Origin of the sequence: Pilosibacter fragilis, assembly GCF_032490495.1 — a bacterium.
GTDB lineage: Bacteria > Bacillota > Clostridia > Lachnospirales > Lachnospiraceae > Pilosibacter > Pilosibacter fragilis.
This window is the reverse complement of record NZ_JAVYJB010000004.1, coordinates 1-57,671: the sequence shown is the minus strand read 5'-3', so window position 1 is coordinate 57,671 and position 57,671 is coordinate 1. Positions and strand designations below refer to the sequence as shown.

Below are 57,671 nucleotides of genomic sequence, written 5' to 3'. Positions count from 1 at the left end.
CATTGTAAGTATCCCGTCATGCTCTGTGAACTTACCGCAGGTAATAATTGGAAACAGCATCGGGGTTCCGCTCTCTGTGTAGGCGGAATAACCAGTAAAGTTTAACCACGGCACCATGGAGATACAGTAAAAGTTCTGTGGCTGTCCCGGTTTTGCCTTTACGGCTTTTACGTCTTTGTAGGTCTCCATGTCATCTCTCATATTTTTATAGAAGGTTTTAAAGTCTTCCGTGTATCCGGTCCAGACATCGGAGAAGGTATGGTCATCCTCATGGAAGATCGTATAATTCGGATGAAGGATATCGTAGTATCCCGGATTTCCTTCCTTGTCCCGTCCCATGCGGAATTCTTTTGTCACTGCGATCTGTTTTGAGACACAGTAGACAAAGGCAGGATAAAACTTCAGTCCTTTTTCTTTTACCTGCTGGTGCAGCTTCGTGATATCTAAGGACACAGTCACACTGTAGCCGCATTTTAACAGGTTTGTATAATAATCATAATGGGAGTTTCTCTCCCAGGTGGTTCGGTCGATCGGTGTAAATTTCATATGAATCTCCTTTAAAAGTACCCGGATTTTCTTTTCTATAAAACTGGTAATTAACTTATATAAAAACAGAATCTTGCGTTTACAACGAATATTTAACTCCTAATACCAAACATTCTGCTGCCTGCAAGATCCCTTTACATTTTATACAATTCTTACCTTTCCAGTACTTCTGCCATGCATGTTTTTTTATTGCATACGACTCCATAATACAGGATTCTTTTCATCCCTTCCTGTCGAAACTCATATCCATAGTCTTTATCCTGTATCTGCTTTAACGCTTTTTGAACCATTTCTTTCTCATGGCCTGCTTCCGCATATTTCACTTCAATAACAATTCCTGTGCCAGAATTTGAGATCCGGATCGTAATATCACTGAATCCGTCCCCTGACTCCCGGTTGGATCTGACGATCCAGTCACTCTTATAACTCAGAATTCCAAGCAGGATTCCCTGATAAAAGTTTTCTTTCCGCGAGTGCTGTACAAAAGTGTCTCTGATACTGATCGTCTGTCTCATATATTCTGTAAATAGAGCTTCTACCTGTTCTGCATTTCCCGCTTCCAATGCGCTGCAGAATGAATCGGCCATCGTTCCATCGTTCTTTACATTTTTCTGGAACATTTGCAAAATATGTTCTGTGATGATGTTGCGGATCTCCTGATTTGGAATTGCCAGATCATATCGGTTTCCAACCGGTTCCCCTCTCTGCGTTAAATACCCTGTCATAAACAAAGTACTCCAGAGATTGTCCATAGATGAATACAATTCCTTATAGGTAAGTTCCTGATTAATATTTTTTTGAACCGAACCACCATTGACAAGAAGTTCCAGTTCTTCTTTCGTTACTCCCGTCTGATCTTCCAGTCCATCAATAAAGTGGTAGATCATTTCATTTCCGCTTGTATTCAGCCAATAATTCTGAGGCGGAAGATATGGATCTTCAATATGGTCACTGCAATAATTGATCACATCCCACGGACAATAAACATCCGCTTTTCCGAATCGGTATCCATCATACCAGTTCTTTACTGTTTCATAATCCGAATCCAATTCGTAATAGTGAAGCATATCTCTCACTTCATCGTCTGTAAAACCGAAATATTCATCAAATGCAACTTTTGTGATTGGAAATATCTTAAAATTATTAAGTCCTGTAAATATACTCTCCTTGGCGACACGCAGACACCCAGTCAGGACCGCAAATTTCAAACTATCATTTGTTTTCAGAACATTCTCAAATAAGTTCCGAATCAGCAATGCCATCTCGTCATAATATCCATTCTCATTTGCCTTTGCCAACGGAACATCATACTCATCAATAAGGACAATGACTTTTCTGCCATAGCTTCGTTCGAGCAATTCCGAAAGTTCCTTTAAACTGTATACAAGTGTATCCTGCGTCATACCGCGGTCCATTAATTCTTCAAACAGCTTTTTGTCAACATCACTGAGTTTCTGGCTATCCAGGGAAATAAATGCCCGCCTCGTCTCTGCATTCATGATTTTTACAAGGCTGCTGCAGGCACCTGAAAAATCACTGGCATTTACACCTTTCAGGCTGATGGAGATCACAGGAAACTGACCCATATATTTTTCACATAGTGCTGACTTCTGCGAAATATACAATCCCCGGAAAAGTTCAGGGTCCGCCCCAATTTCAAAGAAGCTGCGGAGCATACTCATATTCAATGATTTTCCGAAACGCCGCGGGCGTGTAAATAGGTTAGCCTTTCCCCACTGGCTCAAAAGCTGTTCGATCAATTTTGTTTTATCTACATAATAAAAATTATCTCTTCTTATTTCTTCGAAATTTTCGATTCCTACCGGAAGTTTCAAAAGCTCTGTCATATGTGTCTCCTCCTTTCCCTGTGCTGTTTTCTTCATTTTACCATCTGGCATTTGCACATGCAAGTTGAATCATTTCACTCCACTCGTATTCTGCCGGAATTTCCTGTTACAAAAAAGCACTCTCAGTACAGGCCGATTACGGTCTGTTCCAAGAGTGTCTCTGATGCATATTCCATATTTTGTTTTATACGATCTTACTTCCGTTCGCCGTCATCTTGAATTTCGCTCCGAGCATTTCACACGCGCGGCGGCACATGAGCATCCTCTGTAAGAAGATCTCGAAGTACTCCAGCATGGAGCAGATGTTTTCGTCGATCTTCAGGTTCAGGGTGATCACTTTCTTTTCCTCGTTTACCTTTAATTTTGCCTCTGTAACCGCATAGTTTACACGGTCGTGGATATCAAAGGATGCCACCTCCTTCTGGCGGACGCGATTTCTGCGTACATCCGTCTTGTCGGCGATGATAAGCGCCGCGGAGATCGGATCTACGGCTCCGCCCGTTGACTCATCATGGTTTCCGATCGCGGAGACGATGATCGCGCGGTCTGTGATCGGAAGATCCGTCTTTTCCAGGATCTGGGATGCCAGAAGGGCACCATACTCCGCATGGGCATGCCGGTTGATCGCATTTCCCATATCATGCATGAAACCGGCGATCTTCACCAGCTCGATATCGTGATCTGAGTAACCGAATTTCTTTAAGATCATTGCTGCCCGCTCCGCAACCATCGCGCAGTGCGCGTCCGAATGATCTGTAAATCCCATAGTCCCCAGATTGTCGTTTCCTTTTTTCAGGTAAGCTAAAACTTCCTCGTTTTTCTTGATTTCCTTATATGTCATATTCTTTTTCCTCTGCCGCAGTCGACCCAGCTCGTGACTGCTCTTTCTTTTTTCTCTCATTTTCACTTCTATAGCATATAGCAGAAAAAAGAAACGAACAATCACGCTCCGGTAAAAGAATGTAAAATCTGTGTAAAGTGTTGCTGTACACGAGTAGGAATTTTCTAAACTGAAAATCCCGTACAATACAGTGGTAGTAGTGGATTTTGCCGATTTGGAATGCGAAGCATCGGCAAAATCAGTTACTGTTTGTGCAAGGCGCGAACAGCAACTGCAAAGTTCTTCTTGACATATGTACGAAATCGTACTATGATTCTACGTACGATTTCGTACATCAACAGCTGCAAAACTGTCGATAGGAAACACATGAATTTTCCCTCGGGCAGACACAGTAAAAAAACTGAAAGGGTACACAATGAATATTTCACTTTCCGACCACTTTACCTATAAAAAACTCCTGCGGTTCACGTTTCCGTCTATCGTCATGATGATTTTAACGTCCATCTACGGTGTTGTGGACGGTGTTTTCGTCTCGAACTTTGTGGGTTCCGAGGCCTTCGCCTCCATCAATATCATTATGCCGTTTCTCATGATCCTCGGTGCCATCGGCTTTATGACCGGCAGCGGCGGCAGTGCCCTGGTGGCTCTGACCTTTGGAACCGGGAATAAAAAAAAGGCAAAGGAGATCTTTTCCCTCCTCGTCTACGTTCTGATCGCGGTGGGCTTCCTCTTTACGGTAGGCGGCGAGATCCTTTTAGCCCCGATGGCAAAACTCTTAGGCGCTGATGAGATACTCCTCCCCTACTGCGTCCGTTACGGCCGGATCATCCTGCTGGCTCTGATTCCCTTCATGCTGCAGAATGTATTCCAGAGCTTTCTCGTTGTTGCGGAACGCCCGCAGCTAGGACTCCTGATCACCATCGCGTCAGGACTCACAAATATGATCCTCGATGCTTATTTTATCGCCGTTTTGCGTCTTGGCGTCGTGGGCGCTGCCACCGCAACGGCGCTCAGCCAGTCCATCGGCGGACTGATTCCTCTGCTCTACTTTATCTTTCCGAACAAAAGCCGACTCCGTCTCGGAAAGACCCATATGGACTTTAGTGCCCTGTTGAAGTCCTGTACAAACGGCGCTTCCGAGTTTATGACGAACATCTCCATGTCCATCGTAAACATGCTTTACAACTGGCAGCTCATGCGCCTTTCCGGTTCCGACGGTGTTGCCGTATACGGTGTCATCATGTACGTGAGCTTTATCTTTGCAGCGCTCTTTATCGGCTACTCTATGGGAAGTGCCCCGATCGTGGGCTATCACTGCGGTGCAGGAAATAAGAGCGAGTTAAAGAATCTGCTCGGAAAAAGCTTCCGGCTGATTCTGACCTTCCAGATCATCCTGACGATCGTGGCAGAAGCGGGTGCCCCGTTTCTTGCGGGAATTTTCGTCCGCTATAACACGAACCTCTTAGACATGACGGTCCATGCATTCCGCTCATACTCGATTTCTTTCCTGTTCATGGGCTTCAGTATCTACGCATCTTCCTTCTTTACGGCACTCAACGACGGATTCGTCTCCGCTGTGATCTCCTTCTGCCGTACCATGATCTTTGAAACAGGGGCCGTCATCATCCTGCCGTTTTTCCTCGGTGTCTCCGGGATCTGGTATTCCATCATCGCGGCGGAATTTATGGCGGTATGCCTGTCGCTCTTCTTCCTGATCCGGAAGGCAAAGAAGTACGGATACACATAGACTGATAGCCCGTGCAGGCGGATGCAAAGCCCTGCACTGCCCCCCATACACTTATATTTTCAGGAGATCTGCCATGTACTCTGCATTTAAAGAATTCTACAACCTGCTCAGCCAGGTCGACAGTGCCTACCATGACGCTGCATTAAAGCTCGGTCTCACGGACAGCGAGCTTGATATTCTCTACTCTCTCAACGAACACGGCTCCGGCTGCAATCAAAGTATTTTTTACAAAGAGACCGGCACCACAAAATCCACGATCAACTCTGCAGTACGCAGGATGGAACAGGCCGGCTATCTGTATCTGAAACCCGGAACTGGGAGGAACACCTGTGTTTTTCTCACGGAAAAAGGAGAGGAACTCATGAAAAATACCGCCCATCGCCTGATCGCCATCGAAAATGCGATTTTTGAGAGCTGGTCTCCCGAGGAGCAGCAGCTCTTCATGAAACTGAACCGGGATTTCGCAGCTAAATTCATGGAGGAGACGAAAACCTTATAAGCTCTGCTAAAGCAGAATGTGCCTTTTGTGTAATAGGAAATTCCGAGGAATCCCTATTACGCAAAAATCAGCGCCTCTGAAACATGTTTTCAGGCGCTGATCTTTTACGTCTATATGATCTGAAATTAGAACTGTCTCATAAGATTTACCATCTCGATCGCGGAAAGTGCACAGTCATATCCCTTATTTCCACCTTTGCTTCCGGCACGGGCGATGGCCTGCTCAATGTTCTCGGTTGTCAGGACGCCGAAGAGTACCGGCATCTTCTCTGCCAATCCCACCTGAGCGATTCCCTTGGAGACCTCACTGCACACATAATCGTAGTGTGTGGTATCCCCCCGGATCACAGCGCCGACGCAGATGATCGCGTCGTACTTGCCGGACTTTGCCATGGCAGATGCCGCAACCGGGATCTCGAACGCCCCCGGAACCCAGGCCGCCGTGATATTTTCTTCCTCCACACCGTGGCGGACAAGTCCGTCAACTGCTCCGCCTAAAAGCTTATTTACGATGATCTCGTTGAAACGGGAAGCTACGATCCCCACTTTCATGCCTTCCGGTGCTACAACTTTTCCTTCTAATACTTTAATCTCTTTCATGATGTTTCTCCTTTTCTTATGCTTACTGCTATTCAGAAGTCTTCATAATTACATGCAAAATTCTATTTCCAATTGCCCATCACTTCCATCCGTGCGGGATGCATGCCCGTAGATCTGTGCGGGATGCATGCCCGTAGATCTGTGCCGCCTGCGCGGCTGTAATCATCTCAGCACTTCCGTCCGTGCGGGATGCATGCCGCCGGTGTGCAGGACTTTCCATTCTATCACACTTTGATTTTCGTAAAGATGTGTCCCATCTTGTCCTGCTTCGTCTTCAGATAGAAGCTGTCGTACTGCTGCGGATCGATCTCGATCGGCACGCGCTCATGGATCTCAAGTCCGAAGCCGGAAAGTCCGTAGATCTTCTCCGGATTGTTCGTGAGAAGTCTTAAGGACTTCACGCCGAGATCCCTTAAGATCTGTGCCCCGATCCAGTATTCCCTGAGATCCGGAGCAAAACCAAGCTTGATATTGGCCTCCACCGTGTCAAAGCCCTGCTCCTGAAGCACATACGTCTTCAGTTTGTTGATCAGACCGATGCCGCGGCCTTCCTGGCGCATGTAGAGGATGATGCCACGGCCTTCCGCCTCCACCTGGCGCATCGCGGTCTGGAGCTGTTTTCCGCAGTCACAGCGCATGGAACCGAACACATCTCCGGTCAGGCACTCGGAATGCACGCGGCAGAGCACATCCTCACCGTCCCCGATATCACCCTTCACAAGCGCCACATGGTGCTCGCCGGTAATATCGTTCACATAGCCATAGATCTTAAAGTGTCCGTACTGGGTCGGCATGTCCGCGCAGGCCTCCTGCACCACATGTTTTTCATGGACACGGCAGTAATCCTGCAGTTCCTTGATCGTGATAAATTTCAGTCCGTACTCCTTCGCCAGCTTCCACAGATTCGTGGTCCGCATCATGGTTCCGTCTTCCTCCATGATCTCACAGCACACGCCGCACTCGGAAAGTCCCGCCAGACGCATGAGGTCCACAGTTGCCTCGGTATGGCCGTTTCTCACGAGTACTCCGCCCCGTCTTGCTACAAGCGGGAATACGTGTCCCGGTCTTCTGAGATCCTGGGGCTTTGTCGCCGGGTCCACGCATTTCATCATCGTGTAGGAGCGCTCCGCCGCGGAAATTCCTGTTGTCGTGTCCACATGGTCAATGGAGACCGTGAATGCCGTGCAGTGGTTATCCGTGTTCTCGGATACCATCTGCGGAAGTCCCAGCCGCTCTGCCACTGCCGCGCTCATCGGCGTACAGATCAGTCCCTTTGCGTGACTTGCCATAAAATTGATATTTGCCTGTGTCGCGAACTCTGCCGCGCAGATCATATCTCCCTCATTCTCCCGGTCCTGGTCATCTGTCACGAGAATGATCTTTCCCGCCCGCAGATCTTCGATTGCTTCTTCGATTGTGTTGTATTGCTCGTTCATATTTTCCTGCCTTTCCAGAGCCTTTTATTAAAAGTTTTCTTTCAGCAGGATTCCTACTGCTGAAACTTTAACCGCTTTGATCTCATATTTTCTGGATGTTTCTAAATATCTTCAAAGCATCTGTTTTAAAATCCATATTTCTGAAGGAACTCCATGCTGAGACCGGAATTTCCTTTCGTGCTGTCCCCGGCATCCTTGCCGTCCTCCGCTTTTCCCCGGTATGCACCGGAATTTCTTCCGATATCCACAAATTTCTGAATATATTTCCCCACAATGTCGTTTTCCAGATTGACCGGATCCCCCGCTTTTTTCTTCAAAAGCGTTGTCTCCTCGCCGGTATGTGGGATCACCGACACTGAAAAGTTCCGCTTTGTCACCGCCGCCACCGTGAGGCTGATCCCGTCGATGCAGATTGAACCTTTTTCCACGATCAGATCCAGGATCTTATCCGCACATGCGATCGTGACCCAGACTGCATTCTCTTCCCGTCTCATCGATTCGATCTGACCGGTTCCGTCAATGTGACCGGAAACAATATGACCGCCGAACCGGCCGTCTGCCGCCATGGCCCGCTCCAGATTTACATAACTTCCATCCTGCAGTGCTCCGAGGCTGCTTCTCCTCACTGTCTCCGCCATCACGTCGGCGGAAAACTCGTTATTTTTCATATTCGTGACCGTAAGGCAGACACCATTGACCGCGATGCTGTCACCGATCTTTGTTCCTTCCAGGACTTTTTTCGCTTTTACCGTCAGCGTGCCGGAATTTCCGCGCAGGGAAAGTGCCTTCACCTGTCCGAGTTCTTCTACGATCCCTGTAAACATGCCCTTACTTCCTTTCCCATTTTCAATCTACCGAATATCTGAGCATCAGATCATCCCCGATCGTCTCCATCTGTCTCAACGTCAGCTTCACAGCTTCCGCCGGATGCGCCACACCGATCCCGGAAACCGGAGTCTTCGCACCGGCACCGCCGAAAATCTTCGGAGCGATAAACGCGCAGATCTCGTTTACGATCCCGGCTGACAGCGCCGCGTCATTTAAGGTACCTCCGCCCTCTAAAAGCACGCTGTCGATGCCCTGTTTTCCGAGATATTCCATAAGCTTCCCAAGATCCACACGCCCGTCTGCGTCCGGAACCGACACAGTCTCCACGCCGGCCGCGTGAAGCTGTTCCGCTTTCTTTTCCGCTTCTTTACAGCCTTCCCCGGAATGCTCCCCCGCATACGCTACGATGGTCCGGTACTCCTTTGCCGTCTTCACGATCTGTGAATCCATCGGGATTCGGAGTCCGCTGTCGCAGATGATCCGCACCGGACTCTTCAGCCCGGGGATCCGGACGTTTAACATCGGATCGTCTGCCAGGACCGTGCCGATCCCAGCCATGATCCCCATATACTGGTGGCGCAGCTCCTGCACCTTTTTCCTTGCGCTTTCTCCTGTGATCCACTTGGAGTCGCCGGTCCGCGCAGCGATCTTTCCGTCCGCCGTCATGGCGTATTTCATGACCACATAGGGGGTTTTCTTTGTGATGTAATGAAAGAATACCGGATTTAACGCATCGCATTCCTCCCGCATAAAGTCCTCTTCCACCCGGACTCCCGCTGCTCTTAGGATCGCCGCTCCTTTTCCTGCTACCAGGGGATTCGGATCTCTTGAACCGATCACAACTCTTGCGATCTTCTGCTCGAGGATCGCCTCCGTGCAGGGCGGTGTCTTTCCGTAATGGCAGCACGGCTCCAACGTCACATAGAGTGTCGCGCCCTCCGCACTTTCCGTGAGCGATGCAATGGCGTTTCGCTCCGCGTGAAGTTTTCCGCACCGCTCATGATAACCTTCCCCTATGATCCTTCCATTTTTCACGATCACAGCTCCCACGAGGGGATTCGGGCTCGTCCAGCCAAGTCCCCCCTTTGCAAGCTCAATGGCCCGCAGCATATAATCCCGGTCCGTCATCTTTTTCACTCCTCTTTCCGCAAACCTGCCTTACAGGCGCAATCAGAAAGTTCCATAGGAATTTTCTGTTAAAAAACCTGTAAAGTAGATGCCTACAGGGTTTTCCATATTCGGTCCGTTGTTTCATCCGGAAATATAAATTTCCGTTATTCCCAGCTTTTCCCGGATCCTTTTCATTAAAAAAGCCCTGAAACAGTTTCCTATTCCAGAGCTACTGATCCGATCTTCCGTGATCCGGAATTCCTCGATCCCGTCCTCTTTTTCGAGTACCGGATCACTTCCGCATATCACAAACAAACCTGAAATTCTTCTTTCATCCAGACTATACTGTCGGCCCCGGAATCTCACCGGATCATGCCTCTCGGCTCGCGGGCTTTACCGCCGGTAGGGACTTGCACCCTGCCCTGAAGACTTATTATTGAATTGTCCTATCGCTGACCGTCATATTCATCAGCGGTTGTTTACAATATACTCCTGTATTTTAAATTTGTAAAGTGTTTTTAACAGGAATTTTTGTCATCCGGGCTTATCTAAAATTTATGTAAAATCGATGCAGGGGATCCTTTTGCTCAAAATCCTTGCAATGTGCTTGATTTTCCAGTATACTTGATATATTAAGCACTGCTATTTTCACAGCATAAGGAGGAAATTCCATGTTCAACTTTAATTTCTATACCCCGACCCGTGTCGTATTCGGAAAAGAAACCGAATACCGGATCGGAAAGCTTGTAAAAAATGTAAACTGTAAAAAAGTCCTGCTCCACTACGGAGGCGGCAGCGTGATCCGCTCCGGTCTTCTCGGACGCATTAAAGAGTCTTTGGACGCGTCCGGAGTCAGCTATGTGGAACTTGGCGGTGTTGTCCCAAACCCACGTCTTTCCTTAGTCCGCGAGGGAATCGAGCTCTGCAGAAAGGAGGGCGTTGATTTTCTTCTGGCGGTAGGCGGCGGAAGTGTCATCGACTCCGCAAAAGCCATCGGTTACGGTCTCGCGAACGACGGTGACGTCTGGGATTTCTATGAACACGCCCGTCAGGCATCCGCATGCCTTCCGATCGGCGTTGTTCTGACCATCGCTGCTTCCGGAAGTGAGATGAGCAACAGCTCTGTTATCACAAACGATGAAACACTGGAAAAACGCGGCTACAACAATGATATCTCCCGCCCTGTATTCGCTGTCATGAACCCGGAGATCACAATGACTCTCCCGCCATACCAGACAGCCTGCGGCTGCACCGATATTCTGATGCATACCATGGAGCGCTATTTCACAAACGGCGGAAATATGGAAATCACCGATGCCATTGCGGAAGGTCTTATGCGCACCGTGATCACGAACGCGAAGATCCTTGTGGACGATCCAGACAACTATGACGCGAGAGCCGAGGTGATGTGGTCCGGAAGTCTCTCCCACAACGGCCTCACCGGCTGCGGAAACGACGGCGGAGACTTCGCCTCCCACCTCTTAGAGCATGAGATCGGCGGAATGTTCGACGTTGCCCACGGTGCGGGCCTTGCGGCGATCTGGGGCAGCTGGGCGAGATATGTGATCGATAACTGCACTCCGCGTTTTGCGAAATTCGCAGTGAATGTCATGGGTGTTGAACCTGGAAAAGATGACATGGAGACGGGTTTAAAGGGGATCGAGGCCATGGAAGACTTCTACCGTGCCATCAGTATGCCGACAAACTTAAAGGAACTCGGCATCGATCCGACAGAAGAACAGCTTGAGACTATGGCGAAAAACGCGAGAATCGCTGCAGGCGGCCCGAAGGGATCCGCGAAGAAGCTGGAAGCGGAAGATATGCTTAAGATCTATCAGATGGCTGCAGGAAAATAGCAGAAATCTATCAAAATTATATGAAGAAAACCGGGATGCCGCCTATCTGCGCAGCATCCCGGTTTTCATATAATACCATGAATCCTTGTTTTTTTTTAAAAAACGTGCCTTGGCACATTCTCGCGCCTCGCGCGGTCGCTTGCGACAATCTACATCTTCGCGTGAGTGCACATCTTTCGAATTCCTCGGAATTTCCTGTTACATAAAATAAGACTGCCGTCCAGCATAAGCCTACTGATACGGCAGTCAATTTTTTCATCTACACGTAATCTCTGACCAGAAAGACCGGCTTGATCGCCATGATCTCATCGAATTCCTCCTGGGTGACGGATACATCCGCGTTGGTCTTTTTCAGATCATTTTTTACAACGTCAAACGCGTCCTCCACAGACTCGGCGCGCCCCTCACGGACAGCACGCTGCATCCGCTCTACGGTCACCGGATGAAGGTAACAGGCCGGAACCGGAAGTCCGAGATGGAGGCTGTCCACATACCCCGTAACGGCTTTTTCCGCCGCCGCAAGACGTTTTTCGATGGCTTTCCGGTTATTCGTACTCGTCGGCATGACATTCGCTCCGGAGAACAGGAAGATCGCCGCCATTCCAAAGAGGACAAAGTATACGGCAAACGCGTCATGGTTCATAAAGGACAATACGCCGTATACAAGCGCCGCCGCCCCCATGACTACCATGAATAAAGCGAGCCATTTGTAAAACGGCTTTGTCTTCTCATACGTTCTCTTTTTCTTTGCCGCATTGGTGAGCTCTGTGAACAGGGACAACCGTTTCGTGAGGGCTGCTTTTGCCTGTTCCAGAACATTTACCGTCTCCTTCGCCTGCTCAGAAAGCGGAATGAGACATTTCTCCGCCTGCTTTTTCTCAGCTTCCGCAAGGCGCTTTTCCGCCGCTTCACTCACGGTCTTTATCTGCGGGAACCGTTCCTTCACGGATGCCACGAAAGCGTCAACCTGATCCTCATATTTAAAGTTGCACTGCTTTTCCTTACCATCCTCATAGACCACCACCAGATACGGCATGGTGGCAAACAGGCCTTTTCCGGTAAATCCGCCTTTGCTCATCGCCACGCGCTTAAAGACACGGGAGACGGAAGATACCGGGATGTAGAAGCGCCGCTCCAGATAAAAGCTGTTGAGGTATAATGCCTCTTTTCCGATTCCGCAGGGACCGATCTTCTTACAGTGCTTTTTGTCCTCTGAAAGAATACTCTCCGGAATCTCTTTTTCTCCAAGTTTTGCCGGTTTTAAGAACATAACTCTCGCCTCCCAAATACTGAATAACCAGTATAAGCTGCCCTCAGCCTTTCACCGGGGCAGCTTATACTTTCTGCATCATCTGCAGTCAGACACTCCCAGCTTTGCAGCCTGTCTTTCGTGTCATTATAATCTTACATTATGCTGTCTGTTTCTTCGTTGCGCGGATAAAGATTCCAAGGAATACGACCGCAAGTACGATACCTACCGGGTACGCAACTGCAGTTCCAAGGTTTAAGCACTCTTTTGCGCAGAAGAAATATGTCATGGAAACAGCGCTCATGAAGGTTGCCGGAACTGCTGTGAGCCAGTAGTTCTTCTTTGCCTTGTAGAGGTACATGCTTGCTGTCCAGAGAACGATCATAGCCAGTGTCTGGTTTGTCCAGCTGAAATATCTCCATACGATGCTGTAATCCATATGTCCAACGATAGCGCCGATTCCAAGTAATGGTACGCAGAGAAGCAGACGGTTCTTCCAGTTCTTCTGGTCAACCTTGAACCAGTCAGCAAGTGTTAAACGTGCGCTTCTGAATGCTGTATCACCGGAAGTGATCGGGCAGGCGATAACACCTAACATGGCAAGAGCAATGCCGACACCGCCCATGGTCTTCTGGCAGACATCATAGATGGCCGCGGACTGACCGTTCTTCATGATCTCCGCGAGACCTGTGTTTAAACCACCTGTCACTTCGTAGAGAGAGCATCCTGCTGCTGCCCAGATCAGGGCGATAATACCTTCACATACCATTGCGCCGTAGAATACGAAATGACCCTGTTTCTCAGATTTCATACAACGCGCCATAAGAGGTGACTGTGTTGCGTGGAAACCGGAGATCGCGCCGCAGGCAACGGTGATGAACATGAAGCTCCATACCGGTGTTCCGCTCGGATGCATGTTTCTGAAATTGCTCCAGATCTCCGGGATCACATATTCCGGTTTTGTGAAGATACCAAAAGCAACACCGAGTGCCATGATGATCAGGCAGATACCAAAGATCGGATAGATCTTACCGATGATCTTGTCGATAGAAATAAAGGTCGCGATAAAGTAGTAAGCCAGAATGATCCAGAGCCATATCTCTTTGTTTACGACCAGACCCTGTGCTCCGCCATTGCTGAACAGAGTTACGATCAGACCGGCCGGACCAACCGCGAAAACAGTACCGACCATGACGAGAAGTACAACACTGAATACACGCATCACGTTCTGCATCAGGCCGCCGAGGTAGATTCCGCATACCTCTGAGATCGAAGCACCGTCATTTCTCTCGGACATCATGCCGGAGAAGAAGTCATGAACACCGCCGGCAAAGATCGTACCGAAGGTGATCCACAGGAATACGACCGGTCCCCACAATGCACCCTGCATGGCTCCGAAGATCGGGCCCAGACCAGCGATATTCAGAAGCTGGATCAGAAAGAGTTTCCATTGGGGCATGACTACATAGTCGACACCATCGTTTATTCTGACTGCCGGTGTCTCTCTGTCATCCGGACTGAAAATGTTATTTACGAGGTTGCCGTAAACAAAGTAACCTCCGATCAAAAGTGCCAGACAGACGAGAAAACTAATCATACAAATCCCTCCTTGAATATACATTATGCTTAGTTCTTTTTCTTCAAGCAAATGTATTATAGTATATTTTGCACAATATTTAAAGGTGGTCTGCATGAACAGCATGGTTATCTGCACAAACGGCACTCCTTTCGTCATGAACGGAGTGCCGCAGCTTCTCTTTCTGTCAGCTGATCTTCAGCAGCTGTTTTAATGTTTTCAGTTTTTCTCTTCCCACCGGGAGTTCCCGGCTCTCATACCCCTTCATATGTACGGAAAGTCCGTTTCCGCTGCCTGCAAAAAGTTCCGAAATAAATGACAGATTTATGAGATAACTCTTATGGATCCGGAAGAATCCGAAGTCCGCCAGCTTTTTCTCAAGTTCTCCCAAAAGCTGGTTGACCTCATAGGATCTCGATGTGGTGTGGACCACACACCCGTGTCCGTCGGTCTCCGCATACACGATCTGGGCGATCTCCAGAAACAGGATTCCGCGGCTGGCCGTCACAGGGATCTTGCCGAATACCGTTGCTTCGCGCCTCTCTTCCACACCTGCGTTTCCCTGCTCTGCCCCCTGTTTTTCTGCTGCTGCCGGTTCCGTTTTTTCCTCCTGCTCCTCCATTTTCCCCGCGGGATCACGTTTTCCTTCCCCAATGCATTTTTTCACAACATGGTGCACCCGCTCCGGATCGAACGGTTTTAAAATATAATCATCGATCTCCATCTCGTACGCTTTCGCGGCATACTGGGAATAGGCGGTGGCAAAGACGATCTTCGCCCCGGGAAACAGTCTTTTTGCCGTGGCCGCCAGCGTCGTCCCCTCCATATCCCCGAGGTCCATATCCACAAAAATCAGATCAAACGAATCTGACTCATTAAACATCTTTAAGGCATCCGCTCCACTCTCCGCTTCCGTGATCTCACAGTCCGGAAGCACTTCCTTTACCCTGCGGATCAGCATTTTTCTTGCCGGTCTCTCATCATCGATCACTGCGATCTTCAAAACATCTCCCCCTGTCTCTCATAATTTCCCCAATGTATAAAATAGCCCGGTCGTAACTGTTCAGTAGGTCTGCGCACTTGCTGCGCTGACCGTAAGAAAACATAGGCTGGAAGGCAAAAATCCCATCAGCGAAGCTGATCTGGAATGGATTTTTGCACGTAACTATGAAGGTACTGAATAGTTACGTCCGGTCACAGTATTTTCCTGTCAGCCCGCTGCCTGATGCGGAATACAGAACGAAACCTCCGCCCCGTCATCCGTATCCCGGATCTCCAGTCCATAACGCTTTCCGTATGTACTCTTCAAACGTTCATTCACATTTTTTAATCCCACGCTGCCGGTCTTGTTTCCTGTCAGGATCCTCTCTGCCTCTTCCGGTTCAAAACCTTTTCCATGGTCTCTGACCCCGATCCGCACCAGATCCTCTCCGGTTCCGCTCTGCACCCGTTTTGCCGAGATCTCCACTCTGCGCACCCCGTCCGCACTGTTTCCATACCGGACAGCGTTCTCCACGATGGGCTGCAGGATAAAGGACGGGACCTGACAGGAGAGACCGTCTTCCACGTTGATCTCCACCCGGAGCTTCTCCTCAAATCTCGCCTTCTCGATCTCCAGATACGTCCGGACATGGTTGATCTCCGTATCGATATCCAGCATGTACTGGTCGTTCTCCAGAGTCTGACGGTAGTAGGACGCTAACGTTAAGATCAGGTCACTGGCCTTTCCCGCATCCTCATCGCAGATGCAGGAGATCGTATTCAGCGCGTTGTAGAGAAAATGCGGGTTTACCTGAGACTGCAGCGCCTTAAACTCCGCTTTTTTCCGCAATTTTTTCTGATATTCCACATTGTAGACCCCTAACTGTGTGGAAAACATCTTCGCAAGTTCCTCCAGAAAATCCCCGATGCTTCGTTCCACACGGCGTCTCTTTTTCACGACAATGGACAGACTTCCGATCTTCTCATCTCCGGTCATGACCGGAACTGTCACCGTCACGAGGGAGTGAAACAGCGGCCGTATCTCCTCATCGAGATCTTCCTCCCAGATACATTCTGCTTTCATTCCTTTTGCCGGTCCTGTCAGATGTTCCAGAAACTTTTCCCGGCGGAAACGGCTGTCATCGATCAGGGAACTCACCGCCAGAACTTCCTTTTCATCCGTGATGATCACCGCCTGACATGGGATCTCACCAAAAATGATATCGGTCACAGCTTCCATATTTTCCCGCTTTCCGAAACCTTTTCTCAGATAGACGAGACTCTTGTCCGCGATTCCCATGGAAAGACGCATCCGCTCCGCAAACAGACTGTCCTCTCGCATATATACCATATCAAAGGTCTTGAAAAAGAGCACCATTCCCACAGAATTCATGACGATCATCGGGACGGCAATCTTTCCCACAAGCTCCATGGCCGCGCCGAGAGGCTTCGAGATCATCAGAATGATCACCATCTGCAGGATCTCCGCCTCTGCAGTCAGGAAAAACAGATCGACGCTGTCCATCTCTCCTGCCTTGTACTTTTTATAGACCAGACTTCCCAGCACGCCTTCCACCAGCGTTGAAACCGCGCAGGAGGCTGCTGTAAAGCCGCCGATATCAAACAGGAACCGGTGGGCTCCGGCGATGAGTGCCGTCATCATTCCGACAAACGGTCCTCCCATGATCCCCGCGGTCAGGACGCCGATGACGCGGGTATTGACGATGGCCCCGCCGGTCTTTGTCCCTGTGTAGGTCGACACGATGCTGATGGCACCGAAGATCACTGCCAACGCCATCTTCTGGGCGATCGTGCTATTCTCTCCCCGGAACAGCTTCCGCACCGATGCCATATTGGTGAGCAGCGTTGCCAGAAGCACCAGCAGTCCGATATTTAAAAGCATGTTGAAAAACATGGTTCCTGTCATAAAGCTCCCCCTGTCCCCGCAGACTGGATGTTCTTGTCTGCCTCTTTCACATGTTTTTATCATATCATATTTTTCTGTTTATTTGTTCAGAAAATGTGAAGCGCGGTCGCTTGCGACAATCTACATCTTCGCGTGAGTGCACATCTTTGGAATTCCCCAGGATTTCCTGTTACATAAAAAAACTCCGGAAGACCTGGGCTTCTTCCCTCAGGTCTTCCGGAGCTTTGCACACCGACCGTAAACCAGGCCGGTATTTTCCTTATGAATTGTAGATATCCTCGTTTAACATTCCCTCGGATTTCGCAACGTAGATCGCGGTTGCGGAGTCACCGACAACGTTAAGCGCCGTTACTAACATCTCGATCGGGCGGTTGATCGCAAGGATCAGGCTGTATGCTAAGAGTGCACCGTCGTTGATGTAGCCAAGGCCGGAAAGGATTGTGAACAGGATGATCGCGCCTGCGCCCGGAGCTGCCGGTGTACCGGCGGATGCGATCAGGGCTAAGAGAGCGATCACGATGAGCTGGGACAGGGTTACATCGTATCCTGCGCAGCCTGCGATGAACAGAGTCGCAACGACCTGCATGATCGCGGTACCATTCATGTTGATGGTCATACCGAGCGGAAGTACGAAGGAAGCGATCTTCTCATCAACACCGAGCTCCTCTGTAGTTGTCTTCACGTTAAGCGGAAGAGCAGCCGCACTGGAGGAAGTGGAGAATCCGAATACTGCTACACGGAAGATCTTCTTTGCAAACTTCACCGGATTCTGCTTTGTTGTAACTGCTACAAAGATCGGGTATCCTACGAAGAGGAATAAGAGAAGCAGGATAACAGTTACGACAACGTATGCCAGAGCCGGTTTTAAGTGGTTGATTCCGTATGTCGCGAATGTTCTTGCAAGGAGAACGAAGATCGCGAACGGACCGAACTTTGTAACAACGTAGTTTAAGAATACAACAACGATATCGTTTACTTCTGTGATGAGCTTCTTTAATGTTGCGCTCTTCTCGTCGCCGACTGCCTTCATGCAGAGACCGAGGGAAACCGCTAAGAACACGATCGCGAGAACGGAAGTGTTTGTACTGAATACCGCTGTGATATTGGACGGAACAATGTTAAGGATCACATTTAACGGGTTGGAACCGGTAGATCCGGCAGAACCTTCAAGACCCTCCACCTGAATATTGAACACACCGGCATTGTAGATCATGATTCCGACTACGCACGCCATAAGTAATGCGAAGAAAGAGCAGATCAGGAAACCTGCGATCGTTTTTACGGAAATTCTGCCGAGAGTTCTTGTATCGGAAATCTGTCCGATCGCAAGTGTGATGGATGTGAATACCATCGGTACGATGACAAGCTGTAAAGAACGGATAAATAACTGACCGATAATATAGAAGATACCGAGTGCCTTTTCAGCGCCTGCCGCTGTGATGTCCTGGAACAGGATGCTGTTGATCGTTGCCCATACGGCTTCCTTGCCTGTGCTGTTGAGGTTTTCTCTTAAGAACATTAACAGAAGACCTGCTACCAGACCGCAGACGAGGGAAATACTCATTCTGACAGCGAGTGAACTTTTCTTTTTCTCCATGTAATCCTCCTTTTTTTAACCGCGCAACACACCCGGAAACATAAGCTTTGGGGCGGCTCTCCAAAACATTCCTGATATGCAGACACAGGCTTAGACTCATTGCCCGCATAAAAATCTCCGGGACACTGACAGGTCTTTCTCGATCCCTGTCAAACTATCCCGGAGATTATATCGTAGTCTGAGCAATTCCGCAAGTAGGAATTTCAAATTTCTTTATGTTTTTTTTACAGAAATTTTATTTACTGGAATCGGCTGCCGGAACAGGCTCCAAAGTCTGTGTCTGATCCAGTGCCGCATTTAACTCCCGGAACGCCGCCGCGAGATCCTGCTCGTTGCCGTCTGTGTCATAGATCCTGCCGTACTGCTCGTGGGAATACATTTTAATATTGTCCAGTGTCACGCTTCGGTCTGTCGTGATCGAGAGATTGTAGTTTTCCTGCCACGGGATGGAACACTCATAATTTCCCGCTTCCGTCACCTGGACCGACTTTTTAGCGTCACCGATCTGGAAGGTGACCTTCGCTGCACCGTTCTTCGGTGCCGCCCAGAATTTTACATAGATCTTGTCCCTTTTTCCAAGACGCCCATGGACATTCTGGCTGAGCACACTGTCTTTTGACAGGGTGACTGCCTTCGACCCGTCATGTTCCGTTTTCTCAACATTTCCGGTAGTATCCCACCCCGTGAGTCCCAGCGCGAACTGGCCATTGTATACACAATCATTTACATAATTCCGGTATACCCAGAGACCGTAGCCGCAGGTAGTATCCTTTAAGATCGGAGCGGATCTCTTCACAAAGTCCGCCACCTGAGACTCCTCGATCTGGGTATTGTAGGAGAATGCCTCTGTGGAATCCGCATAGAGGAACTGCTCCATAAAATACTTCTTTCCGCTCTTTTCCACCAGACCGTTCATGCTGTTCTGCATGGATGCCAGCGCTGTTTCCGCGGAAATATGGTCTCCTACGTTCTGCTGTCCGAGGGACACGCTGTACATAAGAGCGGAGTACTCTGCATCGGCACACGGATACGTGGCGGAGTGGGAATAGTAGGTATGGCTTCCGTCCAGCTGGTAGATCGGGTCGCCGTCGGACCGGATTTCCATGGATAGTCCCGGGAACACTTCCTGACTCTCGGAGAGGAGCTTATTTAAAAAGCTGTCATAGAACTCAAAAAACAGCTTCGCCTCCGGGCGCTTTCTCTCCGGGATCCAGATCTCGGAATAATCCTGGAATGTCTTTCCGTAGACCGCGCCGACCTCCGCAAGGGAGTAGTGGGCCTTCAGGTAATCCTGATATCCGCATCTGGATGCCAGACGGATACTGAGGGCTCTAGTGAGATCCCGGTCCATGTTTGACGTATAGTCCCAGAAGTCCTCCCAGGTAATAAATCCACCCTGAAAGTTCCCGTAGTCGGATACCCGGTCATAGATCGTCTTACAGTAATCTATCCACATCTTCCTGTCATTGCTTCCGTCCTGCACCACACCGGCATATCGCTCCGGAAGGGACGCTTCACCGCTGTAATCCCAGCAGTAACCGATCCGCAGCGTCACCATAAGTCCGTGATCATCCGCGCACTTCATGACCTGATCGAGCTTGGCGAAAGCAGCCTCATTGTACATATTTCCCATATCCCCAGGCTGAAACTCTCTCCACGGGATCACGAGAATGATGCTGTTGAAGCCGTCCGCCTTGATGCGGGCAAAATTTGCCCCCATGTTATCATCTTCAGTTCCCCAGTAGTTGATCGGCCAGGCATCGCCGAAGTAGGTCACGGATTTTAAGTATTCCGGAAATGCCGCCTGCGCTTCCATCCGAAGTTCAGGGATCCCCGCCATCAGGGCTGCGGCGGCCAAAAGCGCTGCCGCTGGTCTTGCCAGTTTTCTTATGTTCATACAATCACCTTTTATAACTGTTCTTCACAGCTTCCTTTTTTGTTTCTGGTATGCATCGGCACACACCGATTCCCGTTTACTATACCACAATATAAAAATTTCTGCAAAATTTATCCTAAAAAAATTCCGCAAAATTTATCCTTGACTAATTTAAGACTTACGGTGATACTTTTATTAGAAAGATCGTAACGGTTCAGCAGGCTGCGCGCTGACCGCACTGGTCGCGCCGGCCGTACTCGCCGCAGTAAAACGCAGACTTTACGGTAATGGAGCGTTGCGAATCATTTATTAAAGGAGGACTTTATAAGCATGGAAAAATCAACGGTTTATTTTACCGATTTCCGGTGTTCGGTTGGAACCAGCCAGTTGGACAAGCTGAAAAAGCTCTGCGTTGCTGCAGGAATCAAAAACATTGACATGGACGGAAAATTCGTCGCGATCAAAATGCATTTCGGTGAGCTCGGAAACCTCGCTTTCCTTCGTCCGAACTACGCGAAAGCCGTTGCGGATCTCTGTAAGGAACAGGGCGGCATGCCGTTTCTGACCGACTGCAACACCCTGTATCCGGGCAGCAGAAAAAATGCCCTGGATCACTTAGACTGTGCAAACCTCAACGGCTTCAACCCGATCTCCACCGGCTGCCAGATCATCATCGGTGACGGTCTTCGCGGAACTGACGAGGTGGAGGTTCCGGTCGTAAACGGAGAATACTGCAAGACGGCCTTCATCGGCCACGCGGTTATGGACGCCGACGTCTTTATCAGCCTGACCCATTTCAAAGGTCATGAATCCACCGGTTTCGGTGGTGCCATCAAAAACATCGGTATGGGCTGCGGAAGCCGTGCCGGAAAAATGCAGCAGCATGCAAGCGGAAAGCCGTCCGTCCGTGAGAAGCTCTGCCGCGGCTGCAGACGCTGTGCGAAGGAGTGCGGAAGCGATGCTATTACATATGTAAATAAGAAAGCCGTCATCGATTATGACAAGTGCAAAGGTTGCGGCCGCTGTATCGGTGCCTGCAGCTTTGATGCTATCTACAACCCGAACTACAATGCCAACGAGCTTTTAGACCGCAAGATGGCAGAGTACGCGCAGGCTGTCTGTTATGACCGCCCGTGCTTCCATATTTCCCTTGTGCAGGATATCAGCCCGAACTGTGACTGCCACGGTGAAAATGATGCCCCGATCCTTCCGGATATCGGAATGTTCGCGAGCTTCGATCCGGTCGCTCTGGACCAGGCCTGCGCGGATGCCTGTCTGAAGGCAGCTCCAATCGCCAATAGCCAGCTTGGAGAACATCTCTCCCAGCCGGGATGGCACTGCCACCATGATCACTTCAAGGATTCCAACCCAAATATCGAATGGCAGGCGACTCTCGATCAGGCGGAAAAGATCGGTCTCGGCACAAGACAGTATGAGCTGAAACGGATCTGATCAGGATCTTCCTTGAAATAAAAAACGGGGAGAAGTTCCATTTTACGGAACTTCTCCCCGCTTTTTATGTACGATTGCAACGCGTCATTCCCTTCATGTTCGCCGGAAAGATCTATTCCCGCTCAATCGCATCCATCAATTTTTTACATCTTCATTCCAATCGCTCTCGGCTTGCATCCGTCCGGAATCGGGCAGTGATAGGTGTCGCCATCCAGCTCTTCCTCCATCTCCGCTTTCGCCTTTGCGATGATCTCCGGATCCTCATACATATCGATCGCTGCGCCTGCCATTGCCTTTGCCGCGTAGATCAGTCCCTTGTGTGCCAGTCCGCTCTTGCCCTGGGAAACAACCTGCCAGGAGTGGCCCGGTGTTCCAGCCGCCCATGTAGCAACGTAGGCCTGGGCAGTCGGGCAGTTCCAGCTCACGTCACCGACGTCCGTGGAACCGAAGGACATGATTCCGTCCGGGTTGAACGGAGCGACAAAGCGGTACATGCTCTCGCCCTTATGGGAAAGGACTTCCGCCTTAGCTGCTTTGTCCTTGCAGTTCTTTGCGATCTTCTCTAAGGACTCAAAACGGCTGTCGCCAACGCCCTCGCTGATGGCTTTGGCAAACTTCATCTCCTCTTCCGTGTACTCCGGAGCGCCAAGCTCCACAAGGTTGTCCCAGAGTTCCTTCGCGATCACCTTGTTGCTCATAAGGTTCGAGCAGCCCTTTACGAAATCGATCTCCACGCGGGTCTCTGTCATATGGGCAGCACCCTCAGCGATCTTGTTGACACGCTGATAGATCTCCTCCACCTGACTGTTCTTCGGGGCACGGATCAGATACAGAACTTCCGCGTACGGCTGTACAACGTTCGGGGAGTATCCGCCGGTGTTTGTGATCGCATAGTGGATTCTCGCTTCCGGAACCACATGCTCTCTTAAGAACTGGACACCCATGTTCATAAGTTCCAGCGCGTCAAGGGCGCTTCGTCCAAGATGCGGTGCGCCGCCTGCGTGGGCGCTCTTTCCATAGAATTTATACGCTACCTGATAGTTTGCGAGGGAGCTTCCCGTGTCGGCCTGCGTTAAATCTCCCGGATGCCATGTGATCGCGGCATCAAGGTTTGCGAACACTCCGCCTTTCGCCATAAATGCCTTTCCGGATCCGCCTTCCTCACCCGGGCAGCCAAAATAGATCACGGTTCCCGGTTTTCCGCTTTCTTCCAGATATTTTTTGATTCCGATCGCCGCGGAGAGGGACGCTGTGCCGAGCATGTTATGTCCGCAGCCGTGTCCGCTGGCGCCATCATGCACAACGATCTTCTCGGTAGCTCCCGCTTCCTGATCCAGTCCGGACAGGGCATCGAACTCGCCTAAGATACCGATCACAGGTTTTCCGGAACCAAACGTGCCCTTAAATGCCGTCTTTACATCCGCAAGACCTGTCTCAACTGTAAAACCTTCTGCTTTCAGAACATCGCAGAGGATCTTCATCGACTTGTCTTCCGTGAAGGCAGTCTCCGCGCAGCCCCAGATCTCGTCGCTGGCGGTAAAGATCTCGCTGGATTTCTTATCAATTTCTTCCCAAGCTGTCTGTTTTCCCATCTCCATATCACCTTTCCTGTACATGATTTCCGGCTGTTGTCCGCACTGCTTTTTTCATTTTTTCTAAAAGCGGCCCTCGAACTTGCATATTCGAGTTATTCTGATTTTTTGCGCAATACGCAACCAGTTATCTATAATTATACTATTTTATTCCATAATGCGCAACCTTTTTATTCTTTTGTGTGTAAAGTAAATTTTCCGTTTTAATTATATCAAATTTTCTCCTCTATTTATGTTGCTCTTCACAGCCGCTTCCGGCTTCGGAGTTTTTTGGACATGGCTTTTTGCTGGCTTTCTGCTGAATCAAATTAAGCTTGCGCTTTTATACCTGCGATGGTATAATTTACAGGTAATGCCCTGTGATACAGGGCGAACGTGAACACACTGGAGGTATCCACATGAACTGGAGTATCGTAGCAAATGTCATTCTTGTCATTCTCCTGATCCTTGTCGTTGTCCTCGCTGTGCTTTACTTCCTCGGACGTAAGATGGAAAAGCGCCAGGTAGAACAGCAGAGCGCGATCGATGCCGCTAAGCAGACTGTGAGTCTGATGGCGATCGACAAGAAAAAGTTGAAAATAAAGGAAGCCGGACTCCCGCCGATCGTTTATGAGCAGACTCCATGGTATGCAAAGTGGATGAAGGTTCCGGTAGTTAAAGCAAAAATCGGTACAAAGATCATGACCATGATCGCCGATGAAAAGGTCTTCCTTCAGCTCCCGTTAAAGACTGAGGTCAAGGTTGAGATCAGCGGTCTTTACATCACAGCGATCAAGTCCGTTCCGCGTGGAGGACTGATCCCGCTTCCGAAGAAGAAAACGATCGGTCAGCGTATCAAAGGAATTTTCAAAAAAGACTGAATCGACAAGAAAAAGACAAAATAAAAAAGCCCCCTCTTCTGATGAATTTAGTTTCATCCAGAAGACAGGGCTTTTTTATTTGATTTTAAATCAATCCTACAGACTTCATAAAGAAGATCCATAAGAACAGTGTAAACATGGACACCGCCGTACTGATCACGACAAACTGTCCGGCAAGCTCTCCGTCACCGCCCATATTCTGCGCCATCGGGTAGGATGCGGCTGCAACCGGTGTCGCGTAGACAGCGATCAGAAGGAACAGCTCAAGTCCACGAAGTCCAAAGGCGTAAGCGATCGCGATGATGATCGCCGGAAGGATAAACAGCTTGCAGGTAAGCGTTGGAACCAGATATTTGAGGTTTTTCCGGATTGCCTTAAACTGTAAGGTTCCACCGAGCACATAGATCGCCAGCGGAGAAGTCATATTGGAGAACGCTGCGATCGGGGTCACAAGACTTCCCGGAAGCTTGATCCCGAGGAAAAAGAAGATCAGACCCACGATGGCACCCTGCAGGAGCGGATTCGTTGCCACCGCCTTCAGTGTCTTCCTAATATCTGATTTTCCCTCTCCGTTGAACATTTCAAGAATAAATACCGATGTGGTATTGTAGATCGACACAACGACCGTAACCATCATAGCCGCGATCGATGCCGCTGAATCTCCGAATACCGCGATCGTGAGCGGCAGTCCGAACAGAACAAAGTTGCTTCGGAAAATCGCCTGGATGATAACGCCTCTTCTGGGGTTTTCCTTTACGATCTTCGGAATGATCACGATCAGGATCGCCTCGACGATCAGGATGCTGGCCCCCGTGAAGATCAAAAGCAATGGTCTCGGAAGCGACTCGGCATCGGCTTTATAAATATTGTAGAAGGTCATAAACGGATAAAATACCCGGAAGACCATCTGGTTCAGCTTCTGTAAAAATTCCTCTTTCACAATTCCTCTGATCTTCATCGTATATCCGAGCGCCAGATAACAGAAGAACGGGATGACCGCATTAACCGCGACTAAAAAACTCTCCATACATCGTTTGTCCTCTCACAGCTTCCCCTTTGACCGCGATCTTTCCAAATACAGTCCGCGGGACCCGCTGCGTCCTTTCTTTTTTATCCTGTAACCTTCCAATACCTCACATCCGTTTTCCGTTACATCGGGATTCCCAATACCTCTTCTTTTCTTGATGACGCCAGGATCTCTGTATTACAGTCGAATGCATACTCCCCGTTCATCTCCATGGAATATTTGATTCTTAGAAGAATGGACTCTTCGTCCTCCTCAACTTCAAGCAGGGAAGTCGTGATCCCCATCAGGAACAGTCCCATCGGCGTCCGGTAGTTTGCTGTCGTCCGTCTTCCGGGTTCAAAGATCATGTGGCTCTCCACAAGTCCGCGTTTCATGACCTCGATCCGGTTCTCCATCACTTTCACCGTATTGTGGGTCGGTGTGCCCGTCTCGTCAAGCGACTCATCATAGATCAGATACTGCTTGCCGTTTTTCACATAATACGTCCCCGGGGTGATCATCTCGACCGTGTCCTCTTCCTCACCGATCGTCTGTACCCCCCGGACACGGACTAAAATATCCTTTGTCATGTAAATCTCCCCTGATATATCATTTTGAACGGTCCGCACAGCTTCAGGCACGGACCGCTGTGAACATTTTTATCTCTCATATCTCCGAAACGCGTGATCGATCAGATCGTCGATCAGCTGTCTCTTGTCTACACCTCTTGCCTCCCACAACATCGGATACATGCTGATGGCGGTGAAGCCCGGAAGTGTGTTGATCTCATTGAATACGACCGTTCCGTCGGCCTTTACAAAGAAATCCACGCGGGATAAGCCGTAGCCGTCCACCGCGTTGAAGATCTTAACGGCATCCTCACGGACACGCTCTGTGGCTCCGTCAGGAAGCTCCGGGTCAACGACGGTCTTGGACTCCGCATTGTAGTATTTCGCGTCGAAATCATAGAACTCAGCCGCAGCAAGGATCTCACCCACGCCGGAGGCTTTCGTGGAATCACCGTCACCGAATACGCCGCACTCAATCTCACGGCCCACGATCATCTCCTCTACGAGGATACGGCGGTCATTGTCAGCTGCTTCCCTTAAACCGGTAATCAGCTCTTCTCGGTTGTCTGCTCTTGTAACACCTCTGGAGGAACCGGCGTTAGACGGCTTTACAAATACCGGATATGGGATCTCTTTTTCGATTTTCGCGATAACCGCATCCATATCCTTTAATTCCGCTTTCATAACGGAAACGTAAGCTGCCTGACAGATGCCGAGTCCGCTTACCATGCGCTTTGTGGAAAGCTTATCCATCGATACCGCGGAAGCGAGAACGCCGCAGCCGACGTACGGGACCTTCGCAAGCTCAAGGATTCCCTGTACGGTTCCGTCCTCACCGTAGAGACCGTGAAGGACCGGGAATACCACATCCACCGGAATCTTCTCAAAAGATCCGTTCTCTGTGACGATCAGGCATTTCTCCTTTGCGTCCGGAGACAGCACCGCCCCAGTTTTTGACTCTCTCCAGGTATCATCTTTGACCTGGCTTAAGGAGTCCACCTTTACCCAGTGTCCGTCCTCCGTGATCCCGACGAGGATCACATTATATTTCTCCTCATTGATATTTGCTGCCACATTCTGTACAGACATACAGGATACTACATGCTCAGATGACTGTCCGCCAAACAGGACAACGATATTTTTCTTTTCCATGATGTTTTTTTTGATTCCTCTCTGATTTTCTATTCAAGTCGAACGTCCGTGAGATTTGGCGCGTGATCCCGGTCAGCAAAGCCGGCAGATTCCTTACAGGACCACTGTGCACCCGAATCATTTCCCCCGATGCACTGGCACTGGACGGGCTGTTTTGACATGTTATCGTTTAGATTATAGCACAACTGGTAATAATTACAAACAGGAAATAACATTTGCCTCTGACATAAAAAGTAAAAAGCAAAGAAGGTGTATCTATGAAACGAACCTGTAAGCTCAGTCTCTCTTTCCTGTGTTTTTTGATCTGTTTTCTTCTTTCCATGTCCGGCATCCGGGCGCGGGACGAGGCTCTGGCGGCGGATATTGCCCCAAAGATCCTGCGGTTCCATGTTCTCGCGAACAGTGATTCCGCCAAAGACCAGGCGTTAAAGCTCTGCGTAAAGGATCTTCTGCTGGAAAAGATCCGGGACGGTGCCGCCGCAGATCAGATTTCCGGAAAAGAGGAGCTGAAAGCATATATCCTGTCTGAATCTTCCACACTGGAAGCCGCAGCAGAAGACTTTATCCACAGCTTCGGGTATGATTACGCTGTACATGTGGGGATCGAGACCTGCAGGTTTCCGGTGCGCACCTACGGGGACATGACATTTCCCGCCGGGATGTATGAAGCCGTCCGGGTGACCATCGGGAACGGTGCCGGGCACAACTTCTGGTGCGTTCTGTACCCATCCTTATGCTACACGGACAGCGTTCATGCGTCGATGCCGGAGGAATCGAAGGAAATGTTGAAAAATCTGATCCCGGAGGACGATTTTCAGTCGCTGCTAAAGGCAAGACCGGCCTGTTTCCTGAAAAGCACCAGCCCAGCGGCCACTGGCGAACACACTTCCCATACAGCTATCGCCTCTGCAGCCACCCCTGATAATACTGCCAAAACTTCGGGTAAAAAAAGTGAGCAGGAAACATCTTCCCTGCCCACTGTGAAAGTCCGTTTTCGGATCGCTGAACTATTTTCAGCGCATCCGCAGCTTACTGACTAAGACTTAAGTTTCCCTTAACCGCCCAGTCATAGGTCTCCATCGCCTGGAACAATGAGAGGTCTCCGGTCTTCACCGCGATCTCCTTTGTCTTTAAGGAGTTCTGCTGCTGCATATACTCAAGGCGTCCGATGGTTCCTAACTGCCATTTTCTCTCGGCAGTCTCCATCTTCGTCTTTTCCAGCTCGTAAGCTGCCTTTGCTGTCTGGAGCTCGTTTCTCTTCTGGAGAACGTCGTTGTAAAGGTTTACGAGGGAGGACGCGACTTCTTCCTTCTCCTGCTTGATCGTGCGCTGTAAGTTCTGGTACTCGACGGAGCCTGCGTCCTTGTTGTCGAGGTCCAGCACGTTGTATCGGATCGTAAAGTTGTTGTCCTGCGCCGCCTGTTTGTCCTTCTCCGGGTTCATTCCGTCGATCCTTGTAAGATCAGCTGCCGGGACATCCTTGATCTCCGGCTTTGCGTCATACTTCCATCCGAGCATCGTGCAGAGGGTCTGACGGAGCTTCTGCTCACTGGATGTCAGTGTCAGTTTCGTTGCCTGGGTGGACTCCAGCTGCTGTCTCGCGGAAAGGACCTGGCTCTGGGTCGCAAGACCGTTGGCTGCCTGGTTCTGGGTGGACTGGTAGACTGCCTCTAAGAGTGTGAGTCCGCTCTCTAAGCTCTCCTCGTTGAGCTTTAACTGCTTGTAGCCGATCATGGCGCTCTGGGCGCCGGCGGTCAGCGCCGCGCGGGTGCTGTCCACAAGCTTGATATGCATCTGCTCCGGGGATACCTGTTCCAGGCTGTCGCCCTGCAGCGCAATTGCGTCTGCCTGGTAGTCCATGAGTTCTGAACTGTAATAGAGCTGTGCGTAGTTTGTCGGAGTCATTGCCGGAACTTTACCGATCATCTCTTTGGCTGCGTCAAGAGAGCCTTTCAGTGTACTTGCCGTATCCGCAAGCTCTCCCGAACTATCCAGTAATTTTGATTTCAGCTTCACGACATCCTTTGCTGCGTCCTTCTTATCGGAATATGTCTCTTTCACTGTCTTAAACGTCGGGCTGTAGACCTCAACAAGCTTCCCGATCTCGTCATATTCCAGCATGTTATCCGCGAGCTTCTTCATCGTCGCGTCATCGTACTCATTTCCCGGCTGGGATATAAATCCGTTCTCATCCGCAACACCGGTCGCCTGAACCGCCTTCGTCGCTGCGAAAGCGTTCACAGGCGCTGCCGCAAGCGCAAGCGCAAGTGCTGCCGGAATCACACGTCCTGTCAAATTTCTTTTCATTCTGATTCTCCTTTAGCTCTGCGATGAGGAACCGATATCGAGAAGTCCCTCAAGCGCCCACTGATAGTTTTCGATTGCTCCTGTAAGGTCGAGCTTTGCCGCTGTGTGGGATGCCTCACTGGAAAGCCATGCGGACTCCGCCTGGAGGTATTCCTGGCGGCTCATCATTCCGAGGGCATTTTTCCTGTCAGCAGCTGCCTTGTCGGCCTTTGCGGCTCCGTAAAGCGTCTCAGATGCCTCGTAGGCTTTCTGTTTCTGCTTTACGTCCTGGTACATAAGATCCAGGGAAGAACGGATAGAATCTTCCTGGTCCTTGATATTTCTGGCTTTCTTTACTGCTCCGCCGGAGGAACTGGCCTTTGCCATTCTTGTATCATACAGCGTATAGTTCATCTCGATGGCCTTCGCCTCGTCCTTCTTCGGATCGAAGGAATCGATCACCGTAAGATCCGGTTCCGGAACCTTTGTAATCTCAGGGTCCGCGTTGTACTCCCAGCCTAACATCGTGATCAGCGTCTGCTTCTGGCTGTTTAGACTGGATGCCGCCTGAAGCGCACTTCCGTTTGCGGAATTTAAGGCATCTTCTACGGTCAGAACATCTTCCGTTGACATCATTCCGAGATCTTTTTTCTTCAGTGCCGCCTCATAATTCTGCTTTGCGATCTCCTGATTTAAGACAGCAATATCATACTGATCCTTTAATGTCTCATAAGTGCGCATCGCTTCCCTTGCGGTTTTTGTCTTCTCATTTCTCGCGATACGAAGTCCGCGGAGTGCTGAGCCGCCGTTCTTTTTTCCATTTGCGGTATCTTCCAGCTGCTGCGCATAAGCGCGCAGGGCATGCATGTTTGTCCTATATTCTTTATATTCGCTGCGGGTTGAGCTGTCATTTTTCAGATCATCCGCGTCATTCTCCAGCTCATCCGCCTCCGCGCGGAGATCCGCCGCCAGCGCTAACATCTGGTCCTTTGTAAGGCCCGTGGATCCGCCCGGATTGTAATAATACTTCTGCAGCTGGTTCTGATAATCCGTATTATACCTCTCGATCAGTCCCGGGAGCTCCCAGTATTCCAGGGTATTGTCCTTAAACTTTTCAAGCGCTGCTTCGTCATATTCTGTGACCGCGACATCCTTCGTCGCAGCTAACGCAGGAATTCCGGTACCCGCTGCCGCCAGGGAAAGACTTCCCATAAAAACGGCTGAGAGCACGGTCAGACCTGCCTTTTTCCATTGATTCTGTCTCATAGGTTTCCCTCCATCTATGAGCATAACGATTTCATCGCAGAAACGCAATAACATTTCTCTTACATTTTCTTTCCAAATACGGCAATCCGGTGGCAATTTTATTCACCCCGGCTTCCGCTTCCAAAAGCAGGAAGCCCCGCAGAGCATTCCGCATTCCGGCTGACCGCCTCCCGACCGGGCAGCGGCCGTCTCTTGCAGACTCTGCAGGGATCCGCTTTCAATGTTCAAAGCTTAATCTACGTCAACGATTTCTTCCTTATCCGTATTCTTTCCGCTCATGATCACATAGAAGACCGGAAGAACAAGAAGTGCCATCGCTGTAGAGACGATCAGTCCGCCGACATCCACAAGGGCGAGTCCCTGCATCGTCTTACCGGCATTTCCGTAAGCCGCCGCCATCGGGATCATTGCCACGATCGTCGTGAGTGTTGTCATGAACATCGGGCGCATACGGGTCGCGCCGGCTTCAATGACCGCCTCCTTAAAGTCCATCGTTGCCCGGTACTGGTTCGCCGTATCGACGTACAAAATACCGTTGTTTACTACCGTTCCGACTAACATTAAGAAGCCTAACAGGGAGGTCATGCTGATCGGGCAGTCCACTAACCATAAGAACAGGAAGGAACCGATCAGGGCGAACGGGATCGTTGTCATCACCATGATGGAGAACTTCGGTGACTCGAACTGTGCAGCCATTACAACGAATACGAGGAATACGGCTGTGGCGATCGCCTGTCCCAGGGACGCAAACTCTTCGTTCATCATCTTTGTGGATGTGTTTTCCTGCATGGAGATCGTGCCGGATAAGTACTTATCAATGACCTCCTTCTGGATCTTATCCTTCGTGGTGCTGTCCGCTCCCTCTGTCAGCGTACCGGTGATCGTCACCTGATACTGCTTATCACTCTTTGTGATACTCTGCGGGCTGTCCTTGAAGCCGATATCCGCGATATCCATAAGGGCTACGGATCCGCCGGTCGCTGTCGGAAGGACGATTCCCTGGAGCTTATCGATCGTATCGTACTCATCATCCGCGTACTCAACCTTTACATCGATATCATTTCCGTCAACATTCAGGGTCGTTGCCGTCGTTCCGCTGACCATCATGTATACCTGGGAAGCAACGGCGGTCGGGGAAAGTCCCTCCGCTGCCGCCTTGACCGGATCCACATTGATCTTTACAAGGGGAGCGCTGTTTTCAAGGGAAGAGTGGATGTTTGTCGCCTCCGGGCGTTTCTGGAGCTCGGAAACGATCTCATCCGATACCTTCTTTAAGTCATCGTACTGTGTGCTGACAAGAATGTACTCGAGATCCTCCGCTGCTCCCATGGACATGGTGCTCATGGAGTTCTGGCTCTCGAGGCTCACGGAGCAGTCGGACCACTTCTGCATATCACGTTTCCACTCCTTGATGACCTGATCCGTCTTTCTGCTTCTGTCATCCTTTAAATATGCCGTCAGGGTCGCTCCGCTTCCGCCCATATTCATGGAAAGTCCGGAACTTCCGTAGGAGAGCATGTAGGAATCAAGATCCGGATCCTGAGTCACATAGTCTTCTGCTCTCTGGAGGATCTTATCGACCTCCTCGATCTTAAGACCCGGCTGGGTCTCGATCGTCACCGCGATCGTTCCCTGATCATCTGCCGGCATAAGCTCTGTCTTTAACTTTGTCGCAAGGAACAGGGAGAAGATCACAAGCACAACGGCGGTTCCCATGACCATCGCTTTTTTCTTTAAAAGCTTCTCCATCAGGGAACGGTATCCATTCTGCAGAGCTCTCATGATGCCGGATGCCGGGGTATTTTCCTTCTCCTTCGGACGGTAGTACACGTAGCAGAGCGGTACAAGCGTCATCGCGGAGATCAGGGACGCGATCATACAGAATACGATCGTGAAGCCCAACGGCTTGAACATCTGTCCGCTCATTCCGGAGATCAGGGCTAACGGGATAAATACGACACAGGTCGTAACGGTACCGCCGATAATGGATTCCAGAACGGCTGCCGTACCATCGATCGCGGCTTTTCTCGTTTCAACAAAGCCGCCGCCCTTATCCGTAAAGCGGAAGCAGCTTTCCAGAACTACGATCGAGTTATCGACCATCATTCCGACGCCGAGAACCAGGCTCGACAGGGTGATAACGTTTAGCGTAAAGCCCATGACCTTCATGAGGATGAGCGCCGCTAAAATTGATACCGGGATGGAGGTTCCAACGATCAGGGATGCCTTGATATCCCCGAAGAACAGCCAGATGATGAACATCGCGATAATGACTGCCATGATCATGGTCTGGAATACGCTGTTTAAGGAATTGCTGATCTGATCACTGTAATCGTTGACAACGACGTACTCCAGAGACGGATCCTGTGCTTTTAACGTTTCCATTGTCTCCTGGACTGCCCTGGAAACGGTAATGTGATCGCTGTCCTGATTTTTCTTGACACCGATCGTCATCGTGTCCTTGCCGTCGTAACGTCCGATACTGTCCTTTGCCTCAACGGTATTGTAGATATTGGCAACATCTTCCATATAGATGATATTTCCGTTACCCAGTGTGATCGGGATCTTCTTTAAAAGCTCCATCGTGTCAAAGGATGTTCCGGATGTCACGGAAAGCTCCTTGTTTCCAACGGAGGTACTTCCGATCGGCATGGAAAAGTCCGCAGACTTTAAAGCCGCAACAATCGTATTCATGTTCACATGATACTGGCTTAATTTTTCCGGGATCAGCTCCGCCTTGATGTAAGCCTCCTGGCCACCGGATACATCGACACTGGCTACGGAGGTCAGCTTTTCGATCTCCGGAACGATATCGCCATTTACGTAGTTATAGAGGTTATCCACGCTGTCATTGTTGACTGCGAGGGTGATGGACGGTGTACTGTTGATATCCATCTCGATGATCGTCGGGGTATCGACATCATCCGGGAGATCCGACTTGATCCCGTCCAGCTTTTTCTTTAAGTCATCGTAGGCTTTATCGATATTCTGGTCATAGTCATACTGGACCAGAACCATTCCGAAGTTTTCCGAAGACATGCTGGTGACAGAATCGACACCGGAAAGCGTTCCGATCTCATCCTCTATCTTACTGATCACAAGCTGATCCACGTCATCCGGGCTCGCTCCCGGGTAGACTGCGCTGATGATAAGCATCGGCATCTCCATTTCCGGGATCAGCTCAAGCTGGGATGAAAAGATCGAGCTGAGACCGAATACGATCAGGCAGAGCACAACAAGAACGGTTGTGACCGGCCGTTTTAAGACCTTTTTGGTAAGTCCCATGTTCCTTGTGCCTCCTTATTTTGCTGCCGTTTCTGCGGCTTCTGTAGTCTCTTCTGCTGTTGTCTCACTGCTGCCGGCTGTCGTTTCCGCACTGTCATCACTGCCCTGAATATTCACAGCGGCGCCGTCATAAAGCTCCTTGGACCAGCTTGTGATGACCTCGTCATCATAGGAAAGTCCGGAAACGATCTGGATCTTGTCGGAATCGATGAGTCCGTCTTCCACCGGAGTCTTTTTCGCTGTTGCTGTCGCAGCATCATATGTATAGACGTAGGCGTCTCCGTTGCTGTAGTTGACACAGTCTGCCGGAACGACCATGACGTTGTCCGCCTTCTCCGCTGTCACATAAACCTTTACCATCGTTCCGCTGGCAAGTCCGTCCGCGTCACCTAAGGTCGCTTTCACCTTGAAAAGTCCTGTGGACGCGTCCACCATGCTGCCGATCTCGGAGATCGCGCCGCTGTAATCCGTTCCGTTCTTCTCCACCGTCACAGGATCACCGATATTTAATCCCTTCATGACACGCTCCGACACGTTGAAGGTCAGTGTTTTTCCGCCTGCACCGGATACAACGCCTGCGACAGAACCGCCCGCAGACATATCATGCACCTGCACGCCGAACTGCTCTAAGACACCGGCGATCGGCGCGGTAACGACCGTGTTCTCGCTCTGAGTATCATAGTTTAATTTTGCGGAATCATACTGGAGCTTCGCCATGGACAGACCGCTTACCGCCTGCTCGTAGGCCTGGGCGGAAATATCCCCGCTCTCGTAGAGCGCCTTCATCCTGTTTACAGATGTCTGGGCATCATTTAAGGATACCTGGGTCGTATTTAACGTGATTCTTGCCGCGTCTAACTGCTTGTTGTCGATGCGGAACAGCTTCTGCCCCTTCTGTACGGTATCGCCCTGATTTACATAGACCTCCAGTACTTCTCCGCTTCCCTTCGGGATGATGTACACCTGATCGGCCGGTTCCACGGTACCTGTCAGTCCTGTGGAAAGTTCAATATTTCCTGTCTCCGGTGTCTGGACGACGACGGTCGGGTTCGGAACGGCCTCAATCGGCTCTTCTTTTTTCGTAAATCTTGTGAACATCAGGGCTCCAAATGCGCCGACGCATACAAGCCCGATTACGATCTTACCTGCTTTCTTCATGGTTCCTCCTCATTTTCTGTAACATGCTGCTGTGGTACGACTCCGGTTGTTCTGTTTTTATGAACGTCCCTCGTCTGTTTTCTTCCTGCTGCCCTCTGTTTTATATCCACATATGCCATAATGGAGCATATGGATATGACGTTTGTAATATTCGGAAGCTTCCGTTCTCGACTCACCGTCCCGGAAAAAACGTTTGAGTGACATGATGAATACGATCATGTGCATCTCGATCAGCTCGAAAAACTCCTGATGATCCAGATCACATTTCTCTTTGTTGACATGTTCATACAACAGTTTTAAAAATTTCCGGTTTGCCTCCATCGCCTCCGGGTTCGAATCCGGTCCGCCTTTGAATAGTTCTACCAGTCTTGCGCTGTTGACCAGGTTGTGAAAGATCGCAGACAACCCTGAATCCTCAAGCCGGTCCATCCCGAGATCAAAGATCTGCTCCAGGACCTCCCATAGGTCTCCGCCGTTTTCGTCCAGCATCGTGATGTACGATGTGAAATGCTGTTCCGCCTGGTTGCAGATCAGCCATTTTAACAGATCCTGTTTATCTTCAAAATATGTGTAAAAGCTTCCTCTCGATATATCCGCGTCGTGAACGATCCGGTTGATCGACACTTCCTCCGGAGCTACCCTCATAAATTCCTTTGCCGCCGCAGCCCGAATTGCTTCGATCTTTTCCTTCGGAAGCCGCATAAACCGTTCGGTCGGCATAATTCCATCTCCCCTCTTCTATAAAAACCGGTTCAAAAAGTGACAACCCGTCACCATTATAATGACACCCTGTCATTCTGTCAATATCTGTTTTTCCAGTTTATAATGATTTTATATTTTCGTAAGGTTTGCAAAATTTCTGCATAGAACCTCCTGCCTCCGGTCCGATCCCGTCTGTGATTTCCGCTGTTTTGCTCAGCCTACCATGCCCATGTTTCAGAATTGTTTTCCGATTGTTGCAGTTTCATGAATCCTGCAGATTTTCCCGGAAATATCGGATTGTACAGGAATAAATACCAATTCATAGCATGTTTGTAGGAATTGCTTCTTGCATATTTTTCTCAATACAGGTATAATATCATTGCATCACCTAGTAAGCGACTAGGTTTAGTCCCGGCAGACGGAACGTATCCCGGAGATCAGCTCCGGTGCCGGTTCATATCTGTCCGGAAATTGCTGAAACCTACATTTTTACCTTATATAAAATACATGGAGGAATCCGATATGTCAGAACCATTATTAAATGTAAAAAATCTCTCCGTGGATGTGGAAGACAAATCCATTCTTCACGGGATCAACTTAACGATCAACAAAGGCGAGACCCACGTACTCATGGGACCGAACGGTGCCGGAAAATCCACCCTCGGATGTACCTTAATGGGAAACCCGAATTACCACGTCACGGACGGTGAGATCTTCTTTGGCGGTGAGAATATCACAAAAGAGGCAGCTGACAAGCGCGCCCGCCTCGGTATGTTCCTCTCCTTCCAGAACCCGCTGGAAGTTCCGGGAATCTCCCTCTCCAACTTCATCCGCAGCGCCCTCTCCGCAAGAACCGGAAAGAATGTCCGCATCTGGGATTTCAATAAAGAACTCCAGAAAGCCATGGAGGTTCTCGACATGGATCCGTCCTACGGCTTCCGTGATCTGAACGTCGGCTTCTCCGGCGGTGAGAAAAAGAAAGCGGAGATCCTGCAGCTTCTCCTCTTAAATCCATCCTTAGCGATCCTCGATGAGACAGACTCCGGTCTTGATGTCGATGCGGTCCGCACCGTTTCCAAGGGAATCGAGGAGTACCAGAAGAGCAAGGACGGAGCGCTCCTCATCATCACCCACAGCACAAGGATCCTGGAGTCTCTCCATGTGGACAAGACCCATGTTCTCGTAGACGGCCGCCTGGTTGCCGAGGGTGATGGTTCTCTCGTCGATGAGATCAATGAGAACGGCTTCGAGCAGTTTATCGCTTCCGCAAATGAGAAGGGAGAGAACGATTAATGAAGGAAAAGACGTATGTTGAGGACGTCGACCGCAACATGTACGACTTCCGCAATGACGAGAAGGACGCTTACCGTATTAAAAACGGTCTCACCGAGGACATTGTGGAAAAGATCTCCGAAGAGAAGCATGATCCGGAGTGGATGCATGATTTCCGGTTGAACTCCTTAAAAATATATCATGAAATGAAGGTTCCGGACTGGGGCCCGTCCATCGAAGGGTTGAACATGGACAACATCGCCACCTATGTCCGCGCAAATACAAAGATGAAGGGGAACTGGTCCGAGGTTCCGGAGGAGATCAAGGACACCTTCGAAAAGCTTGGGATCCCGCAGGCGGAGCGCACCTCCCTCGCAGGTGTGGGTGCCCAGTACGACTCCGAGCTCGTCTACCACAATGTCCGCAAGGAGGTTGCGGAGCAGGGCGTTATCTACACAGATATGGAGAGCGCCCTGACCGGCGAATACGCCGATATGGTAAAAGAACACTTCATGAAGCTCGTGACGCCTCATGACCACAAATTTGCCGCTCTGCACGGCGCTGTCTGGTCCGGCGGTTCCTTCGTCTATGTTCCGAAGGGAGTTTCCGTCGAGATCCCGCTGCAGTCCTACTTCCGTTTAAACGCGGCGGGTGCCGGACAGTTTGAGCACACTCTGATCATCGTCGATGAGGGCGCATCCTTACATTTCATCGAGGGATGTTCCGCTCCGAAGTACAATGTGGCCAATCTTCACGCCGGATGCGTTGAGCTTTACGTCGGAAAGAACGCAAAGCTCCGCTACTCCACGATCGAGAACTGGTCGAAAAATATGTACAATTTAAACACAAAGCGTGCGAAGGTCGAGGAAGGCGGAGTCATCGAGTGGGTATCCGGTTCCTTCGGTTCCCATGTTTCTTACCTCTACCCAATGAGCGTGTTAAACGGTGAGGGCGCAAGATCCGAATTTACCGGGATCACATTCGCCGGTAAGGGACAGAACCTTGATACCGGATGTAAGGTGGTCCACAACGCTCCGAAGACTTCTTCCTATGTAAATACGAGATCGATCTCCAAGGACGGCGGGATCAGCACCTTCCGAAGCTCCGTTGTCGTATCCGCAAAGGCAAAGGGCAGCAAATCCGCTGTCTCCTGCCAGTCCCTGATGCTCGACGATATCTCCCGTTCCGACACGATCCCGGCAATGGATATCCGCACAAAGGACGCCGATGTCGGACATGAGGCAAAGATCGGACGCATCAGTGATGACGCCGTCTTCTATCTGATGTCCCGCGGTATCTCCGAGGAGGACGCGAGAGCCCTGATCGTCAGCGGCTTCGCCGACAATGTCTCGAAGGAGCTTCCGCTTGAATACGCGGTGGAGATGAACAATCTGATCCATCTGGAAATGAAAGGAAGTATTGGATGATGGAGAACATGAAGATCAACCAGCTCCCTTCTAAGACATGGAACTGGCTGAAAATGAATGAGACTGCGGTCTCCGGGATTTCTGTCTCCGGAGCGCATGAAGGAAACCTTGAGATCCCGGAAGGGATCAAAAAAACTGTCTGCCCGGCCGGGCTTCCGGACCGTTTTAAGGATGTCGCTGGCGGCATGGGATCCGATATGGATATGCTGGTAAAGGAAAGTTCCGCGGGTGCAGTACTGCTCTCTGCTGACAGCGATGTCTCCGGGGAACCGGCGCGGATCAGATTTGCCTACGGTGCTTTTGAGCACAGCCTGAACACCTTTGGAATTCTGGCAAAAGAAGGAAGCAATATGACCGTTATCATGGATATGGCGGCTGAACGAAGCGTCGATCCTGAACGGACCGGAAGTCCCAGCCCGGTCGGAGAAAATCCTGCTGCCGTCTCCCAGTCTGAACACACCGGGCTTTCCGCCGTGCAGACAAAATTAATTCTGGAAAAAGACGCGAAGGTGACTCTCGTCCAGATCATCCGCAACAAAAACGCGAAGACCGTTTTGAACGATATCGGGGCAAAGGTTGCTGACGGTGCGAAACTCTCCGTCATCCACTTATTCCTTGGCGGTGACCGGGTCTACAACGGCTGTAAGGCTGAACTTATCGGCAAAAAGAGTAATTTTACAGCAGACATCGCCTACACAGTTGCCGATGACTGCGTGCTCGATATGAACTACGTGGCACTCCACGAGGGAAGGAAATCCGTCAGTGAGATCAGGACCGACGGCGTGCTCCATGAAAACGCGAGAAAGCTGTTCCGCGGGACCATCGACTTTAAGAAGGGTGCTGCGGGGGCTGTCGGAAACGAGAAAGAGGACGTTCTTCTTCTCGACGATGACGTGGTCAACCAGACGATCCCGCTGATCCTCTGCGCCGAGGAGGATGTGGAAGGAAACCATGGTGCCACCATCGGAAAGCTGGATGAGGACCTTGTATTCTATCTGGAAAGCCGCGGCATGGCTCTCGCCGAGATCTACAAAATGATGGCGAAAGCAAGGATCGACGCGGTTCTCCGTTTCGTACCTGATGAGAAGACGAAGGCAGACGTTGCCTCCTACTTAGAAAGCGAGGGTTCCAATGGATGTGAATAAGATCCGGGAAGATTTCCCGCTGTTAAAAAACCGTGACATCATCTACCTGGACAATGCGGCGACTTCCCAGAAGCCCGCATGCGTCCTGGACGCGGAAAAGCGGTTTTATGAGAAATATAACGCAAACCCGTTCCGCGGTCTCTACGAGTTAAGCGAAGAGGCGACGGAATGTTATGAGGACGCAAGAAAGACAGTCGCTGACCTCCTTCACGCATCATGTCCTGAGGAGATCGTGTTTACGAGAAACGCCACAGAGAGCCTGAATCTTGCGGCCTACACTCTCTCCGAGTACCTGTTAAAACCGGGCGACGAGATCATTGTCAGTATCATGGAACACCACAGCAATATTCTCCCGTGGCAGCAGGCTGCAAAGCGTTACGGTGCGACGGTGAAATATCTTGAGTGCGACATGGATGGAACGATCCCGGCTGAGCGACTGGAGAGCATGATCACGGACCGCACAAAGATCGCCGCGATCACGCAGATCTCCAATGTGCTTGGATGCAGGAATGATTTAAAGACATTCGCTGAGATCTGCCATCGCCACGGCGTGATCCTGGTCGGCGATGGTGCCCAGAGCGTTCCGCATATCGCTGTTGACGTACAGGATCTGGGCGTGGATTTCCTTTCTTTCTCCGGTCACAAGATGCTGGCTCCAATGGGGATCGGCGCTCTTTACGGAAAGAAAGAGCTTCTTGAGAAGCTTCCGCCCTTCCTCACCGGCGGCGAGATGATCGAATCTGTCACAAGAGAGGGAGCTGTCTGGGCAGAGGTTCCGCATAAGTTCGAGGCGGGAACCGTCAATGCCGGAGGCGCTTACGCGCTGGCTGAGGCAGTCCGCTACATGAAGAATATCGGTTTCGACGCGATCGAGGCACAGGAGAACAGGCTCACGAGAATCGCCTACGAGGGCATGATGAATATTCCCGGAATCCGTGTTCTCGGGAGCAGCGATCCGGACAACCATCACGGAATCCTGTCCTTCGCTGTCGACGGCGTCCACCCCCATGATGTGGCAGAGATCTTAAACGCTGACAATATCTGTGTCCGCGCCGGTCATCACTGCGCACAGCCGCTGTTACAGTACCTTGGAACCGCCTCCACGACGCGTGTGAGCCTCGCGTTCTACAATACAGAGGATGAGATCCGTGCATTCCTTGAGAGTCTTGGCGGATTAAGGAGAAAAATGGGATATGAGTAATACATTTTATAATGAAATTTTAATTGAACACAATCTTCATCCGACTCACAAGCATGAGCTGCCGGACGCAAACCTCGTCTTAGAGGGCGTAAACCCGAGCTGCGGTGATGATATCTGGCTGAAATTAAAGGTCGAGAACGATGAGATCGTCGACGGAGCTTTCGTCGGAGACGGCTGCGCGATCTCCCAGGCCTCCGCGGATATGATGTTAGATTTGATCATTGGAAAGAAAAAGGATGAGGCTCTGCGCCTCGCAAACCTGTTTCTTGAGATGATCAAAGGAACTGCAAAAGGCGATGAGCTGGAACCTCTGGAGGAAGCTTCCATCTTACAGGATGTATCCCATATGCCGGCGCGGGTCAAGTGCGCGGTGCTGGGATGGCATACGATGGAGGAGATGTTTAAGAAGGCGGCTGAAGGGAAGATTATACCTGGAATGTCGGTGACGACGGAAAATAAATAAAGACTTGAATTCAATTTTCAAATATGCTACACTATAAATACAAAGGGGAAAGTCAGATACATGTGGCCTACCCTTCATAGTTTAGTTTGTTACATTGTAACAGCCGTCACTATTGCAGTAGTGGCGGCTATTTTCTTTTCCCGAAGATTGTGTAACACAATCCAACGAGAGCGACAATGAAGATACCTATCTGGATTAAATCCGAATATGTAACGTACATTGGCATTTCTACGTTCCACTCCGGTCGTTGCTGGACGAGTGCCACCGGCACTCAGCAACCTCCTTTCTTTCGTCTGGAGGGTTAGTCCCTCCGAAACCGGAGGGCAGGCCGCCTTTCATGTATTCTGCTTTCCCACATCACTATTATATATTACGAACATTTGTTCGTCAATATTTTTTCTTAGCTACTATGTGCACCAGCGCCTCGATCGGCCTCCTCAACGACGTCACGACCATGATCCCCGCCGCAAGCGCGATCGCAAGTCCGATCGCCGCCTGCCCCTTTACGATAAACTGCGGCATGTCGCGCCGGAGAGCCGCGTCCATCGCATAGTACAGGGAACCTCCCGGGATCAGCGGGATGACCGTCGGCATCAGGACCGTCGTTGCCGGTGTCTTTAAGATCCTCGCCCAGATCTCCGAGTAGATCGTGATCAGGATCGCCACAACGAAAAATCCCAGATATTCATTATTCACAAAATGTAAAAATACAAGATACACTGCCCAGAAAACTGCCCCGCCGATCGCCGGGATCAAGACTCTGCGCCCGCGGATGTTGTAAATGATCGCAAATCCGAACGACCCGAAAAACGATGCGATGATTGAAAGAACATCCTGACTCATAACATCCCTCCAAGAAGTATTTTAGAAAGAATAAACCCGGCTGCCACACAGATGGCTGTGATCATCGCCTCCGAAAAATGCAGAAGTCCGCTGATCATGTCCCCGCTGATGAAATCCCGGAATGAGTTCGTCATCAGGACTCCCGGAATCAGGAGCATGATATTCCCGATCATGATCATCTCGACATGCTGTCCGATCCCGAGATAGCAGACAAGAATACATGCCATACCGGAGATCAGAGAGCAGAGGATATTGGAGAAGATCGCCTTCAGCTTGATCGCGGAGAGCGCATATAAGGTCACGCGGATCAGCGCCCCGACAAACAGGGACGCAAATCCATCCCACAGATTTCCTCCAAAGAAAATGGCAAACGCCCCGGCTGTCATTGCATAGATCCCGCACTGCACCGCCGGGGAATAGGTCGGCCCCTTCAATATTTTTTCGTACTCCCGGTCGATCACCTCAAAGGACGGCTGCGTCGCGCAGATCCGCCTCGAAAGGTCATTCAGCCGGTCCAGCTTCCACATATCCGTCCCGTAACTTAAAATTCTTCGCGTCTGCGTGATCCACTTCCGCTCCTTCGTCTCCAGCGTCACGATGATACACGACGCGATCGAGAAAATATGGCTCTGCCGGATCCCGTAGGCATTGCAGATCCTCCGGATCGTATCCTCCACACGGCTGATCTCCGCCCCGCTCACGAGGAGCTGCTCCCCGATATTGATCGCGCAGGTCAGGACTTCTTCGCTTGTCATCTCTTCATTCTTTTCAGTTGTCACCTTTTTTCCCCTTTTCCTCTGCTTCGGCGGCCATCGCGCGCTGATAATGCTTTAACGCGTCCCGATAGGCAACGATCAGCGCTTTCCAGGAAGAACCATGATATCGGCGCCGGATCGCCTCCTCGATCACCTTCGCATCCGTTTCCAGGTGCTTATGCAGAAAAAGCTTTCGTATAAAATCATTTGTCAGCTCCAGCGTTCTCGAACAGTCTGTCTGTATGATCTCTCCTGTTGATGGGATCACCTCAAACGCGATAAAAAAGCTTCCATACACCTTTGTGATCGCGTTATCCACATTCGTTCTTGATTCTCCTACAATATAATATGTCTCCTCACCGGTTTCAGCCATTCTGCTCTCCTCTTTTCATCAGCTCGCGCGCGGCTGGGTTCAGTCACGCTCTCATTTCCAATACTTGTCCCACCATATTTCAGCATCATAATATAGGAAATCCATTCTGTCAATCCCTGTACGAATTCCAGTACATCTGCGGCCACTACTATATTGTACGGGGTTTTCAGTTCAGAAAATTCCTGCCCATAAAAAGTAATCACATCTGCTCTCTCGTCCGGACCGGCGGCATTAAAATGTCGCCATATTCATGAAAATATGCAACAGCTATTCCAAGTAGGTATTTTCGGCACCGAAAATACCATAATATAATGTCCTGGATGCGGATTTTGCCGATTTAGGATGCGAAGCATCGGCAAAATCCCGTTACTGTTTACGCAAAGCGTAAGCAGTAACGCCGGGGTTGTCGGTGACAACTGAAGGGAAATAGTACTTGAATTCACTTTTCGAATATGATAGACTATAGATACAAAAAGGGAAAGTCAGATACACACGGCCTACCCTTTATAACTAGCTTGTTACAATGTAACAGCCGTCACTATTGGGGTAGTGGCGGCTATTTTCTTTTCCCGAAAATTGTGTAACACAATCCTACGAGAGCTACAATGAAGATACCTATCTGGATCAAGTCCGAATATGTAACATACATTGGCATCGCCCTCCTTTCTTTCGTCCGGAGGGGGAAGCCCCTCCTTTTATGGAGGGCAGGCCGCCTTTTATGTATTCTGCTTTCCCATAAATTCATTATATATTGCAAACATTTGTTCGTCAATATTTTTTCTTAGCTACTATGTGCACCAGCGCCTCGATCGGCCGCCTCAATGACGTAACGATCATGATTCCGGCCGCAAGCGCGACCGCAAGCCCGATGGCTTTCTGGGCCTTCAGGATGAACTCCGGAGCATCATGGCGGAGCGCCGCGTCCATCGCATAGTACAGGGATCCTCCCGGAATCAGTGGGATGACCGTCGGCATCAAAATCGTCGTCGCCGGTGTCTTCAGAACTCTCGCCCAGATCTCCGAGTAGATCGTGATCAAAATCGCAACCACGAAAAATCCCAGATATTCATTATCCACAAAATGCAGAAACGCCAGATAAACTGCCCAGAAGACAGCGCCGCCGATAGACGGGATCCAGAGCCTCTTCCCCCGTCATCGGGTCCGTCGCCTGTGCGCCTGTTTTCTGGTCTGTCTGCACCTTTTTTCACCTTTTCCATTCAAATGTTTTCCTGGAAATCATGGTTCCATTCCCTGACTTTTATTATACGGGGCTGGGATTTCTTTTACAAGTGGCAAGCGCCTGCTCGATCAGGGCATTAAGCGCCTTCGTCTGCTCCGGGGATGTGGCCGCGCCTACGATCGGTTGTCCCACGATGTTCCCGTTCTGATCAACGACATAGGTCGTTGGGAATGCGTACAATCCGGCGGTAAAACGGCCGGCATCGCTGTCGGAGTCAAACCAGAGATTCTGATAGGATGCTCCCTTTTTTGACAGGATCTCCTTCGCCTCGGCAATCGCACCCTCATCGCCGTCCAGCGTAAATGCATTGATTCCTACGACCGCACCGCCCTTTTGCGCCAGCTCCTGATTCAACGCATCCAGATCCGCAAGCTCTCCGACACAGGGCTTGCAGGTCGTAAACCAGAAATTCACGACGGTTACGGTATTACCGGAAAAGAGTTCACTGCTGTTTACATCCTTGCCATCGAGATCCTTTCCCTGAAAGTCCGGGAACTTTTCCTGACCGCTCCCAGCATTTCCTGCCGCAGCACTCTCACCTTCCCCCGGCATCTTGACGCAATCCGGATATTTCTCCTCCAGATCTGTCAGCTTTTCCTCGATCTCCCGGATCTGTCCGGCTCCGTCATTCAGAATTTTCAACTCATCTGCTGTAAATTGATCCTTTGCAGCCTCGATCGCCTTCAGAAGAAAATCGCCGTAATTATTATTGTCTCCGCTTACCACCTGGTCCTTATCGATCGTCAGGAACAGCTTTTCCCAGAGCTTTGCATTGGCTGACTGGATGTCCTCCTCCTTCTGCATCAGCTTTTGATACAGGTCTGCTGCTTCTTTGGCATCTCCCGGCTCCGCGGACAGTGACGTTCCGCTCTCTGACGTCTGCCCGGAGGCATTTTCCTTGTTATTCTTTGCTCCCCCGCACGCTGTGAGGCCAAATGCCAGCACAAGAATGAGCAGGATCGCTGTCATATTTGATCGTTTCATTTCTTTTCTCCATTTCTATTTGAGTCGGACGCAAAACCGTAGCAAAAGCTGACGGCATCCGTGGGACAGGCATTGATACACTTCCCGCACCGGATACATTCCGTGTGATTGGGTGAGCTTGTGACATCGACATCCATCTGACAGACTCTTCTGCATGCTCCGCAGGATATGCATCTGTGTTCATCCACTTTGATCCCAAGCAGGGATACCTTGTTCATCAACGCATAAAACGCACCGAGGGGACAGATCCATTTGCAGAACGGCCGATAAAACAGCACACTCAAAACAACGACTCCGATCAGGATCATAAGCTTTCCGGTAAACAGATGTCCCAATGCCGACCGGATCCCCGGATCAACGACTGACAAAGGAATTGCCCCCTCTAAAACTCCCTGTGGACAGAGATACTTGCAAAAGAATGGGTCACCCATTCCCACATCATTTACAACAAGCGCCGGCAGTGCGATCACAGTAAAAAACAGCACGGCATATTTAAGATAAGTCAGGGGCTTAAGCCTTTCCGTAGACAGCTTTTTTCCCGGAATTTTGTGAAGAAGATCCTGCAGCCAGCCAAAGGGGCACAAAAATCCGCATATAAAGCGCCCTAAAAGGACACCAACCAGGATCAGAAATCCGGTTATATAATAAGAAAAGCTGAATTTCGATGAGCCGACCACCGCCTGAAAAGAACCGATCGGACATGCCCCGGCTGCCGCCGGACAGGAATAGCAGTTCAGCCCCGGCACGCAGACTGCCTTTGCCTTTCCCTGATAGATCCCGCCTTTGAAAAAATTCGGCAGGTGAGGGTTCGTAAGAAGCGCCGCCGCTGCCTGGATCCAGCCGCGAAACCGGCTCAGTATCTTTGATATGATATGTTTTCTGTTATCCAATTCCTACACACTCCAAACACAGCCTGATCGCCTTACTTAACACGGTATCCGCCTCTCCCCGCATCACGCCGACGCACAGCATGACTATACCGGCAATCAGCAGAGCGCCCTGAAATAATGCCTTTTTTGTTCGCAACAACCTAGTCTCTCCTTCTTGTTTGATATCCTATTACAGGTAAATTCACTCATATTGTTTCCTTAAACTATCCATTCCTCTTATCCCTCGATTTCTCAATGCAATTATATCGGAGAACCCGGTAGTTTGTAAAGCGATACGAAACTTTTCATATGCAAAATTTCCTGTAAAGAAACTTTCCCGATTTGCAGACCTCATTTTCTGATCGTCATCGGTTGTCGGTGAGCTGGAGCGTTCTTCTTTTCGTCAGATCCTTTGTTGACCTTTCTCCTCCGGTTCGCTACAATAGTAATCAGAAATATCCTTCAGGAGGAATGTAAACATGAACTCTCATATGAATTTTATCAAAGAGCAGTTATACACCTTAACTTCTATCCCGAGTCCGTCCAGCTTTACAGCAAAAGTGACTGATTACCTGTTGTCCGAATTATCTTCTCTGGGGTATTCCCCGGAGCGCAGCAATAAGGGGAACGTATTCGTTACCCTGGGTGGTTCCGGCTCTCCTCTGGTACTGGCAGCCCATGTTGATACATTGGGGGCTATGGTTCGCTCCATCAAGGAAAACGGACGTCTGCGGCCCACAACCATCGGAGGTCATCAGTGGTCCACGGCGGACGGCGAGAACTGCACCATTCACACCCGTGACGGCAGAGTTTACACCGGTGTAGTGCTGAACAAGGAGCCTTCTTCCCACGTTGCTGATCAGAAGACCGAGCTGATCGAAGAAAATATGGAGATCCTGCTGGATGAAAATGTCGCTTCCGATCAGGATACTCTGGCACTTGGGATCCAGACCGGTGACATCATCGCCATGGACCCGCGCACGGTTGTGACAGAAAGCGGATACATCAAAAGCCGTTTTCTTGATGACAAGCTTTCCGCCGCTATCCTGCTGGGTCTCGCCAGAGCCGTACGTGAAGATGCCTGGAAGCTGAACCGCAAGGTTTCTTTATTATTTACAGTATATGAAGAAGTAGGGCACGGCGGAAGTGTCGTACCGGATGATACAGAGGAGATGATTTCTGTCGATATGGGTTGTGTCGGCAGTGACCTTGGCTGCACCGAACGGATGGTTTCGATCTGTGCCAAAGATTCCGGTGGTCCTTATAACTATGATCTGATCACGGCTCTTTCCAACCTTGCGAAGGAGAAAAAGCTGGATTATGCCATTGATATTTATCCGCATTATGGCTCCGATGTGGAGACTACCCTGCGCGCCGGATATGATATCCGTCACGGTCTCATCGGTCCTGGAGTCTATGCTTCCCATAATTACGAACGCTCCCATATGGACGGAGTTCACAATACCTTTGAGCTGTTGAAGGCTTATATCACAAGATAGCTTCTTTGTAACTGTGAACAGATCTGTACACTTGCAATCGTAAACAATTACTCAAAGGTTCTATCGCTGATGATGTTAAACAAAAGATTTTCGATATTGCTAATACTTATGGCTACGAAATTATTGCTATAGAAACCGACAAAGACCATATACATTTCTTATTAAGTTACGATACAACAGATAGGGTTTGCGATATTGTCAAAATTGTAAATCAAGAAACAACGTATTATTTATGGCACAAATATGGTTCGCTTCTGTCTAAACAGTATTGGAAGAAAAAGATATTTTGGTCAGACGGATATTTTGCTTGTAGCATCGGAGAAGTATCGTCAGCTACCATACAAAAATATATTGAGAGTCAGGGGTAATGACTAAAGATTTACAAGGCTCCTCCCACCACCTGAAGGTAGTGGGAGGAGCCTATGGCAAACAGCTGGCAGTGGTAGTTAGACCGGAAATGTGCTCAGATATAACCGGAAGATGTGATCAGCTCTAAGCAGAATCAATCCTTCTCGTATTTCTCAATCCTGCATTGCTCCCAGATAAGCAATAGTGATTATGCTGCTCAACGAATTTTCATCGTTATACTGGATCATTGATGCATACTGTGAATGAAACTTATCGATTTCAGCAGCAACCTGTTTTTCATCCATTGACAGTGTAGCTGTAAGAAGTTTTCTCGATTCTTGCTGAAATGCAATCAGTTCATCCCAATTACTGCTTCTCACAGCTGTGATTAGTTCCTGTCTGATCTCCTCATTCGGAACAAATGCTGATTCACTATCCTCATTGTATCCTAGATAACCAAGGTGAATCAAGTAGGTGATCACATCGTCACGATTTTGTATCTTAGCCGGATCATTTTTGAAAGTTGCTGTATCAACTTTAACTTCTGAACCTGAAAGCATCTCGATAATCGCATTCTTCAGCCCATCATAATTCATGCAGATGAGTGGTACAACTACCTCATACGAACCGGTCTCAGACCAATAGCTTCTAAATCGTCCTTTTGTCATTACACTTACAACAGCTTTGGGATTATACACTTGATATCCATCAAGCAGATACCCATCATACCATTTTTTGACTTTATCGAAATCCCTGTTGTATTTTTCACAGAGTCCTTTTACCTCATTTTCGGTAAAACCGATGTATGGAGCCAATTCATCTGCCTGCAGCATTGTAAACTCATCCAGGTTATTTACTGCGGACTGGGCCCTTTCTTTCTTAATCGGCAGAATTCCCGTAAGATATGCCAGCTGGATGTACTTCGTTGGTTCTACACCTTTAAACATTCCCCTTAAAAAATTAAGGTATTCATCCTGAATGTTTTCTATCATTGCTCCATCTCGGATAATAACATCCCATTCATCTATGATAACAACAAATTTCTGTCCAGTACGTTCCTTTACCCGTGAAAGCGCATCCGGAAGAGTCACTACCTCTTGTGGCAGCGCATCTGGATAAATGCCACGAAGTTCATCCAGAACACTTTTTGTTATAAAAGAGACCACTTTATCCGCATCATCACAGTTTGCTAAAAACCACTGAATATCAATATGGATCACATCGTATTTATTAAGATGCTTCTTGAAATCGGCATCTTTGCTTATCCTCAATCCTGAAAACATCTGCTCGGAATCCGTACCCTTGCTGTAATATGCCGCCAGCATGTTTGCCGCATAAGACATTCCGAACCGGCGCGGCCGGCTATTGCAGATATAGGCATTCGTTGTATCGAGAACACTCTTTGTATACTCGATCAAGCCAGTCTTATCCACATATATTCTGGAGTTAAGAGCAACCTGAAACGCACTGCTGTCTGGGTTTACAAATCTTCCCATGCTTCCGGCCACCTTTCTTTGTAAATGCTTAAATAACGGTTTTGTTTAATAATTATATACTATCATAAACTAAGCATTATTGCGATAGGATATGGAGCAATTCAGAGCCAGAAGTGTATGACAGTCATTGTGTCTTGTACTGAATAACTAAAAGAGGGTGCAGTTTATAAAGCGTTCCACTGGTCTGCCTTATAAAGGCTATAAATCCTCTGTTAACTATGATGGTGAACCTTCCGTGTCTAATGGTAGCTGCAAACATAAAATCGTCGTGAAATACCAGTTCTTCCAGTGCTTTTTTACCCATTTTCTTCCTCCGTGATACAGAGGAATCCTATAAGGATAGATTAACACAAATCCCCTCAGGTGCAATGGTTTTTTCAGGGTACCCGCTGGAAATGATTTCAGAACACCCACCGAAAAAGTCCCAAAGCGTTTCTTCACAGTATTTGAAAATACTATATAAGCAATTTCTCATTTTCATCAATAGAATACTGGCTTTAGCATTTTTTCAAAAAAATATACCAATGACTGGTCTCAGACAATTCTTTTTTATCAAGCTGTTCAAAATATCCTTCTTTTAATATTTGGACTCTGTTCGTTAATCCACTCATTAATTCAAGATATTCTTTCCGGGTTCTATATATTGCATCATAATTATCCTTTAAGATATCAGACCAGATATGATCCAGAGTCAATCTCTCGTTGACCCCTATACTTTCTTCTATATATACGATCGCTCCCTCATTCAGTATATCTGTCAAACTGTCATAACATTTTCTCAGCTCAGCATCATTGATATACATAGAGACCCCTGCAATAATCACTGTATCAAATTTCCTGCCGATTATTTTCTTGTTTTTAAATATGTCCTGAAACGAAGAATTAATAAACCATGCATTGGAATATGATTTAAAACGTTCTCCGGCTGACTTTATCATTTCATCTGAAAAATCTGTTCCTATATATTCTCCACAATGATCTATGATATTCTCTGCCCATCTTCCTATCCCACAGCCAATATCCAGGACTTTTTTATCCGGACCAAGATTTAAATGCTGTACAACCTGCTTCTTTTCAAATTCATTCCATTCTTTTCCATAATCCGGTCTATTATCACCAAGTACTACAGATGTATATTGATTCACCTCGCCTGCTGCAAATTTTTTTGCCCTGTTGTTAAAAAAAGCTTTTATATTTTTATCATCTACGTTTACTTTGTCATTGTATACTCTATTATTCATGGCCTTTTATATTATTTTCCTCCTTCTCATTGTCAGGCGGCAAATTATCCTTCCCGCCGACTGTAAACTTTCCGCAAATTAAATTCGGCAGTGTTTCCATACTGTCTCTCTCAACCAAGCCTGCCAGTCAGGTTTGTGCAGGGTCATGGCCTTGTTTCAAAAGCAGCAATGTTGCCTCTCAAACAAGGCTACGACAACGTGCCGCCAAGCCGGGAGAAAAGCGCGGTAAGTCCCGGCACGGCACAATCGGGTAGGCGAATCTGGAGAAAATACCGTGCGGTTTGCGCCTACCGCAATGTGCCGCCGGACGCCTGTCCTTGTTGATTATTGCCCTGAGATTTTAGCTGATAAAGACCCATTGAATCCATTTGCCAATATGTGGGATAAAGATGAGGAATCTCGTAAGATGTGTGAGCTTACACTGCCCGCTATTCAGGAAAATTATTATAAGTTTGATAAATTCTATCATAAGCGTTTTGAACGCACGTGTAAGAAATACACGGCTCAAAATTTTAATGATATTTCTACGGATGAAAACATTACAGGCTTCGTATGTGGAAGTGATACGATCTTTTGCATTGATGAGTTTGGAGGCTTCGATGATGGATATTTCGCAAATTATGATTGTATGAAAAAGAATAGCGTTGTGTATGCCGCAAGTTTTGCAGATTCACATTTTGAGCAGGACGATTATCAAAAGTTGAACGAAAGGCTGAAAAATTTTAATGCGATTGGCTTAAGAGAAAATCAAATGATACCATATGTCGCTTCTCATGTAGATGTTCCAGTTCAAAGGGTAATTGATCCAACATTATTGCTGACAAGTAATGAGTACGACAAAATAGCGGACGAACGGCTGGAAAATGAGAAGTATCTGTTACTTTATTCGCGTAGATATAATCCTCATATGGAGGCTTATGCAGAGAAGCTTGCAGCAGAAAATGGCTGGAAGATCGTTGAAATTAGTTTGCGCGCAAAAAATGCTGAAAAAACTAATCGCCGAATGTTCTATGAGGCAGGGGTTGAAGAGTTTTTGTCCCTTACGAAATATGCAGAATGTGTTGTGACAAATTCGTTCCATGGAGCGATATTTGCTGTTCAATACAGTAAGCCGTTAGGCGTATTCTCCAGAGAACAGTGTGATACTAAAATAAAAGAGCTTCTTGCCCTGTTTGGCTTGACTGACCATTTGCTGGTAAGTGGAGCGGAAGATAAGGGTAATTTGAACGATATAAATTATGAAGTAGTTCATAGTCGCATAGCAGAAGCTAGAAAAAAATCTCTTGAGTTCTTGCACATGGAATTGACTTCCTGCTTTTAATGGTGGTGTGAGATATGGCGGGATACTTGATAGACAAAGATAAGGGAAAGTGTTACGGCTGTGAAGCCTGTGTTCAGATTTGCCCTAAAAGTGCATTGAAGTTGGAAGAGGACGATGAAGGATTTCGTTATCCGATTCTTAATAAAGACTTGTGTGTAAAATGTAATTTGTGCCACCAAGTCTGTCTTTATGAGAATATGCCAGTGCGATATGGCAAGGACAAGTATGTTTTTGGTGGATATATCAAAGATGAAGAAGTACGTTTTGAAAGCACTAGCGGCGGTGCATTTTCAGCTATTGTCGATACTTTTTGCGATGACAATTATGTGATTTTTGGTGCAGAAAGTAAGGGGCTTTTAGTTTTCCACAGTTATATTACCGACAAGAACAATTTGGCTAAGTTTAGAAAATCAAAATATTCCCAAAGCAAAACGGGTAAATCATATCAGCAGGCTAAAGATTTTTTGAATTCCGGAAAGAAAGTGCTTTTTTCTTGCATATTCCGCAGAATCTGCGCATCCGTTCCGAAGGAACGGAGCGCCATTCCGCTTTAAACTGAGCAGCGCTCAGATAGTCAACTAGTTGCTATTGCTTATACGTCGGTCATTGCCAGAAAAGTGCAGCCGGTAGGCCTTAGCGGTCATTCTGCTGAGGCAGGCATCCGCATAGGTATGATCACCAAACAATGGGTACCATTTATCAACTGGAAGCTGGGAAATGATGATCGTTGACTTGCGGCAGTCCCTGGCTTCTATGATTTCGAGCAGATCACGACATTTATTCATATCCAGGTCCATTAGACCGAAATCGTCAATCACAAGAAGATCGTAGGATGCCATCTTATTCGAATACTCATAATAAGTGCTTTCCTGATGGGCATGTTCCGATTCCGTCATAAGATTGTTGGCACGGATATATTTAACGGTCCGCATTTGGTGCATTGCAGCAATGCATAAAGCACAGGCAATATATGTTTTTCCTGATCCGGCACCACCAGTGATCAGGAGATTATTCGGTTCATCGATCCATTTGCACTCTGCGAGCAGTTCGATGACATGGGTATTTAACTGGCGTTCTGGTTCATAGATCGTAGCGTCGAGATCCGCTGCAGGATACTTTAAAGTTGCCTGTTTGAGAAGTTTATGAAACTTCTTGTTTTCACGCTGGTTCCATTCCTGATTTATGATATCAGCGAAACGTACCTCAAATGGCTCTAATCCCGTGTTCGGATCAAGCAGCTGTTTTGCAAATGCATCTGCCATCCCGGACATCCGGAGCTTATAAAGACGGTCCATGAGAATGTTTTGCTCCTTCGTGAGTTTATCGTTATAAGTGTAATCTTTCATTCTGTAAGCCATTATCGTTTACCTCTACTTGTAGTAATCCTTTCCGCGGATGTTTTCGTGTTCAGGAAGCGCCTTAGGCGGAGCTCCCGACAGCTCTTTCACATTCAGTTTTTTAAGGATCTGTTTAAAAGTGAAATATTTACAGGAATTCAGGTCAATACACTTTTTTGCAGCTTCTTCGGCGATTCCATAAGGAATCATTTTTGCCTGATGAAGAATGCCTGCACAGGCGTTGTAAGCCTGTTCTTCATGTTTTGAAGCCTTAAGGACCCGCTCTATCAGTTCAGACATCGAAGGACCGAATACGGACGCCCAGCGCCTGTAATAATTCCCGTCCTTGGAATTGATATCTTTGTAATAAAGGTGCTCCGGCGGCATATGCTCGTCGGATGTGATATAACGCGGAAGATCCCGGTAGACCCTCTTATGCGTACAGATCAGCTTATTATACTGGTCGCAGATCCGGATCTCTGAGGGCGTTGCTTTTACGATTGCAGGTTTTCCGCAGTAAGAGTAAAATACGGAGTAGTAGTGGCCATCATACTCAACATGATAATTATTCGGAATCTTCAGGACAGCCCTGTAATCGCAGACCGTGTAGCATCCGCCTGGCAGTGGTTTCATGCACGGTTTGTCATATTTCTCAAAAGCATCCCGTCTTGAAAAAGAACGATTCTGGAAAGGCCGGGTATTGAGTGCCGCTACTATCTTTTTGATCTCGGCATTCAATTCTTCGTAAGAGGTAAAGATCTTCTCCTTCAACTTTTCAATCAGATGCGTTTCCAGATACCGTACATGGTTTTCTACTGTTGGTTTGCCCTTGGGTTTTCTGGAAGGAGGCGGAAGAACAACCGTACCGTAAAAATCCTCCAGATCAGAGAACGTGGACTGTAAGATAAGCTCGTCTTTTGTATGTTTGGTTACTGCTGTCTTTAGATTATCCGGCACGAAATGTTTTGCAACTGCTCCGTAAAAGGAAACCGCATGGGTACAGCCTTCGATGAAACACGAAAGTTTCTCATTCGGAAATGCCTCGGCATAGATCAGGCTGCTGATTCCGAGCGTGGTAGTAAAAACATGAACTTTCTGTATTTCTCCGGTCTCTACATCCGTGAGCAGTTCCGGCTGGTCACCGACCCAGTCAATGTACATCTTTTCACCCGGCTTACGGTTTACAGCCATAGAGATCTGATTCCCGCCGTAGTTTTCCTTTACAAAGCGACTGTAAAGGTCATAGAACTGCGTTTTTTCATAACCTTCCGGATGTGCTTCTTTGTATTCCAGCCAACAGAAAGAAATGTTTACCCGGCTGTTTGGGGCATGGATCCTGTCATAATAAGCCTGGAAATCCGGCTGTGGAATCTCTTTACGCTGCAAATTTTTCTGTGGATAAAAGGTATTTTCCACGTCTTTGGGTGACATCTGCTGGAGCTGCTGAAGAGATAAACCGCTTGATGCATAGCGGTTTATGATCAGGCTCACGGTTCCGGAGCCGATCCTGTAACGCTCCATAATAGATCTGCTTGGGCAGTTGTCCTGGCGCATCTGGATGACGCCTATGATGGTGTTGTAGTTTTGCATAAAATATGCCTCCTTCTGTAATCGTATAAATGATTACGAAGGCACTATAACACATTTAAAATATGATGCTCAGTTAAACCGGAAAGATGCTCAGATATGACCGGAAGGTGCGATCAGCTCCAAGCGGAATCAGTGCTCAGTTTGAGCGGAATTTGCATTTTTCTGGAACGCCATGTCAAATTTCTGGATTAAAGGCGTTTTTGCGTAATACGAATCAGGATAACTTATTAACCGTGGAGGTTATTTGCGAAGGCGTCCCGAGTCCCCTTTATATTCGGAAATATGAGCAATCACTAAAAAAGAAATTCGGTGCTTTAATCGAAAGTATTGACTACAGGTATAAGGGCCACTCTTTTCTCGGACATCACAAATGGGACTTCGAGATAATGAGGACCACAGTTATGATGAACGATAATAAGAAAAAAGTAATTGAAAAAGACCGTTGGTTTACCCCATTTTGGGATATTTGGTTGAAGCATCTTATGAGCCGACCTTCATGCTATGAATGCCTCTTTGCGACAACGGAACGGACAGCCGATATATCTCTCGGCGACCTATGGGGAGTACATATTTATTGTATGGAATTATATGGTAAAAATGGTGGCTCTTCTCTGGCAATTGCAAATACTGAAAAAGGAAAATCTGTATTGAAAAAAGCTGAAGGTTCGATGTATGGGCATGAGTTGAGATTTGAAGATGCTTTAAGGTATCAAGGTCCAATGCGTAAACATATTGAAATGAACCCTAAGCGAGAACAATTTATGCAGGATCTGAAAAGTGAAATGGATATTGAAGATATTAACAGAAAATGGGCAGATAAGCCATCGCTAAAACTATTATGGCAGAAATACGTTTGGGGTAATCGTCAGAAAGCTTTTGTGTGGTCTATAAGGAATAGAAAGTAACATATAAAGGAGATCAGTACAATGTATTATCTAAACCAAAAGATAGAAAATCTGGTTAGAATTTTTGACCAGAATGAACGGAAGAGCTATCTTCGACTATAGTGGTTCAGTTGTCAAGACAAAAATTCAAGCATTTTATAATGAACCGATATCTGTAGCTGAATTAGGGAGGTGCCCCCGTTAAGCAGCATGATCAATCAGCAGTGCCGGATAATAATATGATGCGGGTGTCTGATTGTTGATCGCTGAATGACAGTATGATAGTATATAATTATTAAACAAAACCGTTATTTATCCTGAATTATTCACGGAGCAGTATCTGAACTGGTAACTGTACCATGAATCCCAAAATTGACCCATGTAGCCTAAGCATCGCTCAACCAATCTCCAAAAAGGGTATAAAATCCCTGTGGCAGAGTTCTGAGCGGTTATTAAGCTGTCAAGGTTCGTTAATAGTTACTATTCCAGCTGTACATTCAGCTTACCGATATTTGAAAGTGTCTCATAGAATTCATTTTTATAAGGGCAGCTGCTACACAGCTTGAATGTGATATATCTTGCTGAATGAACTACTTTTGCAGCAATCTTCAGCAGTTTTAAACGGACGGTATCAATGCGTTGTTTGCGCATGTTTGCTGATAACGCCAATCGTCTAAACCAATTAAATATGTTATAAGCAAGAGCGTGTACCTGAAGCCTGTTTGCATTTACGATTCTGGTATGACTGCTTACGGAAGCAAAATCAAAACCGGATTTGCTTTCTTTGATGAAGTTTTCCATCAGCCCTCGCTTGCAGTAAAATTTGATAAGATACCCTGGTGAGGAATCCATGTTTGTGACAATAAGGCCATGACTTTGCTTTGTACATGAATTCACCATAAACTACCGCATAATCCACTTTGTTATTCCTGGTGATTTCATCAAGCTCATCCACAAGATCGGATGCTTTTCCACGTAGGATGCCATTCTCCTTCAGCCGGATCACATAGCTTGTGCCGTTTTCCTCACGCTGCTTATAAAGATCAGGCGTAGAAAAAACGCTATCACCACGAAGTAGAATAGGGATTTCCGGATAGTCATGCAAATATTCATCCAGTACCGGCTGCAAAAAATCAACTACTCCGGTGCAGGAATACTGTGTTCCATCACGCAGCTGGATCTTTATCAGATCCCCGGTCATTCCATCATAACAGACAAGTGGATGATAACCATTGCTCTGATAGTGAAAGTTAAAGGCTCTGCCTTCCTGCCTGCCGTATGCATCAAGAAGAGTGGAATCCAGATCCAGAATAACAGCCTGTGGCATCTGAATACTGTAAATTTTCCTCCGAAGTACTCTGGCAATCGCAAGGAACTGGTTTAAAGTGTCTTCATCCATACGGTTAAAGAATCTTGATACCGTAGGCTGTGATGCAAGCGCATCTTTTTCAAGTACAGACTTGAATACAGGATCATTTGTCAGTTCATCAGAGGCATCATCCTCGAAATAACCGGCAATAATCATATATATCATTTGGAG

Annotated in this window: 50 protein-coding genes, 1 pseudogene and 1 riboswitch (1 of these 52 running past the window's edge); of the genes and pseudogenes, 16 read left to right on the top strand and 35 right to left on the bottom strand. The window is 48.5% G+C overall.

The genetic code is table 11. The annotated features are described in order from the left end of the window. The 3 genes from ABCW45_RS04670 to ABCW45_RS04660 all read right to left on the bottom strand — a co-directional run. Nucleotides 1–546, bottom strand: partial view of a chloramphenicol acetyltransferase gene (locus ABCW45_RS04670; protein WP_015553227.1) — the 5' portion only. It extends 99 nt beyond the left edge of the window; only the first 546 of its 645 coding nucleotides appear in the window; it begins with the start codon at nucleotides 544–546; its stop codon lies beyond the left edge, outside the window. A 152-nt stretch (nucleotides 547–698) separates the two neighbouring features. Further along, nucleotides 699–2,393, bottom strand: a complete 1,695-nt coding sequence (locus tag ABCW45_RS04665; protein WP_117551736.1) for an AAA family ATPase — start codon at nucleotides 2,391–2,393, stop codon at nucleotides 699–701. A gap of 184 nt (nucleotides 2,394–2,577) precedes the next feature. Beyond that, a complete protein-coding gene (locus tag ABCW45_RS04660; protein ID WP_117513693.1) occupies nucleotides 2,578–3,234 on the bottom strand; it encodes an HD domain-containing protein in 657 nt (218 codons plus the stop codon). Between the two features lie 415 nt (nucleotides 3,235–3,649). On the opposite strand from ABCW45_RS04660, the gene ABCW45_RS04655 reads away from it, so the two are divergent. Next, complete coding sequence (locus ABCW45_RS04655; protein WP_343220386.1) at nucleotides 3,650–4,981, top strand: MATE family efflux transporter; 1,332 nt, start codon at nucleotides 3,650–3,652, stop codon at nucleotides 4,979–4,981. Between the two features lie 73 nt (nucleotides 4,982–5,054). Continuing rightward, the gene (locus tag ABCW45_RS04650; protein ID WP_117469131.1) at nucleotides 5,055–5,480 is read left to right on the top strand and encodes a MarR family winged helix-turn-helix transcriptional regulator; all 426 of its coding nucleotides are present in this window, start codon (nucleotides 5,055–5,057) and stop codon (nucleotides 5,478–5,480) included. A gap of 125 nt (nucleotides 5,481–5,605) precedes the next feature. Here ABCW45_RS04650 and ribH read toward each other — a convergent pair whose 3' ends face one another. The 4 genes from ribH to ribD all read right to left on the bottom strand — a co-directional run bounded on the left by ribH (nucleotide 5,606) and on the right by ribD (nucleotide 9,471). Continuing rightward, nucleotides 5,606–6,070, bottom strand: coding sequence for a 6,7-dimethyl-8-ribityllumazine synthase (ribH, locus tag ABCW45_RS04645; RefSeq protein ID WP_425518591.1), 465 nt, complete (start codon nucleotides 6,068–6,070; stop codon nucleotides 5,606–5,608). Between the two features lie 233 nt (nucleotides 6,071–6,303). Further along, nucleotides 6,304–7,515: a bifunctional 3,4-dihydroxy-2-butanone-4-phosphate synthase/GTP cyclohydrolase II gene (locus ABCW45_RS04640; RefSeq protein WP_343220385.1), complete on the bottom strand. Its 1,212-nt coding sequence runs from the start codon at nucleotides 7,513–7,515 to the stop codon at nucleotides 6,304–6,306. 125 nt (nucleotides 7,516–7,640) lie between these two features. Further along, nucleotides 7,641–8,339 carry a riboflavin synthase gene (gene ribE, locus ABCW45_RS04635; RefSeq protein WP_343220384.1) on the bottom strand — a complete coding sequence of 233 codons (699 nt, stop codon included), beginning with the start codon at nucleotides 8,337–8,339 and terminating at the stop codon, nucleotides 7,641–7,643. A 22-nt stretch (nucleotides 8,340–8,361) separates the two neighbouring features. Continuing rightward, on the bottom strand, nucleotides 8,362–9,471 hold the full coding sequence (ribD, locus tag ABCW45_RS04630; RefSeq protein ID WP_343220383.1) for a bifunctional diaminohydroxyphosphoribosylaminopyrimidine deaminase/5-amino-6-(5-phosphoribosylamino)uracil reductase RibD: 1,110 nt from the start codon (nucleotides 9,469–9,471) through the stop codon (nucleotides 8,362–8,364). 301 nt (nucleotides 9,472–9,772) lie between these two features. Continuing rightward, nucleotides 9,773–9,887, bottom strand: a riboswitch (FMN riboswitch). A 237-nt stretch (nucleotides 9,888–10,124) separates the two neighbouring features. Here ribD and ABCW45_RS04625 point away from each other — a divergent pair. Next, nucleotides 10,125–11,309 carry an iron-containing alcohol dehydrogenase gene (locus tag ABCW45_RS04625; RefSeq protein ID WP_343220382.1) on the top strand — a complete coding sequence of 395 codons (1,185 nt, stop codon included), beginning with the start codon at nucleotides 10,125–10,127 and terminating at the stop codon, nucleotides 11,307–11,309. Between the two features lie 259 nt (nucleotides 11,310–11,568). Here the strand turns inward: ABCW45_RS04625 and ABCW45_RS04620 are convergent, their stop codons facing one another. The 6 genes from ABCW45_RS04620 to ABCW45_RS04595 all read right to left on the bottom strand — a co-directional run bounded on the left by ABCW45_RS04620 (nucleotide 11,569) and on the right by ABCW45_RS04595 (nucleotide 20,536). Further along, entirely contained in the window at nucleotides 11,569–12,579 is a 1,011-nt protein-coding gene (locus ABCW45_RS04620; protein WP_343220381.1) for an ATPase P, read from the bottom strand. A 139-nt stretch (nucleotides 12,580–12,718) separates the two neighbouring features. Then, nucleotides 12,719–14,155: a carbon starvation CstA family protein gene (locus ABCW45_RS04615; RefSeq protein ID WP_144364056.1), complete on the bottom strand. Its 1,437-nt coding sequence runs from the start codon at nucleotides 14,153–14,155 to the stop codon at nucleotides 12,719–12,721. Nucleotides 14,156–14,321: 166 nt separating this feature from the next. Beyond that, entirely contained in the window at nucleotides 14,322–15,137 is an 816-nt protein-coding gene (locus tag ABCW45_RS04610; protein WP_343220380.1) for a LytR/AlgR family response regulator transcription factor, read from the bottom strand. 207 nt (nucleotides 15,138–15,344) lie between these two features. Beyond that, a complete protein-coding gene (locus ABCW45_RS04605) occupies nucleotides 15,345–17,042 on the bottom strand; it encodes a LytS/YhcK type 5TM receptor domain-containing protein (protein ID WP_343220379.1) in 1,698 nt (565 codons plus the stop codon). 259 nt (nucleotides 17,043–17,301) lie between these two features. Next, nucleotides 17,302–18,639 carry a dicarboxylate/amino acid:cation symporter gene (locus ABCW45_RS04600; RefSeq protein WP_117469123.1) on the bottom strand — a complete coding sequence of 446 codons (1,338 nt, stop codon included), beginning with the start codon at nucleotides 18,637–18,639 and terminating at the stop codon, nucleotides 17,302–17,304. A 235-nt stretch (nucleotides 18,640–18,874) separates the two neighbouring features. Next, nucleotides 18,875–20,536, bottom strand: coding sequence for a glycoside hydrolase family protein (locus ABCW45_RS04595; RefSeq protein WP_343220378.1), 1,662 nt, complete (start codon nucleotides 20,534–20,536; stop codon nucleotides 18,875–18,877). 309 nt (nucleotides 20,537–20,845) lie between these two features. Between ABCW45_RS04595 and ABCW45_RS04590 the strand changes: the two genes are divergently transcribed. Then, nucleotides 20,846–21,967, top strand: a complete 1,122-nt coding sequence (locus ABCW45_RS04590; RefSeq protein WP_021904522.1) for a DUF362 domain-containing protein — start codon at nucleotides 20,846–20,848, stop codon at nucleotides 21,965–21,967. A 143-nt stretch (nucleotides 21,968–22,110) separates the two neighbouring features. Here ABCW45_RS04590 and ABCW45_RS04585 read toward each other — a convergent pair whose 3' ends face one another. Continuing rightward, nucleotides 22,111–23,559, bottom strand: a complete 1,449-nt coding sequence (locus tag ABCW45_RS04585; RefSeq protein ID WP_117503681.1) for a M20 family metallopeptidase — start codon at nucleotides 23,557–23,559, stop codon at nucleotides 22,111–22,113. Nucleotides 23,560–23,957: 398 nt separating this feature from the next. Here ABCW45_RS04585 and ABCW45_RS04580 point away from each other — a divergent pair, with 398 nt between their 5' ends. Continuing rightward, nucleotides 23,958–24,419, top strand: a complete 462-nt coding sequence (locus ABCW45_RS04580) for a hypothetical protein (protein WP_015553212.1) — start codon at nucleotides 23,958–23,960, stop codon at nucleotides 24,417–24,419. An 85-nt stretch (nucleotides 24,420–24,504) separates the two neighbouring features. On the opposite strand, the gene ABCW45_RS04575 is transcribed toward ABCW45_RS04580, so the two are convergent. The 3 genes from ABCW45_RS04575 to ABCW45_RS04565 all read right to left on the bottom strand — a co-directional run bounded on the left by ABCW45_RS04575 (nucleotide 24,505) and on the right by ABCW45_RS04565 (nucleotide 27,146). After that, the gene (locus ABCW45_RS04575) at nucleotides 24,505–25,446 is read right to left on the bottom strand and encodes an AEC family transporter (protein WP_343220377.1); all 942 of its coding nucleotides are present in this window, start codon (nucleotides 25,444–25,446) and stop codon (nucleotides 24,505–24,507) included. Between the two features lie 122 nt (nucleotides 25,447–25,568). Then, a complete protein-coding gene (locus tag ABCW45_RS04570; protein ID WP_117469120.1) occupies nucleotides 25,569–26,015 on the bottom strand; it encodes a YwiB family protein in 447 nt (148 codons plus the stop codon). A 69-nt stretch (nucleotides 26,016–26,084) separates the two neighbouring features. Then, a complete protein-coding gene (locus tag ABCW45_RS04565) occupies nucleotides 26,085–27,146 on the bottom strand; it encodes a D-alanine--D-alanine ligase family protein (RefSeq protein ID WP_117551746.1) in 1,062 nt (353 codons plus the stop codon). 257 nt (nucleotides 27,147–27,403) lie between these two features. Here ABCW45_RS04565 and spoIIR point away from each other — a divergent pair, with 257 nt between their 5' ends. Beyond that, nucleotides 27,404–28,186, top strand: a complete 783-nt coding sequence (spoIIR, locus tag ABCW45_RS04560) for a stage II sporulation protein R (RefSeq protein ID WP_117503648.1) — start codon at nucleotides 27,404–27,406, stop codon at nucleotides 28,184–28,186. Here the strand turns inward: spoIIR and ABCW45_RS04555 are convergent. The 5 genes from ABCW45_RS04555 to ABCW45_RS04535 form a co-directional block, all read right to left on the bottom strand. After that, nucleotides 28,176–29,453 carry a TolC family protein gene (locus tag ABCW45_RS04555; RefSeq protein WP_117469117.1) on the bottom strand — a complete coding sequence of 426 codons (1,278 nt, stop codon included), beginning with the start codon at nucleotides 29,451–29,453 and terminating at the stop codon, nucleotides 28,176–28,178. The genes spoIIR and ABCW45_RS04555 overlap by 11 nt on opposite strands. A gap of 12 nt (nucleotides 29,454–29,465) precedes the next feature. Then, nucleotides 29,466–30,698 carry a TolC family protein gene (locus tag ABCW45_RS04550; RefSeq protein ID WP_343220376.1) on the bottom strand — a complete coding sequence of 411 codons (1,233 nt, stop codon included), beginning with the start codon at nucleotides 30,696–30,698 and terminating at the stop codon, nucleotides 29,466–29,468. 231 nt (nucleotides 30,699–30,929) lie between these two features. Then, on the bottom strand, nucleotides 30,930–33,983 hold the full coding sequence (locus tag ABCW45_RS04545; RefSeq protein ID WP_117503650.1) for an efflux RND transporter permease subunit: 3,054 nt from the start codon (nucleotides 33,981–33,983) through the stop codon (nucleotides 30,930–30,932). A 15-nt stretch (nucleotides 33,984–33,998) separates the two neighbouring features. Continuing rightward, nucleotides 33,999–35,141 (bottom strand): efflux RND transporter periplasmic adaptor subunit, encoded by a 1,143-nt coding sequence (locus tag ABCW45_RS04540; RefSeq protein WP_117503651.1) that lies wholly within the window; start codon nucleotides 35,139–35,141, stop codon nucleotides 33,999–34,001. Nucleotides 35,142–35,198: 57 nt separating this feature from the next. Continuing rightward, nucleotides 35,199–35,861, bottom strand: a complete 663-nt coding sequence (locus tag ABCW45_RS04535; RefSeq protein WP_117503652.1) for a TetR/AcrR family transcriptional regulator — start codon at nucleotides 35,859–35,861, stop codon at nucleotides 35,199–35,201. A 504-nt stretch (nucleotides 35,862–36,365) separates the two neighbouring features. Between ABCW45_RS04535 and sufC the strand changes: the two genes are divergently transcribed. The 5 genes from sufC to sufU are packed head-to-tail and all read left to right on the top strand — an operon-like array spanning nucleotide 36,366 to nucleotide 41,351. Then, a complete protein-coding gene (gene sufC, locus ABCW45_RS04530) occupies nucleotides 36,366–37,136 on the top strand; it encodes a Fe-S cluster assembly ATPase SufC (RefSeq protein WP_117503653.1) in 771 nt (256 codons plus the stop codon). Beyond that, nucleotides 37,136–38,542, top strand: coding sequence for a Fe-S cluster assembly protein SufB (gene sufB, locus ABCW45_RS04525; RefSeq protein ID WP_117503654.1), 1,407 nt, complete (start codon nucleotides 37,136–37,138; stop codon nucleotides 38,540–38,542). Before sufC ends, sufB begins: the two co-directional genes overlap by 1 nt. Beyond that, nucleotides 38,539–39,687 carry a SufB/SufD family protein gene (locus ABCW45_RS04520; RefSeq protein WP_117503655.1) on the top strand — a complete coding sequence of 383 codons (1,149 nt, stop codon included), beginning with the start codon at nucleotides 38,539–38,541 and terminating at the stop codon, nucleotides 39,685–39,687. The genes sufB and ABCW45_RS04520 overlap by 4 nt, the downstream gene beginning before the upstream one ends. Next, nucleotides 39,674–40,888 carry an aminotransferase class V-fold PLP-dependent enzyme gene (locus tag ABCW45_RS04515; protein WP_117503656.1) on the top strand — a complete coding sequence of 405 codons (1,215 nt, stop codon included), beginning with the start codon at nucleotides 39,674–39,676 and terminating at the stop codon, nucleotides 40,886–40,888. Before ABCW45_RS04520 ends, ABCW45_RS04515 begins: the two co-directional genes overlap by 14 nt. Then, complete coding sequence (gene sufU / locus ABCW45_RS04510) at nucleotides 40,881–41,351, top strand: Fe-S cluster assembly sulfur transfer protein SufU (protein ID WP_015553198.1); 471 nt, start codon at nucleotides 40,881–40,883, stop codon at nucleotides 41,349–41,351. Before ABCW45_RS04515 ends, sufU begins: the two co-directional genes overlap by 8 nt. 387 nt (nucleotides 41,352–41,738) lie before the next feature. Here sufU and ABCW45_RS04500 read toward each other — a convergent pair whose 3' ends face one another. The 7 genes from ABCW45_RS04500 to ABCW45_RS04470 all read right to left on the bottom strand — a co-directional run bounded on the left by ABCW45_RS04500 (nucleotide 41,739) and on the right by ABCW45_RS04470 (nucleotide 46,575). Next, on the bottom strand, nucleotides 41,739–42,194 hold the full coding sequence (locus tag ABCW45_RS04500; protein WP_015553197.1) for a threonine/serine exporter family protein: 456 nt from the start codon (nucleotides 42,192–42,194) through the stop codon (nucleotides 41,739–41,741). After that, nucleotides 42,191–42,973, bottom strand: coding sequence for a threonine/serine exporter family protein (locus ABCW45_RS04495; protein ID WP_242994017.1), 783 nt, complete (start codon nucleotides 42,971–42,973; stop codon nucleotides 42,191–42,193). The genes ABCW45_RS04500 and ABCW45_RS04495 overlap by 4 nt, the downstream gene beginning before the upstream one ends. Continuing rightward, nucleotides 42,963–43,322: a DUF3870 domain-containing protein gene (locus tag ABCW45_RS04490; RefSeq protein ID WP_015553196.1), complete on the bottom strand. Its 360-nt coding sequence runs from the start codon at nucleotides 43,320–43,322 to the stop codon at nucleotides 42,963–42,965. Before ABCW45_RS04490 ends, ABCW45_RS04495 begins: the two co-directional genes overlap by 11 nt. Before the next feature lie 768 nt (nucleotides 43,323–44,090). After that, the gene (locus tag ABCW45_RS04485) at nucleotides 44,091–44,456 is read right to left on the bottom strand and encodes a threonine/serine exporter family protein (protein ID WP_117503661.1); all 366 of its coding nucleotides are present in this window, start codon (nucleotides 44,454–44,456) and stop codon (nucleotides 44,091–44,093) included. Between the two features lie 127 nt (nucleotides 44,457–44,583). Beyond that, nucleotides 44,584–45,546 carry a TlpA disulfide reductase family protein gene (locus ABCW45_RS04480; RefSeq protein ID WP_343220375.1) on the bottom strand — a complete coding sequence of 321 codons (963 nt, stop codon included), beginning with the start codon at nucleotides 45,544–45,546 and terminating at the stop codon, nucleotides 44,584–44,586. Next, a complete protein-coding gene (locus ABCW45_RS04475; protein ID WP_343220374.1) occupies nucleotides 45,543–46,436 on the bottom strand; it encodes a 4Fe-4S binding protein in 894 nt (297 codons plus the stop codon). Before ABCW45_RS04475 ends, ABCW45_RS04480 begins: the two co-directional genes overlap by 4 nt. Then, nucleotides 46,429–46,575 carry a CD1871A family CXXC motif-containing protein gene (locus ABCW45_RS04470; RefSeq protein WP_117503664.1) on the bottom strand — a complete coding sequence of 49 codons (147 nt, stop codon included), beginning with the start codon at nucleotides 46,573–46,575 and terminating at the stop codon, nucleotides 46,429–46,431. The genes ABCW45_RS04475 and ABCW45_RS04470 overlap by 8 nt, the downstream gene beginning before the upstream one ends. 319 nt (nucleotides 46,576–46,894) lie before the next feature. Between ABCW45_RS04470 and ABCW45_RS04465 the strand changes: the two genes are divergently transcribed. Both ABCW45_RS04465 and tnpA read left to right on the top strand, forming a co-directional pair. Beyond that, nucleotides 46,895–47,914, top strand: a complete 1,020-nt coding sequence (locus ABCW45_RS04465; RefSeq protein ID WP_343220373.1) for a M42 family metallopeptidase — start codon at nucleotides 46,895–46,897, stop codon at nucleotides 47,912–47,914. Nucleotides 47,915–47,937: 23 nt separating this feature from the next. Further along, nucleotides 47,938–48,282, top strand: a complete 345-nt coding sequence (gene tnpA, locus ABCW45_RS17900; RefSeq protein WP_117515149.1) for an IS200/IS605 family transposase — start codon at nucleotides 47,938–47,940, stop codon at nucleotides 48,280–48,282. Between the two features lie 153 nt (nucleotides 48,283–48,435). On the opposite strand, the gene ABCW45_RS04460 is transcribed toward tnpA, so the two are convergent. From ABCW45_RS04460 to ABCW45_RS04450, 3 genes are all read right to left on the bottom strand, one after another. After that, nucleotides 48,436–49,758 (bottom strand): AAA family ATPase, encoded by a 1,323-nt coding sequence (locus tag ABCW45_RS04460; RefSeq protein ID WP_343220372.1) that lies wholly within the window; start codon nucleotides 49,756–49,758, stop codon nucleotides 48,436–48,438. Nucleotides 49,759–49,882: 124 nt separating this feature from the next. After that, the gene (locus ABCW45_RS04455) at nucleotides 49,883–50,062 is read right to left on the bottom strand and encodes a hypothetical protein (RefSeq protein ID WP_343220371.1); all 180 of its coding nucleotides are present in this window, start codon (nucleotides 50,060–50,062) and stop codon (nucleotides 49,883–49,885) included. A gap of 193 nt (nucleotides 50,063–50,255) precedes the next feature. Further along, nucleotides 50,256–50,999 carry a class I SAM-dependent methyltransferase gene (locus ABCW45_RS04450; protein ID WP_343220370.1) on the bottom strand — a complete coding sequence of 248 codons (744 nt, stop codon included), beginning with the start codon at nucleotides 50,997–50,999 and terminating at the stop codon, nucleotides 50,256–50,258. A 274-nt stretch (nucleotides 51,000–51,273) separates the two neighbouring features. Here ABCW45_RS04450 and ABCW45_RS04445 point away from each other — a divergent pair, with 274 nt between their 5' ends. Both ABCW45_RS04445 and ABCW45_RS04440 read left to right on the top strand, forming a co-directional pair. Further along, nucleotides 51,274–52,320 (top strand): polysaccharide pyruvyl transferase family protein, encoded by a 1,047-nt coding sequence (locus ABCW45_RS04445; protein ID WP_343220369.1) that lies wholly within the window; start codon nucleotides 51,274–51,276, stop codon nucleotides 52,318–52,320. 14 nt (nucleotides 52,321–52,334) lie between these two features. Further along, nucleotides 52,335–52,874: a 4Fe-4S dicluster domain-containing protein gene (locus ABCW45_RS04440; RefSeq protein WP_343220368.1), complete on the top strand. Its 540-nt coding sequence runs from the start codon at nucleotides 52,335–52,337 to the stop codon at nucleotides 52,872–52,874. Between the two features lie 24 nt (nucleotides 52,875–52,898). On the opposite strand, the gene ABCW45_RS04435 is transcribed toward ABCW45_RS04440, so the two are convergent. Together ABCW45_RS04435 and istA are read right to left on the bottom strand one after the other, a co-directional pair. Beyond that, complete coding sequence (locus ABCW45_RS04435; protein ID WP_118741157.1) at nucleotides 52,899–53,678, bottom strand: ATP-binding protein; 780 nt, start codon at nucleotides 53,676–53,678, stop codon at nucleotides 52,899–52,901. 12 nt (nucleotides 53,679–53,690) lie between these two features. Next, complete coding sequence (istA, locus tag ABCW45_RS04430) at nucleotides 53,691–55,247, bottom strand: IS21 family transposase (RefSeq protein ID WP_343220367.1); 1,557 nt, start codon at nucleotides 55,245–55,247, stop codon at nucleotides 53,691–53,693. A gap of 86 nt (nucleotides 55,248–55,333) precedes the next feature. On the opposite strand from istA, the gene ABCW45_RS04425 reads away from it, so the two are divergent. After that, the gene (locus tag ABCW45_RS04425; protein ID WP_343220366.1) at nucleotides 55,334–56,152 is read left to right on the top strand and encodes a Coenzyme F420 hydrogenase/dehydrogenase, beta subunit C-terminal domain; all 819 of its coding nucleotides are present in this window, start codon (nucleotides 55,334–55,336) and stop codon (nucleotides 56,150–56,152) included. 459 nt (nucleotides 56,153–56,611) lie between these two features. Here ABCW45_RS04425 and ABCW45_RS04420 read toward each other — a convergent pair. Continuing rightward, nucleotides 56,612–57,671, bottom strand: a pseudogene (locus ABCW45_RS04420) (IS1380 family transposase); the annotation flags it as partial.

Excerpts from the sequence above, each read along its gene's own strand:
- ABCW45_RS04665 (WP_117551736.1), bottom strand. The coding sequence starts at position 2,393 with ATGACAGAGCTTTTGAAACTTCCGGTAGGAATCGAAAATTTCGAAGAA.
- ABCW45_RS04660 (WP_117513693.1), bottom strand. The coding sequence starts at position 3,234 with ATGACATATAAGGAAATCAAGAAAAACGAGGAAGTTTTAGCTTACCTG.
- ABCW45_RS04655 (WP_343220386.1), top strand. The coding sequence starts at position 3,650 with ATGAATATTTCACTTTCCGACCACTTTACCTATAAAAAACTCCTGCGG.
- ABCW45_RS04650 (WP_117469131.1), top strand. The coding sequence starts at position 5,055 with ATGTACTCTGCATTTAAAGAATTCTACAACCTGCTCAGCCAGGTCGAC.
- ABCW45_RS04640 (WP_343220385.1), bottom strand. The coding sequence starts at position 7,515 with ATGAACGAGCAATACAACACAATCGAAGAAGCAATCGAAGATCTGCGG.
- ribE (WP_343220384.1), bottom strand. The coding sequence starts at position 8,339 with ATGTTTACAGGGATCGTAGAAGAACTCGGACAGGTGAAGGCACTTTCC.
- ribD (WP_343220383.1), bottom strand. The coding sequence starts at position 9,471 with ATGACGGACCGGGATTATATGCTGCGGGCCATTGAGCTTGCAAAGGGG.
- ABCW45_RS04625 (WP_343220382.1), top strand. The coding sequence starts at position 10,125 with ATGTTCAACTTTAATTTCTATACCCCGACCCGTGTCGTATTCGGAAAA.
- ABCW45_RS04620 (WP_343220381.1), bottom strand. The coding sequence starts at position 12,579 with ATGTTCTTAAAACCGGCAAAACTTGGAGAAAAAGAGATTCCGGAGAGT.
- ABCW45_RS04615 (WP_144364056.1), bottom strand. The coding sequence starts at position 14,155 with ATGATTAGTTTTCTCGTCTGTCTGGCACTTTTGATCGGAGGTTACTTT.
- ABCW45_RS04605 (WP_343220379.1), bottom strand. The coding sequence starts at position 17,042 with ATGACAGGAACCATGTTTTTCAACATGCTTTTAAATATCGGACTGCTG.
- ABCW45_RS04600 (WP_117469123.1), bottom strand. The coding sequence starts at position 18,639 with ATGGAGAAAAAGAAAAGTTCACTCGCTGTCAGAATGAGTATTTCCCTC.
- ABCW45_RS04595 (WP_343220378.1), bottom strand. The coding sequence starts at position 20,536 with ATGAACATAAGAAAACTGGCAAGACCAGCGGCAGCGCTTTTGGCCGCC.
- ABCW45_RS04590 (WP_021904522.1), top strand. The coding sequence starts at position 20,846 with ATGGAAAAATCAACGGTTTATTTTACCGATTTCCGGTGTTCGGTTGGA.
- ABCW45_RS04585 (WP_117503681.1), bottom strand. The coding sequence starts at position 23,559 with ATGGGAAAACAGACAGCTTGGGAAGAAATTGATAAGAAATCCAGCGAG.
- ABCW45_RS04580 (WP_015553212.1), top strand. The coding sequence starts at position 23,958 with ATGAACTGGAGTATCGTAGCAAATGTCATTCTTGTCATTCTCCTGATC.
- ABCW45_RS04575 (WP_343220377.1), bottom strand. The coding sequence starts at position 25,446 with ATGGAGAGTTTTTTAGTCGCGGTTAATGCGGTCATCCCGTTCTTCTGT.
- ABCW45_RS04570 (WP_117469120.1), bottom strand. The coding sequence starts at position 26,015 with ATGACAAAGGATATTTTAGTCCGTGTCCGGGGGGTACAGACGATCGGT.
- ABCW45_RS04565 (WP_117551746.1), bottom strand. The coding sequence starts at position 27,146 with ATGGAAAAGAAAAATATCGTTGTCCTGTTTGGCGGACAGTCATCTGAG.
- spoIIR (WP_117503648.1), top strand. The coding sequence starts at position 27,404 with ATGAAACGAACCTGTAAGCTCAGTCTCTCTTTCCTGTGTTTTTTGATC.
- ABCW45_RS04555 (WP_117469117.1), bottom strand. The coding sequence starts at position 29,453 with ATGAAAAGAAATTTGACAGGACGTGTGATTCCGGCAGCACTTGCGCTT.
- ABCW45_RS04550 (WP_343220376.1), bottom strand. The coding sequence starts at position 30,698 with ATGAGACAGAATCAATGGAAAAAGGCAGGTCTGACCGTGCTCTCAGCC.
- ABCW45_RS04545 (WP_117503650.1), bottom strand. The coding sequence starts at position 33,983 with ATGGGACTTACCAAAAAGGTCTTAAAACGGCCGGTCACAACCGTTCTT.
- ABCW45_RS04540 (WP_117503651.1), bottom strand. The coding sequence starts at position 35,141 with ATGAAGAAAGCAGGTAAGATCGTAATCGGGCTTGTATGCGTCGGCGCA.
- ABCW45_RS04535 (WP_117503652.1), bottom strand. The coding sequence starts at position 35,861 with ATGCCGACCGAACGGTTTATGCGGCTTCCGAAGGAAAAGATCGAAGCA.
- sufC (WP_117503653.1), top strand. The coding sequence starts at position 36,366 with ATGTCAGAACCATTATTAAATGTAAAAAATCTCTCCGTGGATGTGGAA.
- sufB (WP_117503654.1), top strand. The coding sequence starts at position 37,136 with ATGAAGGAAAAGACGTATGTTGAGGACGTCGACCGCAACATGTACGAC.
- ABCW45_RS04520 (WP_117503655.1), top strand. The coding sequence starts at position 38,539 with ATGATGGAGAACATGAAGATCAACCAGCTCCCTTCTAAGACATGGAAC.
- ABCW45_RS04515 (WP_117503656.1), top strand. The coding sequence starts at position 39,674 with ATGGATGTGAATAAGATCCGGGAAGATTTCCCGCTGTTAAAAAACCGT.
- sufU (WP_015553198.1), top strand. The coding sequence starts at position 40,881 with ATGAGTAATACATTTTATAATGAAATTTTAATTGAACACAATCTTCAT.
- ABCW45_RS04500 (WP_015553197.1), bottom strand. The coding sequence starts at position 42,194 with ATGAGTCAGGATGTTCTTTCAATCATCGCATCGTTTTTCGGGTCGTTC.
- ABCW45_RS04490 (WP_015553196.1), bottom strand. The coding sequence starts at position 43,322 with ATGGCTGAAACCGGTGAGGAGACATATTATATTGTAGGAGAATCAAGA.
- ABCW45_RS04480 (WP_343220375.1), bottom strand. The coding sequence starts at position 45,546 with ATGAAACGATCAAATATGACAGCGATCCTGCTCATTCTTGTGCTGGCA.
- ABCW45_RS04465 (WP_343220373.1), top strand. The coding sequence starts at position 46,895 with ATGAACTCTCATATGAATTTTATCAAAGAGCAGTTATACACCTTAACT.
- ABCW45_RS04460 (WP_343220372.1), bottom strand. The coding sequence starts at position 49,758 with ATGGGAAGATTTGTAAACCCAGACAGCAGTGCGTTTCAGGTTGCTCTT.
- ABCW45_RS04455 (WP_343220371.1), bottom strand. The coding sequence starts at position 50,062 with ATGGGTAAAAAAGCACTGGAAGAACTGGTATTTCACGACGATTTTATG.
- ABCW45_RS04450 (WP_343220370.1), bottom strand. The coding sequence starts at position 50,999 with ATGAATAATAGAGTATACAATGACAAAGTAAACGTAGATGATAAAAAT.
- ABCW45_RS04440 (WP_343220368.1), top strand. The coding sequence starts at position 52,335 with ATGGCGGGATACTTGATAGACAAAGATAAGGGAAAGTGTTACGGCTGT.
- ABCW45_RS04435 (WP_118741157.1), bottom strand. The coding sequence starts at position 53,678 with ATGGCTTACAGAATGAAAGATTACACTTATAACGATAAACTCACGAAG.
- istA (WP_343220367.1), bottom strand. The coding sequence starts at position 55,247 with ATGCAAAACTACAACACCATCATAGGCGTCATCCAGATGCGCCAGGAC.
- ABCW45_RS04425 (WP_343220366.1), top strand. The coding sequence starts at position 55,334 with ATGCTCAGATATGACCGGAAGGTGCGATCAGCTCCAAGCGGAATCAGT.